Origin of the sequence: Mesorhizobium sp. M0048, from assembly GCF_040323405.1 — a bacterium.
In the GTDB taxonomy this organism is placed as follows: domain Bacteria; phylum Pseudomonadota; class Alphaproteobacteria; order Rhizobiales; family Rhizobiaceae; genus Mesorhizobium.
Map to the genome: position 1 here is coordinate 55387 of NZ_JAMYUV010000013.1, position 55482 is coordinate 110868.

A 55482-nucleotide genomic window follows, 5' to 3' on the forward strand; every position below is an offset into this window, starting at 1 on the left:
GGTCTCGTCTTTCTGGCATTGCTGGTGTGGTGGGTTTGAATTCCTGACGGCTGGAGCGAAATCATGAAATCACAACTTGTTGCCGAAAGCGCCGGGCAGAGAACGTTTGTGGTTGTGCTTGATCCCGGCGAAGAGGCGTTTGCGCAGCTGACGTCGTTTGCGGTCGAGCGTGGCGTCGGCGGCGCGTCGCTGACTGCGCTCGGCGCTTTCGAAAGGGCAACCGTCGGCTGGTTCGACCCTGGAGAAAGAACCTACCGGAAGATCCCCGTTCGAGAACAGTGTGAAGTGCTGAGCGCGATCGGCGATGTTGCCATCGGCGACGACGGCAGGCCCAGCCTGCACGTCCACGCAGTCCTTGGATTGAGTGACGGCACCACGAGGGGTGGTCATCTGCTGGACGGAATCGTGCGGCCGACGCTCGAGGTCACATTGGTGGAGACGCCTGGCCATCTGCGCCGCAGGCATCATCCCGAACTCGGCGTCGCCCTGATCGACCTGGAGCCTTGATCCGAGCCGATCACTTCGTTGATTTGACTGCGGCCGTTTCGGGTACACCCTCCCAACCGAAGGCGCTGCGGCCGCCGAGCAGATGCGATTGCTCGAACTCCCCGGCGACGATTTCCTTCAGGCTTGGGCCGGTGACATAGCGCTCGACCTGCCGCGACTGGTCGTCCAGCCGCCGCAAGGCGCCGATCTCTTCGTCACGGCCGAGCCTGGCCTTGTGGACAGCCGACTTCAGCACGCCGATCGTCTCGTCATAGACTTTCAGCGGCACAGGGAACGGGTGCCTGTCCTTGCCGCCATGCGCCAGCGAGAAGCGTCCTGGATCGGAAAAACGGCACGGCGCGCCATGCACGACTTCGGCGACCAACGCCAGCGCCCGCACCGTGCGCGCGCCGACATTGGGCACGAGGAGAAGCTCGGCGAAATCCGTCGGACCGCGCTCAGCCGCCGCGGCGATATTGCCGTGCAGGCGGCGCATGACGACATCACTTTCGCGCACATCGTGGTGCGCCGGCATGACCAGATGCGGCAGCAGCTTTTGTGCCGGGTCCGGCGCTGGCGCCGAACCCCGCTCCAAAGCGGCAAGTTCCCTCACGATGCGATCCGGTCCAAGGTCGTGCAGAAGGTCCAGTTGTCCCTGGCGCGACGCTTCGGCGCGGCGGTCGGTCAGGTTGACGATCTCGCCCTGATTGGCGCCCTCGATGGCAGCATGCGGCTGGTCGACAAAGCTCTTCAGGCCCTCGGACAGCCAGTGATAGCGGCGCGCCACCTTGCTGTCGCCGTTCATGCCTTGCTGCACCACCACCCACTTGCCGTCGTCGGTGACGATAAAGCCGTGCAGATAGAGATCGAAACCGTCCTGGACCGCGGCGCTGTCCACCTTGGCGACAAGCCGGCTGGCAGTCGCGAGGCCTTGCCCGTCGAGACCGACACGCTCGCCGATCAGGGCGAGCTCATGCGGGGTCTTGCGCGAATGCGCGCCGCGGCCGCCGCAAACGTGGATGCCGAGTTCGCCGGAAAGCGGCGACAGACCGCGCTTCAACGCTCCGACGACGCTGGTGGTGATGCCGGAGGAATGCCAGTCCATCCCCATCACGGCGCCAAAAGACTGGAACCAGAACGGATGCGCCAGCCGGCGCAGCAATTCATCGCGGCCGTAATGGTGGATGATCGCCTCGCACATGACCGCGCCAAGCCGCGTCATGCGGTCGCCAAGCCATTTCGGTACGCGCCCGCCGTGAAGTGGGAGATCAGCACTTCCCGATCGCTGTGCCACGGTCTTTTGCTTGCTCCTTGAGTCCTGCCTCGACAGATAGGTATCGAAAGGGGTGTGGAGAAGCTATGGCCTGATTCAGGCCGCGATCGTTGCAAGCCGCCAGCTACCGGGCAGGTTCGCTGAGGAGATCAAACTTCTGGATCTCGCAATGCTCGCCCACCGATTCCAGCAGATCTATTGGCGGTGCGCCAGTGTCCGGCCGCCTCCAACTGATCTCGAACGAGAAAACAGGGTCTTTGATATCCGGGCGCCTCTCTATCGCGACGAGGCGTGCCCGGTAACCAAGCGGCCCGATCATCGTATCGAGTTCCTGTCGGGCTGCGGCCTTCCAGGTCACTGCCAACTGGGCGTGGTGTTCGCGCGAAATTCGAAGATCCACCCATTTCAGGACGAGCAAGGTGGCCAGCGTCAGTGCCGTGCCGGCCGCGCCCAAGCCGTATTGGCCACCACCGAAAGCCAATCCGATCGCCGTCATCACCCACAATGTGGCCGCCGTGGTGACGCCGCTGACAAGACTGCCACGGCGAAGAATGGCGCCACCGCCGATAAAGCCGACCCCGGTCAGCACGCCCAGCGGAAAGCGCAAGACGTCCATCGATGCAAACGAATCCGGGTGCTTGCCAACGGTTCCCAGCAGAATGCTGGCCTGGACCATTGCGATGGCAGCCGCCAACCCTACCAGCACGGTGGTGCGTAGCCCCGCCGCGTGCCCGCGCGCCTCCCGGTTGAGGCCTATCAACAGGCCGGCGAGTGCGGTCAGAAGCAGTCGTGCCGCGATGTCCTGCCAAACCGGAACAACGAGGAGCATCGCGGTCACCCGTCGGGCCAGGCGCTGCTGGCCAGGAATAGCGCCATGGTCAAAGCGAACAAGGGCAAGAGCGTCTTCATCGCAAATTCTTTTCGTCGATAGGCAACAAACGATGCGCCTGGATTTTGGTTGCGCCGCCGACGATTCACCCGGCGATGGGCAGCGGCGGAACAAAACCTTCGGCCTGCGGGTTGGTGGGTTCACGCCAACGAAGGATTTGCAGTCATGGTCCGCTTGCTGCTTGCTGGAGCCGTCGCTTATCTGGCCTATCGCATCACCAAGGAGATCGGTGGGTCTGGCGAGGTCGATCCGCTGTCGCCTTCAGCCGACCAAGCCGGCCGCAAGGCGCCGAGGCAGCAAAGCGGGGCACAGAGGAATGGCCGACGGCGGTAGCGAATGCCGTAGCGGCGGCGCGGGCCAGCCATGACCGCATTTCCGTTGCCGCTCGACCTTCGTCCGATGGAAGCCAAAGCCGCCGATGCAATTCCTGGCGACGACGGGCTTTGGCAATACGAGCCGAAATGGGACGGGTTTCGCTGCCTCGTGTTCAAGGGCGACGATGCCGTCGATCTGCGTGCAAAATCGGGCAAGCCGCTCGGCCGCTATTTTCCCGAGCTCGTCGGGGTGCTGCGCGATGTGCGCTCGCGACGGTTTGTTGCCGACGGCGAGATCGTCATCGAGGTCGACGGATCGTCCTCGTTCGAGGCCCTGCAAATGCGCCTTCATCCCGCCGAAAGCAGGATCCGCAAGTTGAGCCTTGAGACGCCCGCCAGGCTGGTCCTGTTCGATATGCTGGCCGAACCCGGCGGCAGGATCATCATCGAAGAGCCTCTCACCACCAGGAGGCAGGCGATTGAGGCCTTTGTCGCGACGGCGGCACGGCCCGAACTGCACCTGTCCAAATATACGCACGACGCCGCCACCGCCGAGCGCTGGCTGCAGGGCGCCGGCCACGGCTCCACCGACGGTGTTGTTACAAAACTGATAGCCGGGCCATACCGGCCCGGCGAGCGCGCCATGGTCAAGGTCAAGCGACTGCGCACTGCGGATTGCGTGGTCGGCGGCTTTCGCTATCTCGCCGGCAGCAACGAAGTCGGATCCCTGCTGCTTGGCCTCTACAATAACGAAGGCAGGCTGGACCATGTCGGGTTCACCTCGACCATCGGCAAGGACGACAGGGCAGCATTGACCAGACGGCTGGAAAAACTGCGGGCCAAACCGGGTTTCACCGGCAAGGCGCCGGGCGGACCAAGCCGCTGGAGCACGGAGCGGAGCGGACAATGGGAACCGATAAAGCCTGAACTGGTGGTCGAGGTTCGGTTCGACCATGTGACAGGGGACCGGTTCCGGCACGGGACAAAGCTGTTGCGCTGGCGGCCGGACAAGGAGCCCCGGCAATGCACGTTCGAGCAGATCGAGTAAGTCCGCTCCGAGGCACCGCTTCAAGGCTCTAGCTGCCCGCTCTATCGTTCATGACGGACCAATGCAAAATTCACCGGTTCGCCGCGGCCAACCGAGCCTTGGCAACATTTCCGAGGCTCGGTTGCGGTTTTGAAATCAAGCGGCTTCTTGCATTGCGCGTTCGTTGACACCGCTTTCGCCGAGCTTGGAAAGCGCTTCGTCGGTCGCGACCTCTTCCTTGAGAGTTGCCCTGAGCAGCTCGACAACGTCGCTCTTGCCAAGTTCTTCCGCCCACGCGATCAAAGTGCCGTAGCGAGCGATCTCGTAATGTTCGACAGCTTGCGCCGCACCGACAAGCCCGGCGTCGAGCGCGGGAGCACCATTATACTCCTCGAGCATTTCCGAGCCCTCTTCGATGATGCCGTCAATCGCCGGACAGGTTTTGCCGCGGGCCGGCTTGCCGAATTTCTCGAACACCTCCTCGAGGCGGTCGACATGTCCTTCGGTTTCCATGCGGTGTTTCTCGAAAGCGGCGGTCACTTCTTCCGACTCCGCGCCCTTGGCCATTTTGGGCAGCGCTTTCAGTATCTTCTTCTCGGCGTAGTAGAGGTCTTTGAGCCCGTCGAGGAACAGATCCTCAAGGCCCTTGCTTGCCGCCTTCGCGGCCTTTTTCGTGGTCGCCATGATCCTCTCCCGAATGGTTGGTGCCGCCTCGCAAAGTGGAGGCGTCCGATAACCCTCCGACGGGAAACAAGTTCCCTGAAGCGACGGGAGCTTTGAAAATTTTTCCGACCCGCGTGTGGTGTCGCAAGGGCTCGACCTGCGGCAGCAATCGGCCAGGAAAGCGCCGTCAGCGCTCGCCGATATGCTCGAACAGGCGGGTGTATTCGGCCTCGGCCAAGCCGTAGCCGCCATCTGCCAGTGCGACGAGACCATCGCGGTCGCGGATGATAATTTCGCCGCGGCGGGACCGGATGAGCCCTCGCCCCTCAAGCAGCTGCAGCGCGACCGTGACACCCGGGCGCCTTACGCCAAGCATGATCGACAGGAATTCGTGAGTGATCGTCAGCCGGCCGCCGTCCACCCGATCGTCACACATGAGCAGCCAGCGCGCCAGCCGGTCTTCAAGTTTCGATCGCGCGTTGACCAGCGCGGTAAAGCCAGTCTGTACATGCAGATATTGCACGTAGCGCAGCAAGAACAGCCGCAGCGTCGGGCTTTGTGTCAGCGCCGCTTTGAACGGCTCGGCGTCGATCTTGGCGGCTTCTCCCGCCAGCTGCACATAGCAATCATGGACCGTACGGTCGTCGCCCATTATCAGGGCCGAGCCGGTCATACCTTCCAAGCCGACAAGGCCAACTTCCGCATCGCTGCCGTTCGGCATTTTCGCAACCACGGAACCGATACCCTCCTCGAGGAAATAGATGGCCTCGATCGGCGATCCGGACACTTCGAGCGATTGCCGTAACTCCAGCGAACAGCGCTCGATGTGCGGCTCGAGAGATGCGAAATCGCCGGCGCTCATTCGGCGCAACAGCTTGTTTTTGTATGGATTTCTATTGGAATATGGATTCTTATTGGAAGTTGCTGGATCAGACATAGCTGGGCCCAAAACAGGGCAAGAGCTTTTTTATCTCCCAGCCGTCCGCGCCCGGTATAACCTGCGAACGATAGCGCTTATATAAGCACTGAAAGGTATGGAGCCTACTAAATAAAAAAATGAATCGATGCACGGCAGTTCTCCTGCCGCTTGCCTACGAAAACATCCGACTGAAAGTTAGAGTCGGAAACGTACCAAAGACGGTTTGGTACGAAAACGACAATTGAGATCGCCGGGCGCAAAAGAGCCCGTCGCGAGGGATGCAACGGGCTCCATTCGGGCGTCGTGGGCTACGCCCAGTGATCCAAATGAGGGTGGGTTGGATCGCAGCAACAATGCAGGTGCGAGACAGTCGTTCCCAAACTGTCTGCTTGGTAATTTCTGTACATTGAGTTTGGACGAGAGCGGCGCTAATTGAATTGGAGTCGTCCACACAGGCATGGCGAGTGGACGCTAGAAAGACGCTTCGCGCTTTCGCCCTTTTCAAGGGAGGATGGCATGTCGATGCAAGGTGCAGCAACTCCAGCCGAACTGAGCGTGCTGAGAAAAGCGCTCGACGACTGCTGCCGCGAGTTGGGTGTTGCGGACGACAGTCCTGTCCGCGAGCGGTTGGCAGCCCGTATCATGTCGCTGTTCAACGAGGGTGTGCTCAGCGCCGATCTGAAAGAAGCGCTGGCCGCCGATCGCCAACACTAAGCTGCTGCTATGGTGGCGTCCTCGGCGCCGAAAGGTTCGGCACCGAGTCGCCCTTTCTGGCCAGGGCCCCGGTTTGCCAAGGATACTTGGAATCTTGTCTTTTCACGACAAAACGCCCGGCGCTTATTACCAGGCGGCAGGCGTTTTTGTCGCGAGCGTGACACTAACGCGTGTCGCGCTTGACCGGCCTCATGCGATGCACTTTAGGTTCCTGTTTTATGCATGTCGTTATCACAAAACCGCTGCACACCCTCGGGTCAAGCCCGGGGGCATGCTTTTGCGCGACATGCCTCAAATGCGCCCAAGCAGGACCAGGATAATGACGATAAGCAGCACCAGGCCGAGGCCGCCACCACCGTAATAGCCGGTGCCATAGAACGGTCCGCCGCCCAAGCCGCTGAAGCCGCCAAGCAAGGCAAGGACCAAGATGATGATGAGAATGGTTCCAAGGCCCATGATGTCTGCTCTCCTTGTTTGCGCTGCCGCCATTCGCATCAGCGCGTCGCATTGTACAAAGGTATGAACTCGCAAGGAGCATTCCTGTTCCGGCGGGACGGTAAGGCGTACACTCATGCGGCAAGCAAAATGCCGGGCCGTGCCGTCAGAAAAGTCCACAGATGCATGCCTGCAGAGAATGGCATGGCGGCCGCCTTGAACACCTGAGAACATGCTGAAATTCATGGGGAATTTGTCGGAACCTTCGCCCGCCCGAACGGTTGTTTTCTTAGTCGCAACGCGACGACCCTCGTAAAAAGGAGAAGCATCATGTTCACGAAAATTCTCGCAGCTTCCGCGCTTACGATCGGTCTGGCCACGTCAGCGATGGCCCAGAACGTCGGCGATCCCTCCGGAGACGCTACCGACGGCAGCGGGCGGACGATCGTGGTCCCGGATAATGGCGGCCCTGACAGCGGCACGGATTCGACCATCACCAACAGCATTCGCGATTTCTCAACGACGAATTCGAATGCCGACCGGAATTGCCCGCCAGGCCCGCAGGGGGCTCTGCCCGATGCGACCGGCAAGGCTCCTGGCACGATGGCCCCGACGCTGAACGACAACCACTGCGGCAAGTAAGCGCCCGGTGATCACAGCACCAGGCCGCGGAGCATAGGCTCCGCGGCCTGTTGGTTTTTGCCGCAAATTAGCGCCTAACGGCCGCGGTGGTCAAAACTGACCGCGATCTCCCGACCGTCCAACGCGCGAACGATGAAGCCAACCAGCTCCTCGTCGGTTTGCCGGAACAGGGAAAGCGTCTGCGCAAATCGGCTATGACGACGGTGGTCGAGAGAATATCGCCGGAATGGTAGTCGGCCATGACGGTATGAATGGCTTTGTCGGTATCCATACCAAGCGGCGACTTGATCTGCCCCACGGAAGCCTCCACCCATCTCTCCCGGCCAACGATAGCAAGACCGCGGCAAAGCGAAAGAGCTTGTACGATTGCGTACGATCTCGCCGCGTGCGTTGCAATTTGCGGGACGCAGCCGGCGTCCTTTGTTTTGCGTTTCCAAACTATTGTCTGGCGTCGCGGCGGCTCTGGCGCCACGACCAGGCAACCTCGCTGCAGCTTCCGCGTTGAGCCATCGAGGGATGACATCAGCCTCGGAGAGCTCCCATGAAAACACTTCTATCCATCACTGCGGCAGCGATGATGGCCGGCGCGCCTTTGGTTGCTTTTGCCCAATCGGCGACGCTGACGCCTCTAACGACCGACACCATGAGCAAGGTTGACACTGCGACGTTCGTCAAGACGGTGCCCATCGCCAATACATTCGAAATCGAATCGAGCCGACTTGCGCAGACGCAGGCGAAGGCCGACGACGTAAAAGCCTTCGCGGCGCAAATGGTCACGGACCACACCAAGGCCGACGAGGAGTTCAAGGCGGCGCTCAGCAAGGGTCAGACGACTTCGGCCACCGCGCCAGCCGGCCCGCCGCTGGACACCAAGCACCAGGCGCTGCTCGACCAACTCAAGGAGGCCAGCGGGGACAGCTTCCAATCGAAATACATCGACATGCAGACCCAGGCGCATAAGGAAGCGGTGGCGCTGTTTTCCGCTTACGCAAATTCCGGCGACGATCCGGCGATGAAGGAATTTGCCAAAAAGACGCTGCCGGTGCTGCAAATGCACGAACGTCACGTGAAGGATCTCGCTGCCGCGCATCAATGAGGGCGACGACCGCCAGCGGTTTCGCCAACGGAGACGCCGGGCTTGAAGGGAGCGGCTGTCGTCGGCCCCGGGAACAAAGTACCGAGAGTGCCGTTATTCACTTGGCCTATTCCCGGGAGGATCCAATGGGAGGCGGCATTCGCGAGGCGCCGAGGGCAGTAGAGCTGGGTTTCGGCGCCGTTCCGATTGCCGCTGTCACAGGCTGAATCGATTTCCGGCCGGGACAGGTTACCATGCGCTACGGCGAGATATTTGCAAACGCAACGGCGCTCTTGTTGCTGGCGCTGATGGTTGGCGGCATCTTCATCTTGTTTGGAGAACCGCTGTGGCCGCGGCACTACGCGAGAATGGTGCTGGTCCCGAATATTGATGCCATGGCCACCGCGTCATTCCGAACAAGGTGCGCTCCAAGTCCATGCCTGCCCGACACCATCGATCAGACCATGCTGGCTCCTCGCCCCGAGGACGGACCGTGATCTGCGATTTGCAGACGCTGCAACGCTGTGGAGCGGGATGCGGTAAGGCCCGCCGCGCAAGTCGCGCCGCGGGCTTACCGGTGCAATCAAACGGTCTTGCAAACCGTCCGGCTACAACTAGGTCAGGATAAGCACGATCTTGTAGGTATTCGGATCGACGATGACGATCCGGCCATCGGCCAGCACGAAATATTCATAGGATTCGTAAGCCGGAACGATCTTGACGATGCGCGCCGGCAGACGATGCAGCCGGACCTTCTTTCGCGGAACCTCGACGCTGACAGAGATGTCGAAATCGACATTGGAAACCGGTTGGACATTCGTTTCCTTGATGACCTGGGTAATTTCTGTCTTCTGTTCAACGGTCACATTGCTGATGGAAGCGGTCGAACTCTGGTCCTGCGTCTGCGTAGAGGCGTTGCCCTGAGTCTGCTCGCTGGTCGTGGTCCCAGTCTTGCTCTGAGCCTGCTCCTCGGTCTTCATTTTCGTGTTGCCTTGGGCCTGCTCGGTAGTGGTGGTTCCGGTTTTGCCCTGGGCCTGCTCGTCGGTTTTCATTTTGGTGTTGCCCGTGGCCTGCTGGTCAGTCGTGGCGCCAGCGTTGCCCTGAGCTTGCTCGTCGGTCTTCATTTTCGGCTTGCCCTGAGCCTGCTGGTCAGTCGTAGCGCCAGCCTTGCCCTGGGCTTGCTCGTCGGTCTTCAGCTTTTTGTTGCCCTGCGCCTGTTGTTCAGTCGTAGCGCCGGCCTTGCCCTGGGCCTGCTCGCCCATCTTTGCGCCATTTGGACAGTTGGCAGTGCCGGCTGCGCAATTGGCGCCGGACTGGTCGTCGGTCGACTGCTGCGTCTGGGCAAGTGCCGCTCCGCAGCTGACGCTGATTGCTAGCATGCTGGTAATCAGAACGCCTTTCATGAGAGATCTCCTTGGAAAATGCGTCCCTTCACCGCGTAAAACTGCGGCTAAAAAACTTTGTTCCAAATTAACCGAGCGAAACGGCAAGCGATCCGAGCGGCGGAACAAGCTTTGCCCGGTGACGTTACCGACCTAGCGACCCCGCTGCGAACGGCATGACGCGGCGCAGCGCAGAGGTGGCTCACGACGAAAGGAGACGATCATGAGAATGCATCTTTCCGCGGCTGCGGCTGGGTTCTTGCTGCTTGCGGGTGTTGGCGCCGCTGCGGCCCAGGACGTGGTCATCGAACCGCAGCAGGAGACGATCGTACGCGAGTATGTGAAAAAGCAGCCTCTGGCGTCCGTCCAGCTTCCCGGCGTGGAGCTCAATGTCGGCTCGACACTGCCCGATACCGTCGAGCTTCATGAAGTTCCCAGCGTCAAATACCGCTACGTCGTCGTCGACAATCGGACCGTCCTGGTCGATCCTGGCACGCGCAGGATCGTGAAGGTCATCGAGTGAACAAGCGCGTCGCTTTGAAGGGACATGCGGCGCGTCCAGCATTGTCGACAGACTGCTGCACTTGTTGGGCATTCCGACGCAGAAAGGCCCGCCGTTCCGACGCACGGCGGGCCACATAGCGAGTCACCACGCCAGGCGGCAGGGTCCTGTGCTCGCCAGGCCAGAAACTTTGAGAGAATATTCCCGGCTCCTCATCTGGTGTGAAATACTGTTCTTTGATCTGGCGATCAGCATTTCCGATGATGCCCGCAAGGCTTCGCATTCCGCCTGGCCGCAACGATTGCAAAACCGATGAGATTGACCATGCCTGGGAACACCAACACTTCGCTTCAATTCTTCTCGGCAACTATAAGCCGGCGCGCCGGCTTCGCTGTACTTCTTGCATCAGCGGTTGCGATTGTCAGCCTTGCTGCGCCGTCGTTCGCCGAGGACAAGACGGCGGTCAAGGTCGGCATCATGAGCGGCGAGGACGAGGACGTCTGGCGCGTCGTCACCGCCCAGGCGGCGGAGAGGGGCCTGACGATCGAGACCGTGGTGTTCAACGACTATACCCAGCCGAATGAAGCGCTCGAGCGTGGCGAAATCGACGCCAACGCCTTCCAGCACAAGCCCTATCTCGACAACCAGATCAAGACGCAGGGCTATCACATCGTCCCGGTCGGCTATACCGGGGTCTGGCCGATCGGCCTTTATTCCAAGAAGTACGCGAATATTGCCGACCTGCCCGAAGACGCGGTCATTGGCGTGCCGAACGACCCGTCCAATGAGGGCGCGCACTGCGCGTCCTGCAGAGCGAACATCTGATCAAGCTCAGGGAAGGCACCGGCATTCTGGCGACGACCACCGACATCGCCGAAAACCCGAAGCACTTGGTCATCAAGGAGCTGGACGCAGGCATCGTCGGGCGCTCGGTGGAAGACCTCGACGGGGCCGTAGTCAACACGGATTGGGCGCTTAAAAGCGGCCTCACACCGGAGAACCGCATCGCCCAGGAGGCGGTGGCCGACAATCCCTATCGCAATTTCATCGCGGTCAAGGCCGGCAATGAAAACCAGCCCTGGGTAAAGACATTGGTCGCTTCCTATCAGAACGAAAAGGTGAAGGCCGAATTCGACCGGGTCTACAAGGGAACCGGCATCAGCGCCTATTGATGCCGAGCTCAACTGGGCGCTGAAGCCCGGCATGATAAAGCGGTCCGCGCTTCAACGCGGACCGCGATCGCGTTTGCGGGACACCAATACAGGAACTTTTATGAACCAGCATTTCGCCTCGGTCACCGAAGTCACGCATCCCGTCGGCGGCCGCTCCGCGGGATCGAACGATGTCGTGCGCCTCATCGAGCTGAAGCGCCGTTTCGGCGCGACAGCGGCGCTGGACGGCGTGTCGCTCAGCGTGCGCCAGGGCGAGATCCTCGGCATCATTGGCCGTAGCGGCGCCGGTAAGTCGACGCTGATACGCTGCCTGAACGGCCTGGAGCGGCCGGATTCAGGACAGGTCTTCATCGAAGGCCGCGACATCAGCCGGCTCGGCGAGCGCGAATTGCAGCCGCTGCGCCGGCGCATCGGCATGATCTTCCAGCATTTCAACCTGCTGTCCGCCAAGACGGTCGAAGACAATGTAGCGCTGCCGCTCAAGATCGAAGGCCGGCCCAGGGCCGAACGCCTGGCGCGCGCCGCCGAGCTGCTCGAGCTTGTCGGCCTGTCAGAGAAGGCGAAAGCCTATCCGGCGTCGCTGTCGGGCGGGCAGAAGCAGCGCGTCGGCATTGCCCGGGCGCTTGCGGCGCGCCCGGCGCTGCTGCTGTCGGACGAAGCGACCTCGGCGTTGGACCCGGAGACGACGCGCTCCATCCTTGCCTTGCTCAGAGACATCAACCGGCAGCTCGGCCTGACCATCCTGCTCATCACGCACGAGATGGAGGTGATCCGTTCGATCGCCGATCGTGTCGCGGTGATCGACACTGGGCGGATCGTCGAGCAAGGCCCGGTCTGGTCGGTTTTTGCGGACCCCAAGTCGGCGATCACGCAGAGCCTGCTCGGCGGCATCCGGCCGCAATTGCCGGCAGAGATCGCAAGCCGGCTAACGCGGAACGCCGGCGTGGAGGCGATCCTCAGGATCGACGTGGCCGGTGAGGCCGCGCGAAGCCCGCTTTTGTCCGATCTTGCCTCGGCAGTTCCCGGCTCGTTCCGCCTCGTGCATGGCGGCATCGATCACGTCCAGCAGCAGCCGGTCGGGACACTGTTCGTTGCGGTCGCCGGCAGCAATGAAGCTCACCTGGCAGAGGTGATCGCGTTCTTGAAAGCCCGCCAAGCGCGGGTGGAGGTGCTTGGCCATGTCGCCGGTTCTGTTTGAGCTTCTCGTCCGTTCGATCTGGGAAACGATCCTGATGACGGCCGCCTCCGGCCTCATCTCGCTGGTTTTCGGGCTGCCGCTCGGCCTGGCGCTGGTCGCCACCGACCGCGGCGGCATCGCCGAAAACCTGTGGGTGAACCGCGCGCTTGGCGCTGTCATCAACGGCTTCCGCTCTGTGCCTTTCATCATCCTGCTGGTTGCGCTGATCCCGGTGACGCGGCTGATCGTCGGCACCTCGATCGGCACCTGGGCAGCGATCGTTCCGCTGTCGATCGCGGCGACGCCCTACTATGCCCGGATCGCCGAAGTGTCGCTGCGTGAGGTCGACCACGGGCTGATCGAAGCGGCGCGCGCCATGGGCGGCAACCGCTGGACGATCATTCGCGAGGTGCTGGTGCCGGAAGCGCTGCCCGGCATCGTCGCCGGCTTCACGGTGACGCTGGTGACGCTGATCGGCGCCTCGGCGATGGCCGGCGCCATCGGCGCCGGCGGGCTCGGCGACCTCGCCATCCGCTACGGTTACCAGCGCTTCGAAACGTCAGTCATGATCGCCGTGGTCATCGTCCTGGTCGTCCTGGTCTGCGGCATCCAGTGGGCCGGCGACCGGCTGGTCGCGAGGCTGGATCACCGCAACTGATCGTTGGCCGCAAATGAGGGAATCCGATGCCGCGCCGTCATCCGGCGCGCCTCTTTTCCGTGGCTGCCCGGTCGATCCCCAATCCATCCGCCGAGAGAGCGACCCCGAACCTTTCGGCGGCTTCTGCGGGCGTGTAATAGCCCAGCGCGACATCCCTCGCCACCAGATCGGCGTCCCGCTGCAAGGGATCACCATAGCCGCCGCCGCCCGGCGTGCCGACGCGCACGCGGTCGCCGGCTTTCAACGCGATGTCCTGCTCCTTGGACAGGTGCGGCGGCACATGTTGCTTGCCGTCGCGGAACACGGTCACCGTGTTGACCGCGCCGTCCTTGCCGCCGAGCGCGCCTTGCGGGCCGAAGCGGCCGTGGTCCATGACGAAAGAGGCACGTGCATCGCCGCGCAGGATTTCCACCTCATAGGCGAGCCCGAAACCGCCGCGATGCTTGCCGGCGCCACCGGAGCCTTCCCGCAGCGCATAGTGGCGGTAGAGCACCGGGAAGGCCTGCTCCATGATTTCGACCGGCGGCGACTTGGAGATGCCTATGGTCGAGCAGCCATTGGTCAGGCCGTCGTGATCGGCGTTGCCGCCATAGCCGCCGCCGGAAATCTGGTACATGACGTAGTCGCGGCCGCGCGCCGGATCGTTGCCGCCGAGCGCGAAATTGCCGCTGGAGCCGGCCGGAGCCGCCGTCACCCGGTCCGGCAGCGCCTGCACCATCGCTGCGAACACCGCCTCGGCGATGCGCTGCGAAACCTCGGCTGCGCAGCCCGACACAGGGCGTGGATATTTGGCGTCGAGGAAGGTGCCTTCCGGCCGCTTGACGATCAGCGGTTCGAAGGCGCCGGCGCTGATCGGCACATCTGGGAAAATATGGCGCATAGCGAGATAGACCGAGGACAACGTCGTCGCCAAAACGCTGTTCATCGGCCCGGCGCAGGGTTTTGATGAGCCCGAGAAGTCGAAGCTGAGCGTGTCGCCTTTTTTCTCGACTGCCAGCGCGATGATCAGCGGCTCGTTTACCACGCCGTCTGAATCGACGAAGGCCTGCGAACGATAGATCCCGTCGGGAATGGCCGATATGTTGACGCGCATCTGTTCAGCGGCGCGGCGCCGCAATTCGGCGATCGCTTCGACAACCGTTTCATCTCCGTAACGATCCAGCATTCCGTTGAGCCTGTCCTGACCGATCAGTAGTGCCGCCGCCTGTGCGCGGATATCGCCAATGCGCTGGTCGGCGACACGGATGTTCGAGCAGATGATGGCGTAGATCTCCGGGTCGAGCACGCCCTTCTTGAACAGTTTCACCGGCGGCAACCGCAAGCCTTCCTGCTCGACCGCTGTTGCCGAGGCGGAGAAGCCGCCCGGCACCGAACCGCCAATGTCGGGCCAATGGCCGGTGTTCGACAGCCAGCAGAAGATCTTCCCGTCCCGGTAGACCGGCATGGCGAAGCGCACATCCATCAGATGGGTGCCGCCGAGATAGGGATCGTTGACGATGTAGATATCGCCCGGCTCGGGCGGCAGGCAGCGTCCGTCGGCGATCATCTCGATCACCGTTTTGGTCGAATACTGCATGACGCCGACGAACACCGGCAGACCCTGGCTGCCTTGCGCGATCAGCGAACCATCGAGCGCCGAATAGATGCCATCCGAACGGTCATTGGCCTCGGCGATAACAGGCGAGAACGCGGCGCGCGAAAACGTCAGGTCCATTTCGTCGCAGACCTGCTGCAGGGCCGCCTGGAGGACCGAAAGCGTAATAGTGTCGAGCTGCGCCATCTCAGGCCTCACCGATATCGATGATGATGTTGCCGTCGGCATCCGACCGCGCCCGGTCGCCGGGCTCGAGCACGGTAGTAGCGTCCATCTGTTCGAGGATCGCCGGCCCCATGATGACTGCGTCGAGCGGCAGCTTTTCCCTGCTGTAGACCGGCGTATCGTACCAGCGCCCGCCATACCAGACCGGCCGGATCTCGCGCCGCGCCTCTTCGAGCGTTTTGGCGCGCCCAGCCGGGTCGATCAGCCGGGACAGATCGATCGTCGGCGGCACGCCGGTGACCGACGTGTTGAGGTTGACCAGATTGGCGCGGATTTCCGGTAGCTCGACCTTGAAGCGGGCGAAATAGGCACTCTCGAACAGTTGCTGCAGTACCTGGCGTGTCACCGCAGACGAGGGCAGCGGCACGTTGATGATATGCGTCTGGCCGATGAACTGCATGTCGGCGGAATGCGTGACACGGATTGCTTCCGGCTTCACCGCTTCCTTGCCGATCAGCTCCTCGCCTTCGTTTCGGTGCCGTTCCAATATCTCGTAGAGTTGGGTTTCATCGAGACCGGCCACCGGCTGGTTGACCGTGTTGACGAAATCATGGCGCAGATCGGCGACGACGCAGCCGAGAGCATTGGTGATGCCCGGCCGCGCCGGCACCAGCACTTTCGGCAGGCCTAGTTCGCGCGCCAATGCCGTCGCATGCAGCGGACCGGCGCCGCCGAAGGCGAACAGCGCGAAATCGCGCGGGTCGTGGCCGCGCGACACCGAGACCATGCGGATGGCGCCGGCCATCTTCACGTTGCCGAGCCGCAGCACCGCACCCGCCGCTTCGACGCCGGACAAGCCTGTGGCGCGGCCGATCCTGTCCTCGAATATGCCGGTGACCCGTTCGACGGTGACCGGGTTTTCCACCGCGAGCAGCTTCTTCGGCGCCAGCCTGCCGAGCACCAGATTGGCGTCGGTGATGGTCGGCTCCAAGCCGCCGCGTCCGTAGCAGATTGGCCCGGGATTGGCGCCGGCGCTTTCCGGGCCGATCTGGATCAGGCCGGCCGCATCGACGCGGGCGATCGAGCCGCCGCCGGCGCCGACCGCATGCACCGCCACCATCGGCACGTGGATGGGCATCGCATATTCGATCTCGATCTCGTTCGACACTGCCGGCTCGGCGTTGCGGATCAGCGCCACGTCGGTCGAGGTGCCGCCCATGTCGTAGGTGACCAGGTTTTCGAAGCCGGCGCGTTTGCCGGTATAGGCGGCAGCAATGACGCCGGAAGCGGGGCCGGACATGACGGTCTTGGCCGACTCACGTGTGACAAAGCGGGCCGAGATCATGCCGCCATTGCCGTTCATGATCAGGAAGTCGCGGGCGTAGCCTTTTGACGCCAGCTCCTTGCGCAGCCGCTCGACATAGCGTTCGAGGATCGGTTGCACCGAAGCGTTGACCGAAGCGGTCACGCCGCGTTCGAATTCGCGCGCTTCCGAAAGCAGGGCGTGGCCTGTCGTGATGTAGCCGTTCGGCCAAAGCTCGGCCGCTATCTCGGCGGCGCGCCGCTCATGCGCCGGGTTGGCATAGGAATGCAGGAAATGGATGACCAGGGATTCGCAGCCGGCTGCGATCAGTTGTGAAACCGCTGTCCGCATTTCGGCCTCGTCGAGCGGGATGCGCACCGCGCCCGAGGCCTCGACCCGCTCCGACACTTCGAGCCGCAGATTGCGCGGAATGATCGGGACGAAGGTGCCCGTCATGCCATAGGCCTGCGGCCGTGTCCGCCGGCCAAGCTCGATGACGTCGCGAAAGCCGCGCGTGGTGATCATGCCGGTCTTGGCCAGCCGGCGCTCCAGGACCGCGTTGGTGGTCGTCGTCGTGCCGTGCACGATGAGGGCGATGCCGTCGACCGGAAATCCGGTGGCGCCAAGTGCCGAAACGACGCCGAACGCCTGGTTGTCGACTGTCGTCGGGGTCTTGGCGATGTGCACCCGGCCACCGTCACGGCCATCGATCAGAAGGAGGTCGGTAAAAGTTCCGCCGACATCGATGCCGGCGACGACGCTGCCAGTCGAATCCAGCGCTTGCGTCGAAAAATTCTGTCCCATTGTCGAAACCCGAAATGCCCGAACTGCCTACATGCCTTAGTTTGGAAAGCTGTTTTACGGCGGCGTCTTGACGCAAATATCGTTTGTATACTAATAAATTCCGGACACAAGAGCTTACCGCTTCGGAGTGTGCAAACGGCACGCTGGAACCTGACCGGTTCGGGCGCGCAGGTGGAGATTTGGCGCCGGCGCTGAGCCGGCCCAGAAGGTTAGGTTTGATGAACACCACATCCGCGTTCAACACAGCCGGCGCCCGGCCGTTGCAGTTCCCGATACCGGCCAATGTCTATGCCGAAACCGTGGTCTCGGTGAAGCATTATACCGACCGGCTGTTTTCGTTCCGCATCACCCGGCCGCAGTCGCTGCGCTTTCGCTCCGGCGAATTCGTCATGATCGGCCTGCCCAATGCCGAGAAGCCAGTGTTCCGCGCCTATTCGATCGCCAGCCCGTCCTGGGACGACGAACTCGAGTTCTTCTCGATCAAGGTGCCGGACGGCCCGCTTACCTCGGAGCTGCAGAAAATCGAGATCGGCGATACCGTCATCATGCGGCAGAAGTCGACGGGCACGCTGGTGGTCGACGCGCTGACGCCGGCCAAGCGCCTGTTCATGATCTCGACCGGCACCGGCATTGCTCCCTTCGCCAGCCTGCTGCGCGATCCCGATACTTATGAGAAGTTCGAGCAGGTTATCCTGACCCATACCTGCCGCTACAATGCCGAGCTCACCTACGGCCAGGAACTGGTGGCCGCACTGGAGAACGATCCGCTGATCGGCGAGCTTACCGGCGGCCGCGTCACGCTGTATAATTCGACGACGCGCGAGACCTCCGAGCGCATGGGCCGCATCACCGCGCTGATCGGCTCGGGCAAATTCTACACCGATCTCGGCATCGACAGGCTCAATCCCGAGACCGACCGCATCATGATCTGCGGCTCGATGCATATGCTCAAGGACGTCAAGGAGCTGGCTGAAAGCCACGGCTTCCAGGAAGGCTCGCTGCATCATCCGGCAAGCTTCGTCGTCGAGCGCGCCTTCGTCGGCTGAGACGCGGCAGTTCAGAGTCTACTGGTTTGCGACCCTGATTTTGACCATACGGTCAAAAGTCGGCTGCCTCGACCGTCTTTTTCCGCTATGACCGCTTGAAGGACTCGTGAAGCGCTGCTTCACGGTCTATCTTCGGCATAACTCGCTGAACAAGGGGCAGGAGATGAGCAGCACAATCCGCGAAACCGATCTCGGCACGTCCAAGATCACGCCGCTGCCGGCGCGCGCCGCCGCCAATGCGCCGATGCCGCAAGCCCATGGCATTGCCCGCAATCCCGGCATGAGGCTCGATCTCGGCTTCATGGAATCGATGCGCAGCGTCAACCGCTCGGCGCTGGAACGCCGCGTCGCCAGCCTGACCAAAAGACGCTCGATCAAGGCCGATAACCAGGCGGCCTGGCTGCTGCGCGCCGTCGCCTGCATGGACCTGACGACGCTGAACTCGAATGACACGGAAGAGCGCGTGCGCCGGCTCTGTGCCAAGGCGGTCAACCCGTTCCGTCGCGACATCGTCGAAGGGCTCGGCATTACTGGTGAAAAGATCCGCCCCGCGGCGGTCTGCGTCTATCATCCCTTCGTCGCCACCGCCGTCGAAGCGCTGCGCGGCAGCGGCGTCCATGTCGCCGCCGTTTCGACCGCCTTCCCGCATGGACTTGCACCGCTTTCGACGCGCCTGCAAGAGATCGAAGCATCGGTCCGCGACGGCGCCGACGAGATCGACGTCGTCATCCCGCGCGGTTTGGTATTCGGGGCGAAATGGCAGGAGTTCTATAACGAGATCGTCTCGATGCGCGCCGCTTGCGGCGAGGCGCATCTGAAGGTGATCCTCGGTACCGGCGACCTCGCCACGCTGCGCAACGTCATGCTCGCCTCGATGGTGGCGATGATGGGGGGTGCAGATTTCATCAAGACCTCGACCGGCAAGGAAAGTGTCAACGCGACGCTGCCGGTCGGCCTTGCCATGGTGCGCGCGATCCGCGCCTATTTCGAGGAAACCGGCTATCTCATCGGCTTCAAGCCGGCCGGTGGCATTTCCACGGCAAAAGCCTCGCTCGATTGGCTGGTGCTGATGAAGGAAGAACTGGGCCGTCCGTGGCTGGAGCCGGAGCTGTTCCGCTTCGGAGCATCGAGCCTTTTGACCGATATCGAGCGCCAGCTCGAGCATCATCTGACCGGCCACTACTCGGCCAATCATCGCCACGCGATGGCGTGATTCGGAGCGCTTCATGAACATCCTCGAACGCTATCACGCCATGGATTACGGGCTGGCGCCGGAAGCCCGCAACGAGGCCGATGCCTGGCTGGCCGCGCGGGATTTCGGCAAGGCGCTGTTCATCGGCGGCGACTGGAAGGCAGCCAGCGAAGGCAAAACCTTCGACACCAGCGATCCGTCCTCGGGAAAGCTGCTGGCCAAGGTGTCGGACGCTGGTGCCGCCGACATCGACGCGGCGGTGTCGGCCGCCACAAAAGCGCTGCCGAAATGGAGCGCCAGCACCGGCTACAGCCGAGCCAAAGTGCTCTATGCCATCGGCCGCGCCATGCAGCGCCACCAACGGCTGTTCGCGGTGCTTGAGACAATCGACAATGGCAAGCCGATCCGCGAGAGCCGCGACATCGACGTGCCGCTGGCGATCCGCCATTTTATCCATCATGCCGGCTGGGCGCAGGCGCTGGACAGGGATTTTCCCGGCCACAAGGGTGTCGGCGTCGTCGGCCAGATTATCCCGTGGAACTTCCCACTCTTGATGCTCGCCTGGAAGATCGCGCCGGCGCTCGCCGCGGGCTGCACCGTGGTGCTCAAACCCGCGGAATTCACGCCACTCACCGCGATCCTGTTTGCCGAGATCTGCGCGCGCGCCGGCGTGCCGAAGGGCGTCGTCAACATCGTCCAGGGCGGGCCGGAGGCGGGCGCGGCAATCGTCAACCATCCCGGCGTCCAGAAGATAGCCTTCACCGGTTCGTCCGAGGTCGGCAAGATCATCCGCAAGGCCACTGCCGGCTCGGGCAAGAAACTGTCGCTGGAGCTTGGCGGCAAGTCGGCATTCGTCGTTTTCGAGGATGCCGACCTCGACAGCGCCGTCGAGGGTCTAGTCGATGGTATCTGGTTCAACCAGGGCCAGGTGTGCTGTGCCGGCTCGCGCCTTCTGGTGCAGGAAGGGATCGCCGACGCCTTCATCGCCAAGGTCAAGACGCGGATGAGCCGGCTGCGCGTCGGCAGCCCGCTCGACAAGAACACCGATATCGGCCCGCTGGTCGATTTGACTCAGCTCGATCGCGTCAAGGGCCTGATTGCCGAAGGTGCCAAGCAGGGCGCGATCTGCTGGCAGCCGGACTCGGCACTGCCCGCCGCGGGCTATTACCATCTGCCAACGCTGGCGACCGGTGTTTCGCCGGCTAACATCTTGACACAGGAAGAGGTGTTCGGGCCGGTGCTCGCCACTATGACCTTCCGCAACACCGAGGAAGCGATCGAGCTCGCCAACAACACACGCTATGGCCTGGCCGCTTCGGTGTGGAGCGAGAACATCAATCTTGCCCTGCACATCGCGCCGCAATTGAAGGCCGGCGTCGTCTGGATCAACGGCACCAATATGTTCGACGCCTCCTGCGGTTTCGGCGGCTATCGCGAGAGCGGCTTTGGCCGCGAAGGCGGGCGCGAGGGCATGTTCGAATATCTCTCGGCAAAACTGCCGCTTGGCCCGATCATCAAACCGGCAACGTCTTCTGCCCAACCTGTCGAGCAGGCGGAAGGTGGCGCCATCGACCGCACGGCAAAACTGTTCATCGGCGGCAAGCAGGTCCGGCCGGACGGCAATTATTCCTTGGCCATCGCCAGCGCCAAGGGCAAGCTTGCCGGCGAGGTCGGTCTCGGCAACCGCAAGGATATCCGCGACGCCGTCGCGGCCGCGCGCGCCTGCAAGGCCTGGCCGGAGGCGACCGCCTACAACCGCAGCCAGGTACTCTACTACGTGGCCGAAAATCTTTCCGGCCGCGCCGACGAGTTTGCCGCCCGTTTGACCCAGCTCACCGGCGCGACCGCCAAGGCGGCGCGCGAAGAGGTCGAGCTGTCGATCGAGCGCCTGTTCCTCTACGCCGGCCTGGCCGACAAATTCGAGGCCCGCGTCCACCAGCCGCCGGCCCGCGCCGTCACGCTGGCGCTGCACGAGCCAGTCGGCGTCGTCGGCATCATCGCACCGGACAATGCGCCTCTGCTTGGCCTGATCTCGCTGATGGCACCGGCGCTCGCCATGGGAAACACCGTGGTCGCCGTGCCGTCCGAAAAATACCCGCTGCTTGCCACCGACCTCTACCAGGTCATCGAATATTCCGACGTTCCGGCGGGCGCCATCAACATCGTCACCGGCCGTAGCGCCGAGCTGGCCGGCGTGCTGGCCAAGCACGACGATGTCGACGGGCTCTGGATGTTCGCCGATGCCGAGACCTGTGCCAAGGCGGAGGCCGAGTCCATCGGCAATCTCAAGCGTGTCTGGACCGGCAACGGCCACAGCCTCGACTGGGCATCGAGCGAAGCAGCCGGCGATGCCTTGCTGCGCCGTGCGATCGAGGTCAAGAACGTCTGGGTGCCCTACGGCGACTGAGTGTCCCGGAGGGGACGTCCGGGCTTGACGGGCCAACAGATGTTCTTTACCGAGAAAAAACATTTGGGCGGCAGGCGAATACCGAAACAGGCGGGATGGTACTGTCCGCCTGGCACATTGCGCCCGGCCTTGTGCCGGTAAAAAGCCGAACGATTAAAGACGGGCGAGGAGAAAAGCATGGCAGATCTGACTGGCAAGATCGTTGTCGTCACGGCGGCGGCGCAAGGCATCGGCCGGGCAAGTGCGCTGGCGTTCGCCAAGGCCGGCGCCATCGTCCATGCCACCGACATCAACGAGGTGGTGCTCGCTGATCTCGGCAAGACGCCCGGTATCAAGACCCGCAAGCTCGACGTGCTGAACGACGAGGCGGTGAATGCCGCTTTTGCCGAGATCGGCACCGTCGACGTGCTGTTCAATTGCGCCGGCTTCGTCCATTCCGGCTCAATCCTCGAGATGAAGGACGGCGATCTCGACTTCGCCTATGATCTCAATGTCCGCTCGATGATCCGCACCATCCGCGCCGTGCTGCCCGGCATGCTGGAACGCGGCGACGGCTCGATCATCAACATGGCGTCGCTGGCCAGTTCGACCAAGGGCGTGCCGAACCGCTTCGTTTACGGGCTGACCAAGGCAGCCGTCATCGGTCTGACCAAATCGGTCGCCGCCGACTATGTCGGCAAGGGCATACGCTGCAATGCGATCTGTCCGGGCACGGTCGAAAGCCCGTCGCTGCAGGATCGCATGCATGCGCAGGGCGACTACGAAGCAGCTCGCGCCGCCTTCATCGCCCGCCAGCCGATGGGCCGCCTCGGCACGCCCGAGGAAATCGCCGATCTCGCCGTCTATCTGGCCGGCGCCACCTATACGTCGGGGCAGGCTTATAATATCGACGGTGGCTGGTCGATCTAAGCTCATCTCAAATCAAGGAGAGGAATTCTATGAAACTGCTGCGCTATGGCGAGGCGGGGAACGAACGCCCCGGCCTGCTCGATGCCGATGGAACGATCCGCGACCTCTCCGCCTATGTCACCGACATTGCCGGCAAGACGCTTGACCCGGCATCGCTCGAGACATTGTCGAAGCTCGATCCGAAATCGCTGCCGGCAGTTTCCGGCAAGCCGCGGATCGGCGCCTGCGTCGCCGGCACCGGCAAATTCATCTGCATCGGTCTCAACTATTCCGACCACGCCGCCGAAACCGGCGCTACCGTGCCGCCGGAACCGATCATCTTCATGAAGGCAAGCTCGGCTATTGTCGGGCCGAATGACGACGTGCTGATCCCGCGCGGCTCGGTCAAGACCGACTGGGAGGTCGAGCTCGGCGTGGTCATCGGCAGAAAAGCGAAGTATGTCACCGAGGCCGAGGCGCTGGATTATGTCGCCGGCTATTGCGTCGCGCATGACGTCTCCGAGCGCGCCTTCCAGGCTGAGCGCCAGGGCCAGTGGACCAAGGGCAAGAGCTGCGACACGTTCGGGCCGATCGGTCCGTGGCTGGTGACCAAGGACGAGGTCAATGACCCGCAGAACATTCCGATGTGGCTGACGGTCAACGGCAAGACGATGCAAAACGGCTCGACCAAGACCATGGTCTTCGGCGTCGCTTATCTCGTGTCCTATCTCAGCCAGTTCATGTCGCTGCACCCCGGCGACATCATCTCGACCGGCACGCCGCCCGGCGTCGGCCTCGGCATGAAGCCGCCGGTGTTCCTGAAGCCCGGCGACGTCGTCGAGCTCGGCATCGAAGGGCTGGGCATCCAGAAGCAGACGTTCAGGGCTGACGTGTAGCGCACCCTCCCTTCTCTCCTTGTGGGAGAAGGAAAAGAGGGCTACTTCAGCACCCTCCCATCGGCCCCAAACCGGTACGTCTTCGCCGGATCCGGCGTCGCGTACAGCGTGGCGCCAGGTTCGGCGTTATAGACGCCAAAAATGCGCACGGTGATCAAGCCAGCCTTCTCGCAGTCGAGATAGAGATTGGTGTCGGCGCCAAGATGTTCGGCATGGACAACCGTGCCTTTCCAGGCACCGGATTTCGCATCGACGGTCAGGTGCTCGGGACGGACACCGATGGTCTTGGCCGTCTCGCCAAGCCTGGCCCCGTCGACGAAGTTCATCTTCGGTGAGCCGATGAAGCCGGCGACGAATTCATTTGCCGGCGAATTGTAAAGCTCCATCGGTCCGCCGATCTGCTCGATCTTTCCCGCGTTCAGCACGACGATCTTGTCGGCCAGTGTCATCGCCTCGACCTGGTCGTGGGTGACATAGATCATCGTGGCCTTCAGCCGACGGTGCAGCTGGGCGATCTCCAGCCTGGTGTTGACGCGCAGCGCGGCATCGAGGTTGGACAGCGGCTCGTCGAACAGAAAAAGCTTGGGCTCGCGCACCACGGCGCGGCCGATGGCGACGCGCTGGCGCTGACCACCGGAAAGCTCGGCCGGCCGCCTCTCGAGGTAGGGCTCCAGCGACAGCATCGACGAGGCGATGCCGATGCGGCGGTCGATCTCGGCCGCCGGTGTGCCCGCCTGCTTGAGGCCGAGGCCCATGTTGTTCTTCACCGTCAGATGCGGATAGAGCGCATAGGTCTGGAACACCATGGCGATGCCGCGTTTGGCCGGCGGGGTGGCGGAGACGTCCGCCCCGTCGATCACCACGCGGCCCGAGGTCGAGTCCTCCAGCCCGGCAATGACCCTGAGCAGCGTCGACTTTCCGCAGCCGGATGGACCGACGAAGACGACGAACTCGCCATCCGTCACCTCGAGGTTGATGCCCTTCAGCACCTCTACCGGCCCGAAGGCCTTTTTGACATTCTCGATGTTCAGCGAGCCCACGGCTTCGTCCCTGTTCTAGAGTTTCACGGCGAGGCCGCTGCGTACGCTCTCGTCGGCGGCAAGGCAGACGGCGAGCGACTTCACCGCGTCGTCCATATGGCGGGTCAAGTCGAGATCCTCGCGGATCGCCTTGAGCACAAATGCCTGTTCGAGATCGCAGAGATCCTGATGGCCAGGCTCGCCCTCCATCGACAGCATCTCGTCCGGTTTGGCGAACTTGCCGTCCGCGCCGGTCGCCGCACTGTGCAGGCGGATGGTCGAGGTCTTGGTGTGGGTGTCGATGTCGTCGGACCTGACGCCCTCCTTCATGACGATCGACACGCAGCCATTGGGCGAGATCACGTCCTTCACGAAGAAGGCCGTCTCCGAGATCATCGGCCCCCAGCCGGCCTCGTACCAGCCGACCGAACCATCGTCGAACAGCACCTGCAGGTGGCCGTAATTATACATCGTGGGCGCAATCTCGTCGGTCAGCCGCAGCCCCATGCCGCGCACCTCGACCGGCCTGGCGTCGGTGATCTGCAGCATCACGTCGAGATAATGCACGCCGCAATCGACGATCGGCGACGTCGTCTGCATCAGCTGCTTGTGCGTCTCCCAGCTATGGCCGGAGGATTGCTGGTTGAGGTTCATTCGGAACACGTAAGGGCCGCCGAGCTTGCGCGCCTCGGCGATCAGCCGGATCCAGGACGGGTGATGGCGCAGGATGTAGCCGATCACCAGTTTTTTGCCGTTGGCCTTGGCTGCCGCGACCACGCGCTTTGCATCGGCGACGGTGGTTGCCAGCGGCTTTTCGACGAAGACATGGCAGCCGGCCTCGAACGCCCTCACCGCATAGTCGGCATGGCTGTCGGAATAGGTGGCGATGCAGGCGACGTCAGGACTCTCGTCGCGCAACGCCTGGTCAAAGGAGCGCCTGATGCCATAACTGGCGAGCCCGCCCGGCAACGGCACGTCGGAGCGATTGACCAGTGCTGCGATCTCGAAGCCCGGATTGGTATGGTAGGCCAGCGCATGGCTGCGGCCCATATTGCCGAGACCGGCGACGACGACGCGCAGAGGTTGTTGCGAACTCACTTGACCGCTCCCGAAGTGATGCCGCGGATCAGCTGCCGCGAGAAGATGACGTAGAGGATCAGCACCGGCATGATCGCCAGCGACAGTGCCGCCAGAATGGCGTTCCAGTTGGTGACGAACTGGCCGAGGAACAGCTGGGCGCCGAGCGTCACTGTCTTGGTCTCCTCCGACGGCGCCAGGATCAGCGGGAACCACAGATCGTTCCAGATCGGGATCATGGTGAAGACCGCGACCGTCGCCATCGATGGGCGCACCAGCGGCAGCACCAGCCGGAAAAAGATGGTGTATTCAGACAGGCCGTCGATCCTGCCCGCATTCTTCAGATCGTCCGAGACCTGCTTCATGAATTCCGACAGGATGAAGACGGCAAGCGGCAGGCCCTGCGCCGTGTAGACCAGGATCAGCGCCGTCAGCGTGTTAACCAGCCCGCTCGCCACCATCAGCTGCAGGATGGCGACGGTGCCGAGGCGGATCGGGATCATGATGCCGAGCGCCAGATAGAGCCCCATCAGCGAATTGCCGCGGAAGCGGTATTCCGACAGTGCGAACGCAGCCATGGCGCCGAACAGAAGCACGAAGAACAGCGAGGCGACGGTGACGACTAGGCTGTTCTGGAAATAGTGGATGAAGTCGCCCTGGCCGATCACCGTGGCGTAGCCGATCAGGTCGAAGGTCCCTGGCGTTGGCGGCGTCAGCGGCGCGCCGAAAATCCCTGCGCGCGATTTGAACGAATTCATGATGACGAGGATGACCGGAAACAGCGCGATGGCGGTGTAGGTCAACAGGATCGCGTGGGCGCCAATGATGCGGGGCAGCGAGCGGGTTGCGGTGCTCATGTCGCGCCTCAGAACTGGTAGCGACGCAAGCGCGTCTGCACGAGGAACAGGTAGACGCAGACGCCGCCGAGGATGATCAGGAACATCATCGTGGCGATCGCCGCGCCCATGTTGGGATCGCCGACCTGCAGCTGGAAACCGAAGAAGGCGCGGTAGAGGAAGGTGCCGAGAATATCCGTTGAATAGTTCGGCCCGGCCAGCGCGCCTTGCGCGGTGTAGATCAGGTCGAAAGCGTTGAAATTGCCGACGAAGGTCAGGATCGAGATGATGCCGATCGACGGCAGGATAAGCGGCAGCTTGATCTTCCAGAACTGCGCCATCCCGGTAATGCCGTCGCATTCGGCCGCTTCGATCACCTCTTCGGGAATGGACAGCAGTGCCGCATAGATCAGCATCATCGGGATGCCGACGAACTGCCACACCGAGATCAGGCTGAGCGCGGTCAGCGCATATTGTGCCTTGCCGAGCCAGGGCGTGAACAGGCTTTTCAGGCCGACAAGGTCCATCATATGCGGCGCCACGCCCCATAGCGGCGACAGGATCAGCTTCCAGGCGAAGCCGACAATGACGAAGGACAGGATCGTCGGCACGAAGATCGCCGTGCGGTAGAAGGCGGAAAACCGCAGCCTGGGGCTGGACAGAAGTGCGGCCAATAGGACGCCGATCGGGTTCTGCACCAGCATATGGATGACGAAGAACCAGACATTGTTCCTGAGGGCGTTCCAGAAATTGACCGACCAGTTGGGATCACCGAACAGCATGCGGAAATTTTCCAGTCCGACGAAGACCTGCGACTGATTGATGTTGCGGAACAAGGAAAGCTGCAGCGTGCCGGCCAGAGGCAGGATCATGATCGCCGTATAGACCAGCAACGCCGGCGCCAGGAAAACGCCGATATGCCAACGGAACGGTCTTTTCGGTGCTGCGGCCATGCATTCGGTCCCCGGATCAGGTCTTGCAATTGCCGTCAAAGGGCGCGGCGCCTCCTCTCCCTCGAGGGGAGGGTGCCTCGCACAGCGAGGCGGGTGGGGTCGGCCGATGCGGCCCGCCATCGTGGTTTCGACCGTGCTTTCCAGCAGCGATCAAGCCGCAGCCTGCCTCGACCGACCCTCTCTGTCGCCTTCGGCGACATCTCCCCATCGAGGGGGGAGACAACGCTTCGCCGCGCTCTTACTTCGCCGGCTTATACCAGCTGTCGAGGCCGTCCTGCAGCTTCTTGGCGGCAGCTTCCGGCGTGTCGGTGCCGTTGATGACGTTGGCCGATTCAACCCACGTCTCGTTTTCGAGGTTCGGCGTGCCGCGCGACAGGATCTGGTAGGTCGAGCGGATCGTCGACTTGCACTTGCCGCGCCAGGAGACGAATTCCTGGGCCAGCGGGTCTTCCATCTTCACCGGGGTGTTGTTCAGGCTGAAGAAGCCCGGCAGCGCGTTGGCGTAGATGGTGGCGAAATCCGGCGAGGCCACCCAGGACAGGAAGGTCTTGGCCGCATCCGCATTCTTCGAGGCCGCATTGAGGCCCATGCCGATGTCGGTGTGGTCGGAGATGTAGCAGGTGTCGCCGGCCTTCTGCACCGGCGGCGGGAAGGCGCCCATCTTGAACTGCGCCTGCGTGTTGAACAGGCCGATCTCCCACGAGCCGGCCGGGTAGATGGCGGCGCGGCCGAGCGTGAACAGGTTCTGGCTGTCCGGATAGGTCTGCGCCTCGAAGCCGTCGCCGAGATAGTCCTTCCACCTGGCCAGTTCCTTGAAGGGCTCGACCCACTGCGGATCAGTCAGCTTCTGCTCGCCCTTGATCAGCGCCAGGCGGCCTTCCTCGCCCTTCCAGTAGTTCGGGCCGATGTTCTGGTAGCCCATGGTCGCCGCTTCCCAGAGGTCCTTGGTGCCCATCGCCATCGGGATGTAGGTGCCGTCGGCCTTGATCTTGTCGAGCGCGGCGAAGAATTCGTCGCGCGTCTCCGGCACCTTGATGCCGAGCTTGTCGAAGGCGTCCTTGTTGTAGATGAAGCCATGGATGACGGAGGCCATCGGCACGCAGAAACTCGACTTGCCGTCGTCGGTCTGCCAGGCGGCCTTGGCGACGTCGGAAAAGTTCTCCATGCCGGGCAGGGTCGAGATGTCGGCGAGGTTGCCCTTCTTGAAGAGCTCCAGCGACTTGTCGAACGGGCGGCAGGTGATCAGGTCGCCGGCCGAGCCGGCGGCGAGTTTGGCGCCGAGGGCGGCGTCATATTCGGTTGGCGCCGACGGCGCGAACACCACCTTGATGCCCGGGTTCTTGGCTTCGAAGGCCGGGATCAGCTTGTCCTTCCAGATGGCAAGGTCGTCGCCGCGCCAGCTTTCGATGTTGAGCGTTACGTCGTCGGCGTAAGCCACCCCGGCGGAGCCGAGAATGCTGGTGCCGAGAAGAAGTGCCGTCAGTAGCTTCGTTGTCATGCTCAGTCTCCCTGTTGACCTTTTTCAGGTTCGGTTTTGATGAGAACAGAGGCATTGCGCCCCTTGCTCCCCTCGATCGCGGAAAGGGCTGGCCGCAGCTTGTGGCCGGTCCCTTCCAGTATCTTCTCGGCCGCGTCGGCGCTGGTGGCGCCGGCGGCGAGCAGAATGGCGGTCTTGACGACGCCGCCGCTCTTTTCGAGCAGGCGCGCCGCCTCGTCCTTGTCGCGCCCGCTGACGGCGGCGACGATGCGTGCGGCGCGGTCGCGCAGCTTGATGTTGTCGGCCATGAGGTTGACCATGTAGCCGTCATGGACATGGCCGAGATGGATGGCGGCCAGCGTCGACAGCATGTTGAGCGCGATCTTCTGGGCGGTGCCGGCGCCCATGCGCGTCGAGCCGGCAATCAGCTCCGGCGGCGTTTCGAGCAGGATGGCGATGTCGGCCAGCCGCAGCAGCGGCGCATCCCTGTTGTTGGCGATGGCAATCGTCGCCGCACCGCGGCGCCTGGCTTCCTCGATCGCGCGGACAGCGTAAGGTGTCGAGCCGCTGGCCGAGACGGCGATCAGGCAATCGCTATTGCCGATGCCGGCGGCGGCGACCGCTGCCGAAGCTTCGTCAACGTCATCCTCAGGCCCGCCGGCCAGTGTCCTGAAAGCTTCGTCGCCGCCGGCGATCAGGATGGCGATGCGGTCGCGCTGGATACCGAAAGTGCCCGGCAGTTCCAGCGCATCGGCCAATGCCATCAGGCCCGAGCTGCCGGCGGCCGCATAGGCGAGCTTGCCGCCGCTTTTCAGCCGGGTTGCGATAATTTCGGCTGCCGCGGCAATGGCAGGAATGGCGCCGCGTACGGCCTTGGCGGCCTCGATCTGTGCGTTGGCCAAAGAGGAAAGGATGGCGTCCGGGGCCTGGATGTCCAGTCCCTCGGCATTGTGGTGAAGCGCTTCGGTGCGCGTTTCGGCCATCCGCTTTCCTCCAATCAGAAAACAATACCAAAAAAATACCACTTGTCCACACGCATTAATGAAATCCCTGCGTCGGGATAGGACCGCAGACGAAATCCGCTGATTTCTCAACAAACTAGGCCTTAACTTTTTTGAAATGGAAATTAACCCTTGGCTATTGGTATTTTATTGGTATTATCCGCCCCGAGGAGAAATCGCGTGAAATTCGTGCTCGGCATCGATGGCGGCGGCACCAGCTGCAGGGCGGCCCTTGCAACGGCCGACGGCAGCGTCCTCGGCCGCGCCAAAAGCGGCGCCGCCAACATCCGCACCGATCTCACCGGCGCCAGGACGAACATCGTCGACGCGGCGCAGCAGGCCTTTGTCGCCGCGGGCAGGGATCCCGCACTGATCCCGCAAACGCCGGCCGTTCTCGGCCTGGCCGGCGCCAATGTCGGCACCTATAGGCAGCAGCTCGAAGCGATCCTGCCGTTCCGCATCAGCCGTGTCGAGACCGACGCCGAAATCGCGCTGGAAGGTGCGGTCGGCTCCGGCGACGGCGCCATGGCCATCCTCGGCACCGGCACCGCCTATATGGCGCGCAGACAAGGCAAGTCGCGCGCCATCGGCGGCTGGGGATTCCAGGTCGGCGACCAGGGCAGCGGCGCCCGCATCGGCCGCGACCTGCTCGAACAGACGCTGCTCGCCTATGACGGCATCCGCGAAGGCTCGCCGCTGACGCAGGCCATGCTCGCCATCTTCCGCAACAATCCCGAGGATGTGGTCGAATTCACCACCAACGCCAAGCCCGGCGATTTCGGCGGCTTCGCGCCCAAGGTGTTCGAACACGCCGAAAAAGGCGACGTCGTCGCTATCTGGATCCTCGACAAGGCGGTCGCCGATGTCGAGGCAGCGCTTGGCGTACTCGACCTGGGCGGCGACGATCCGCTCTGCCTGCTCGGCGGGCTGGCGCCGCTTTACACGCCGCGCCTGTCGGCCCGTTACCGGGCGCTGCTGAAACCGCCGCTCGACGACGCGCTGGGCGGCGCCGTGCAGATGGCGGTTCGGATTTTCGCAAACACGGCGGAGACAGCGCGATGAGCGAGGCCGCCGACCAGATATTCACGGCGCTGAAACAATCGTCGCAGAGCGGCGCGCCGCTCTATCTACAGCTGAGGAAGAGCATCGAGGACGCGGTCAAACGCGGGCTGATCGGACCGGGCGATGCGCTGCCTTCCGAGCGCGACATCGCCAGCAAGGCCGACATTTCGCGCGTCACCGTGCGCAAAGCGGTGCAGGACCTGGTCAAGGGCGGCATCCTCGTCCAGCGCCATGGTTCCGGCACCTTCGTTGCGCCGCGCATGGAGCGCGTCGAGCAGTCGCTGTCGATGCTGACCTCGTTTACCGAAGACATGGCGCGGCGCGGCATGGCTGTGCGTTCAGCGTGGCTCGACCGCGGCCTCTATCCGCCGTCGCCCGACGAGATGATGGTGCTCGGCCTGGCATCGAACGAATTGGTGGCGCGCGTGGCGCGCCTGCGCATTGCCAACGACACGCCGCTGGCGATCGAGCGCGCCTCGCTATCAACAAGCGTGCTGCCCGATCCGGCGGCGATCGGTTCGTCGCTCTACGCGGCGCTGGAACAGACCGGCAACAGACCGGTGCGGGCGGTGCAGCGCATTTCCGCCACCAATCTCGGCGATGGCGATGCGCATCTGCTCGAAGTGCCGCCAGGCATTGCCGGGCTGCATATCGAGCGTATCTCCTATCTGGCGAGCGGCAAGGTGATCGAGTTCACCCGCTCCATCTACAGAGGCGACGCCTATGATTTTGTCGCCGAACTCCGGCTAAGCGGGCCGGGCGAAGAGGGCCGGTCATGAGCGCAACAATTACCCATATGCGGCGCGAGATCGACGAGATCCCGGAGGCCACCGCGCGCCTGCTCGACGGCTCGGCCGCGGTGCTGACCGAGGCCGGGCGCGACATTCGCGAGCGCGACCCGAATTTCGTCGTCACCGTGGCGCGCGGTTCGTCCGACCATGCCGCGACCTTCATGAAATATGCCGTGGAGCTGACCGCCGGGCTGGCGGTTGCATCGGTCGGCCCGTCGATCGCCTCGATCTATGGCGCCAAGCTGAAGCTGGGCGGCTCGGCCTGCCTGGCGATCTCGCAGTCCGGCAAGAGCCCGGACATCGTCGCAATGGCGCAGGCGGCGCGGGCCGGCGGGTCGCTGACCGTCGCCATCACCAACACTGCCGATTCGCCGCTCGCGCGAGCCTCGGATTACGCGATCGACATCCTGGCCGGACCGGAGCGCAGCGTTGCGGCGACGAAGACCTTCGTCAATTCGGCCGTCGCAGGGCTCGCCTTGATGGCGCATTGCACCGGCGACGACAAACTTCTGGCAGCACTTGCCCGCCTGCCGGAGCATTTTCGCAAGGCGATCGCGTGCGACTGGATGGCGCTGGCTGCGGCACTCGAGACGCCGAAATCGCTGTTCATCCTTGGCCGTGGCCCGTCGGCGGCGATCGCCAACGAGGCGGCGCTGAAATTCAAGGAAACCTGCGCCATGCACGCGGAAGCCTATAGTGCCGCCGAGGTCATGCACGGCCCGCTGGCGCTGGTCGGCCCCGGCTTCCCGGTGCTGGCTCTGGCTGCTCGCGATGCGTCCGAACCGTCGGTGGCCGATGCCGCCGACAGCCTGGCCGGCAAGGGCGCCGCCGTCTTTGTGACGTCGAACAAGGCAAAGAGCGCACAGCCGCTGCCGCATGTCGCAACCGGTCATCCGCTGACCGATCCACTGACGCTGATCGTGTCGTTCTATGGTTTCGTCGAGGCTTTTGCCCGCCATCGCGGCCTCGACCCCGACACGCCGCCCAATCTGCGCAAGGTGACGGAAACGCTATGAGCGACCGTTTCGCCCTGACTGGCGCCCGGATTTTCGATGGCGACCACTGGCACGACAATGCGGCGCTTGTCGTGCGCGATGGCCTCGTCGAGGCCATCCTTGCCGCCGGCGCGATTCCATCAAATGTTGCGCGTATCGAGACCGGCGGCGGCATGCTGGCGCCTGGCTTCGTCGATCTGCAGGTCAATGGCGGCGGCGGCGTCATGCTCAACGACCATCCCGACGTCGCCACGATCGAGACCATCTGCCGGGCGCACGCACCCTTCGGCACGGCGGCGCTGTTGCCGACGCTGATCACCGACACGTCCGAGATCACCGCCGCCGCGGTTGCGGCCGGAGCCGAGGCGGCACGGAGGAAGATGCCAGGATTCCTGGGCCTGCATCTTGAAGGGCCGCATCTTTCGATCGCCCGCAAGGGCGCGCATGACCCGGCCCTGATCCGGCCGATGCTAGGCCCCGACCAGGCGATGCTGATCGCCGCACGGAAAAACCTGCCCGTGCTGCTGACGACGGTGGCGCCCGAATCCGTCGAGCCCGGCCAGGTGTCGGCACTTAGCAAAGCCGGCATTGTCGTCAGCATCGGCCATTCCGATACCGGCTATGCCACGGCTCGCGCCTTTGCCGAGGCCGGCGCAACGGTGGTCACCCATCTGTTCAACGCAATGAGCCAGATCGGCAATCGCGAGCCAGGGCTGGCTGGCGCGGCAATCGATACCGGCACATTCTATGCCGGCATCATCGCCGATGGTATCCATGTCGATCCGGCCACCATGGCGATCGCCTTGCGCGCCAAGCAGGGGCCGGGCAGGATCCTGCTCGTTACCGATGCCATGGCGACGATCGGCACCGACATGACCTCGTTCACGCTGAACGGCCGCACCATCCACCGCAAGGATGGCAGGCTGACACTTGCCGACGGCACGCTGGCGGGCGCGGATCTCGACATGATTTCCGCGGTGCGCTTCATGCACCGCGTCGTCGGTCTCGACCTCGACGAGGCCTTGCGCATGGCCTCGCTCTATCCGGCGCAAGCGATCGGCCAGTCGCACCGGCTCGGGCGTTTCGCCAAAGGCACCGCCGCCAACATCGTTTCGCTGTCGGACGATGTGGACATTAAAAGCGTGTGGATCGATGGCGCCAGGGTTTTTGCAACCAGCCCTGCTCGTTAGGGTTAGCCGGCTTTGGACGTATAGAGGTCCTTGTAGGTTTCGCGCAGCAGGTTCTTCTGCACCTTGCCCATCGTGTTGCGTGGCAGCTCGTCGACGAAGATCACCCGTTTCGGATGCTTGTACCTGGCGAGGCGCCCGGCGATGGCCTCGATGAGCCCCGCGGCGCTGATGGTCGAGCCCGGCGCCCGCACCACGACCGCGGTGACGCCTTCGCCGAAATCCGGATGGGCGACGCCGATGACAGCGCTTTCGGCAACACCAGGCAGCGCGTCGATCTCGCTCTCGACTTCCTTTGGATAGATATTGTAGCCGCCCGAAATGATCAGGTCCTTGCCGCGACCGACGATGTGGACATAGCCGTCGGCATCGATCAGCCCCAGATCGCCGGTGATGAAGAAACCATCGTCACGGAATTCGGCCCTGGTCTTTTCCGGCATGCGCCAGTAGCCGCAAAAGACGTTCGGGCCCTTGACCTCGATCATGCCGACCTCGCCCCGGGCAAGTGTTTCGCCGCCGTCGGGATCGGCGATGCGCAGGGAGACGCCGGGCAACGGGAAGCCAACCGTGCCGGCACGCCGCTCGCCCTCGTAAGGGTTCGACGTGTTCATGTTGGTCTCGGTCATGCCGTAGCGCTCGAGGATGGCGTGGCCGGTGCGCTCTCGCCAGGCTCTGTGCGTCTCGGCCAAAAGCGGCGCCGATCCGGAAATGAACAAGCGGATGTTTTTCGCCGCTTGCCGGTTCAAACCGTCCTGCTGCAGCAGGCGGACGTAGAAGGTCGGCACGCCCATCAGGACGGTGGCGCGCGGCAGCAGCGAGACGATGCGGGCCGGGTCGAATTTGGTTTCGAACAGCATCGAGGCGCCGGCCATCAGGACGACATTGGTGGCGACGAAAAGGCCATGCGTGTGGAAAACCGGCAGCGCGTGAACCAGCACGTCTGCGGCGGTGAAGCGCCAGAGGTCGACCAGCACCCGCGCATTCGAGGCGAGGTTTTCGTGGCTGAGCATGGCGCCTTTCGAACGGCCGGTGGTGCCCGACGTGTAGAGGATCGCAGCAAGGTCGTCCGGCCCGCGCGCCACATCGTGAAAGTCCACGGCCGCCTCAGAGGCGCGATCGGTCAACGAACCCTCGCCCTGGCTGCCGAGTGTCGCGACCGCAGCGCCCGAGGCCTGCGCCAAAGCGCCGATCTCGGTCACTCGCGCCGGCTCGCAGACGACCAGTCGCGGCTCGGCATCCCTGAAAAAATAATCGAGCTCGGTCAGCGTATAGGCGGTGTTGAGCGGCAGGAAGATCGCGCCGGCACGCAGGCAGGCGAGGTAGAGGAAAATGGCCTGCGGGCTCTTCTCGACCTGAACGGCGACGCGGTCGCCGGCTTCGACGCCCAGCCGCGACAGCGCGTGCGCCAGTTGAGCGGAGCGCGCCAGCATATCGCCATAGCTGATCGAGCGCCCGTCCTCTGCCTCCATCAAAAGGCGTCCGCGCGCGGGCATCCGGGCACGGAAAGCATCAAACAGATGGTTGCTCATGTTTACCCCGAGCGGCGTCTCCGGCCGGACGGCGGCGGTCAGCCGGCCGCCTTGTCCGCCGCTATCCTGATTGCCTCGATGTTTGCCCGGTAGGCTTCGACGCTGCCGCCCTTGAAGATGGCCGCACCGGCGACCAGCACGCTGGCGCCGGCGGCAGTGACCAGGGGCGCAGTTTCGGGCGAGATGCCGCCGTCGATCTCGATCCTGATCGGCCTGCCGCCGATCAGCGCCTTCACCCGCTTCACCTTGTCGACGATCGCCGGAATGAAGGCCTGGCCGCCGAACCCCGGATTGACCGTCATGATCAGGATCAGATCAAGCCGGTCAAGCACGTATTCGATCATCGTCTCCGGTGTCGCGGGGTTGAGTGACACACCGGCCTTCTTGTCAAGGTTTTTGATCGTTTGCAGCGACCGGTCGAGATGTGGCCCGGCTTCGGCGTGCACCGTGATGCCGTCGCAGCCGGCGTCGGCGAAGGCGGCCAGATAAGGATCGGCCGGGGCGATCATCAGATGGCAGTCGAAGAAGGCCTTGGTGCGGTTGCGGATCGCCTTGATCACCGGTGGCCCGAAGGTGATGTTCGGGACGAAATGCCCGTCCATGACGTCGAGGTGGATCCAGTCGGCGCCGGCGGCCGTCACCGCCTCGACCTCGTCGCCGAGCTTCGAGAAATCGGACGCCAGCACCGATGGCGCGATCAGGGTTTTTTGAGCCATGTCCGCTTCCCGTTGTTGAGACCCCTTCGGCGTAATCATCTCGGCGCCGCTTGTCGACAGGAATCCCGCGTCCGCGCAGAAGGCGAGAAGCGGTGCGAGCCACTTCTCTTCTGGTGCAGACCTTTCCTCCAAGGCCTTTCCAGTGCACGGCCTTGGATTTCAGTTCGAATGGCGCCGCGGCCTGGCCGTCCGTGGCAGGAAGAGCTTGCGGTTGCCTTGTTTCACCTTCTGCAGATCGGGCTTCTTCAGCCCAGCGGCGAGCGCCAAGATCGACAATCCGCTGGCAGCCTGGATGGCGCGGCGCAAACGGCCGCCACGAGAGCGCACGAACGCCCCGTGGCCGCAAGACATGGATCTCCCCCCACAGGTCATGGGAAGGCGAAGGTCGCGCTGAGCTCCTGCTGTTCCCTGAGACCATGGAGCCTCCGGATCTGTGGTCATGGGGCTTTCCTTTCCGGGGCCGCACCGCGCGGCACCTGAGCGTCTGTCGCGGGGCGAGGCGGAAAGGTTCATGGGCCGGGGCCGGGCCGGCTGGATCACCGCCGGAAAATACCGGCCTGCCGGTCCCGGATCCGATCAACCGCGATGAATGGTGAACGCCTTGCGCAGAATGCTTGCGCGCCACGCAGCCTGTTCTTATATACGCGCCAAGCCGTCCAGCGCCGAATGCCGGTTGCCGGAGCGGAATTTCTTGTGAACAGGGGCTTTCATCGGAACGCCTGTACGGGTCCTGAGAGCCTGCTTAGCGGAGAGATTAGAACAATGGCAAAAGTAATCGGTATCGATCTGGGAACAACCAACTCCTGTGTCGCCATCATGGATGGCAAGGAATCCAAGGTCATCGAGAATGCGGAAGGCGCCCGAACGACCCCTTCTATCGTCGCCATCAACAGCGACGGCGAGCGCCTCGTCGGCCAGCCGGCCAAGCGCCAGGCGGTCACCAATCCTGAAAACACCATTTTCGCGGTCAAGCGCCTGATCGGCCGCCGCTACGACGATCCGGTGACAGAGAAGGACAAGAAGCTTGTCCCCTACAAGATCGTCAAGGGCGACAATGGCGATGCCTGGGTCGAGGCCGGCGGCAAGAAGCAGTCGCCCAGCCAGATCTCGGCGATGATCCTGCAGAAGATGAAGGAAACGGCGGAGGCCTATCTCGGCGAGAAGGTCGAGAAGGCGGTCATCACCGTTCCGGCCTATTTCAACGACGCCCAGCGCCAGGCGACCAAGGATGCCGGCAAGATCGCCGGCCTCGAAGTGCTGCGCATCATCAACGAGCCGACGGCGGCCGCACTTGCCTATGGACTGGACAAGAAGGAAGGCAAGACGATTGCCGTCTATGACCTTGGCGGCGGCACGTTCGACATTTCGGTGCTCGAAATCGGCGACGGCGTGTTCGAGGTGAAGTCGACCAATGGCGACACCTTCCTCGGCGGCGAAGATTTCGACATGCGCCTTGTCGAATATCTGGCGGCCGAGTTCAAGAAGGAACAGGGCATCGACCTGCGCAACGACAAGCTCGCCCTGCAGCGCCTCAAGGAAGCGGCTGAAAAGGCCAAGATCGAGCTGTCCTCCACCACGCAGACCGAAATCAACCTGCCCTTCATCACCGCCGATGCCACCGGCCCCAAGCACCTGACGCTGAAGCTGACGCGGGCGAAGTTCGAGAGCCTGGTCGAGGATCTCGTCCAGCGCACGATCGATCCCTGCAAGGCGGCGCTCAAGGATGCCGGCCTGAAGGCCGGCGAAATCGACGAAGTCGTCCTGGTCGGCGGCATGACCCGCATGCCCAAGATCCAGGAGATCGTGAAGCAGTTCTTCGGCAAGGAGCCGCACAAGGGCGTCAACCCGGATGAAGTCGTCGCATTGGGCGCCGCCATCCAGGCCGGCGTGCTGCAGGGCGACGTCAAGGACGTGCTGTTGCTCGACGTGACGCCGCTGTCGCTCGGCATCGAGACGCTGGGCGGCGTGTTTACGCGGCTGATCGAACGCAACACGACGATCCCGACGAAGAAGAGCCAGGTGTTTTCCACGGCCGAGGATTCGCAGTCGGCGGTGACCATCCGCGTCTTCCAGGGCGAGCGTGAAATGGCCGCCGACAACAAGGCGCTCGGCCAGTTCGATCTGGTCGGCATCCCGCCTGCGCCGCGCGGTGTGCCGCAGATCGAGGTCACCTTCGACATCGACGCCAACGGCATCGTCAACGTCTCGGCCAAGGACAAGGGCACCGGCAAGGAGCACCAGATCCGCATCCAGGCGTCTGGCGGCCTTTCGGACGCCGACATCGAGAAGATGGTCAAGGACGCCGAGGCTAATGCCGAAGCGGACAAGAAGCGGCGCGCGCTGGTCGAGGCCCGCAACCAGGCCGAGGCGCTGGTGCATTCCTCGGAGAAGTCGCTGAAGGAATATGGCGAGAAGGTTTCCGAGGCCGACCGCACGGCGATTGCCGATGCGATCGCGGCATTGAAGACCGCTGCCGAAGGCGACGATGTGACCGAGATCGAGGCCAAGACGCAGACGCTCGCCGAAGTCTCGATGAAACTCGGCCAGGCCATGTACGAGGCTTCGCAGAAGGAAGCCGCCGAGGCCGACGCCAAGGCTGACGCCGCCAAGGACAGCGACGTCGTCGATGCCGATTTCGAGGAAATCGACGAGGACGACGAGAAGAAGAAGTCGGCCTGAACCGCCTGACGGTAAAGGTAAGCAAAAAGCCCGGCGCGCAGCCGGGCTTTTTTGCAACCCTTTGCCAGAAAAACGCGGAGCTCCCCGAAAAAATGCGGACAAAGCCTCGTAGACACTGGCATCGCGGCTCCATCACACCTAAATCGGAACAGCGTGCCGGCAAACGACGCAACGATGCTTCAAGACGTTGACTATCCGGACTGCGGGAAAACATGAAAGCTGATTTTTACGAAACGCTGGGCGTGCAAAAGGGCGCCGACGAGAAGGAGCTCAAGAGCGCTTTCCGCAAGTTGGCCATGCAGTTCCATCCCGACCGCAACCCAGGCGACCATGCCTGCGAGCACAAGTTCAAGGAAATCAACGAAGCCTACGAAACGCTGAAGGACCCGCAAAAGCGTGCCGCCTATGATCGCTTCGGCCACGCGGCCTTCGAGCACGGCGGCATGAATGGCGGGGCGCAGGGCTTTGGCGCCGGCGGCTTCGCCGACATTTTCGAAGACATTTTCGGCGACATGATGGGCGGGCGCCAGCGCCGCTCGTCCGGCGGCCGCGAGCGCGGCGCCGACCTGCGCTACAATATGGAAATCACGCTGGAGGAGGCATTTTCCGGCAAGACCGCGCAGATTCGCGTGCCGGCCTCGATCTCCTGCTCGGAATGCTCCGGCAGCGGCGCCAAGCCCGGCACCCAGCCCGTCACCTGCTCGATGTGCAACGGCCACGGCAAGGTGCGCGCCACGCAAGGCTTCTTCTCGATCGAGCGCACCTGCCCGCAATGCCAGGGGCGCGGCCAGACCATCAAGGATCCGTGCCCCAAATGCGCCGGCCAGGGCCGTGTCACCGAGGAGCGCTCGCTGTCGGTAAACATCCCTGCCGGCATCGAGGACGGCACCCGCATCCGGCTGGCCAATGAGGGCGAGGCCGGCCTACGCGGCGGCCCGTCCGGCGATCTCTACATATTCCTCGCGGTCAAGCCGCACGAATTCTTCCAGCGCGACGGCGCCGATCTTTATTGCAAGGTGCCGATCTCGATGACAACGGCAGCGCTTGGCGGCTCGTTCGAAGTGACGACACTGGACGGTACCCAGACGAAGGTGAAGGTGCCGGAAGGCACCCAGAACGGTCGCCAGTTCCGCCTCAAGGGCAAGGGCATGCCGGTGCTGCGCCAGCCCAATATTGGCGACCTCTATATCCAGACCGTGGTTGAGACGCCGCAGAACCTCTCGCGCCGCCAGCGCGAATTGCTGGAAGAATTCGAGCAGCTTTCCTCAAAGGACAATTCGCCTCAGTCGAGCGGATTTTTCGCCCGCATGAAGGACTTTTTCGAAACGTTCGGCGAGCACCGAAGCTGATCCCTGGAAAACGCTTCCCGAGCGTCATCAACACCTTATCCGGGGATTCGCCTTGTCTTGCACCTCGTAGCTGTTAAGTAGCATGCGAGGGAGCGTTGAGGAGGACTTTCGATGACGCGTAGTCCCGGACTGCGAAAGACGCTGGCGGAAAAGTTCGACGACGAGTTGAAGTTCTTCAAGGGCTGGATCGACAAGCCGAAGGCGGTCGGTTCGATCGTCCCGACCAGTTCCGTCACCGCGCGCAAGATGGCCTCGATCGTCGATCCGAAATCCGGCTTGCCGGTGCTCGAGGTCGGGCCCGGCACAGGCGTCATCACGCGCGCCATCCTCGCCCAGGGCATAAAGCCTGAAAATCTCTACGCGGTCGAATATTCCACTGATTTCGTGCGCCATCTGCGTCAGCTTTATCCAGGCGTCAACGTCATCGAGGGCGACGCCTTCAATCTCGACGCGACGCTTGGCGACAAGCGCGACCTGATCTTCGATTCGGTGATATCGGGCGTGCCGCTGCTCAACTTTCCGGTCGCCCAGCGCATCGCCTATGTCGAGAGCCTGCTCGACCGTATCCCGGCGGGCCGGCCGATCGTGCAACTAACTTACGGGCCGCTGTCGCCGATCCCGCCCGGCCGCGGCGACTATACGGTCGAGCATTTCCATTTCGTCATCCGCAACATTCCGCCGACGCAGCTTTGGATCTATCGGCGCGGCTGAACGCATGTCGGAGTTCCGGATGCCGGTCATTGCCGCTGGTTGGCCAATCGGTCCAGGAATGCCGTCAGCCTTTCGAACGCCTGTTCTCCCGCCTTGCCGTCGAGATCGAACTGATATTCATGCGGCAGGGCCGGACTGTAGTCGTCCGGAAAGAACAGCGTGTCGACCGCGACGCCTTGCGACGCGATCGCGCGCGCGATCTGACGCGACTGCGGCGCCAGCGGATCGGCATTGCCGACCGAGACGAATGCCGGCGGAAATTGCGGCGTCAGGTGCCTGTCGATTGAAAATTCGGCAATGCGCGGGTCATCGTCCAGCCGCTTCACGCCGAGATACGACCACATGACGGTCCTGTTGAAGCCGGCGAAAGGCCCTTCGGGCGAGATCATCGCGGGATCGTAAATGCCGCAGAACAGTGCAACGCCTTTCAGTTGCGCGCGCTCTATGCCCGGATCGACGTCCATCATGGCGGCATAGGCGGGATTGCTGATCGTGGCAGCCAGTTGAGCGACGATCTGCGGGCCGGCGGAGTCGCCGGCAAGGAAAAGTCTGTTGCGATCGATGTGGTAGCGGCCGGCATTACCGGAAAGAAAGGCAAGCGCCTTGTTGGCCTGGAGGACTGGCGTCGGATAGCGGGCGCCGGGGGCGACGGAATAGCCGACCGAGACAGTGACGTAGCCCCGACCGGCCAGTATTTTCATATATGCCGAGATGTCGGCCTTGTTTCCGGCAACGAAGCCGCCGCCATGCACCCAGACCACCGTCGGCAACGCCTTTGCCTGAGCGTCCACGGGAAAGAAGACGTCAAGGGTCTCGTCGGGGTCCTCGCCATAGCGCTCGTCGCGCAGTTCGCCGACATTGGCGGGCACGTGCTTTTCAAGCGCGCGGTTCTTTGCCACTGCATCCTTGTGAAAAGCGTAACGGATCAGAAGGACCGAAGGCCACGGGCTGAGGACGAAAGCGGCGTAGCCGGCGGCAGCAGCCACCGCGAGAGCGACAAGACCATAGCCTACCCATTTCAATCCCACGAGGTCCGCCCTATCCGCTGGCGCCGGTCGCCAAAACGGCCAGCTCTAAATGCGTGCCGCAATCTCGGCTATTGATTCGTCCCACGCATCGCCTATAGCTGCCGCCACAGCAAGGGATTGCGATGCCGATCATCCCGAAAATTCTCGTCGTCGCCGGTTCGGTGCGCAGCGGCGCCTATAGCGGCAGGACTGCCGACGTGGCGCAGAAGGAACTTGCCATGCAGGGCGCGGAGGTGACCCGCATCTCGCTCGCCGACTATCCGTTGCCAATCCTCGACCAGGATCTGGAAAAGGACGAAGGCATTCCCGAAAACGCCGTCAGGCTCGGCCGGATGATCGCCGCCCATGACGGCCTGCTGATCGCGACGCCCGAATATAACGGCTCCATTCCGCCGCTGCTCAAGAACACCATCGACTGGGTGAGCCAACTGCGCAAGGATGGGGGCCGGACGTTCAGGCCGCTTGCCGGCAAGGTCGCCGGCCTCTGCTCGTCTTCCAGCGGACCCTTTGCAGGGATACGTTGCATCAACCATCTGCGCGCCGTGCTGGTGCGCTGCCGGATGGAGGTGGTGACACCGGAGTGTTCGGTGCCGGAGGGCGGTAGCGCCTTCGACGACGAAGGCAACTTCCGGGACGAAAGACTACGCCAATCGATGGAGCACCTATGCCGAACGCTGATCGAAACCTCGCGCATGCTGTCGACGCGGATCGAGGCATGATCCCGGACGCCGCGCGTGCCGACACAATTCAGGAAAGGCTGATCGTCGGCCTCGACCTGCCGACGCTGAGGGAAGCCGAGAAGGCGGTGCGCGAGCTCGACGGGATCGTCTCCTTCTACAAGATCGGCTACCAGCTCGCCTTTGCCGGCGGGCTCGACTTCGCCCGCGAGCTGGCCAGCGGCGGCACCAGGATCTTTCTCGACATGAAGCTGCTCGACATCGATAACACCGTTGCCAAGGGGGTCGACAACATCGTCAGGATGGGCATGAGCATGCTGACCATCCACGCCTATCCGAAGACGATGAAGGCGGCGGTCGAGGCTGCCAGGGGCAGCGACCTTTGCCTGCTCGGGGTTACCGTGCTGACCTCGATGGACGAGCAAGACGTGATCGACGCCGGCTATGAATATGACCCGCATACGCTGGTGCTGAGGCGCTCCGAGCAGGCGCTGCATGCCGGCATGGGCGGCATCGTCTGTTCGGCCGAGGAAGCGGAGGCGGTACGCCGCATCGTCGGCCCCGATCTGGCGGTAGTGACGCCGGGAATCCGACCGAAGGGCAGCGACCATGGCGACCAGAAACGCGTGGTGACGCCGGCGCAGGCGATCCGCAACGGCTCCAGCCATCTCGTCGTTGGCCGGCCGATCGTCGGCGCCACCGACAGGCGGGCGGCGGCGGAAGCCATTCTCGATGAAATGCGCTCGGCCTGATGCCAGGAATTAACCCGGAGAAATACCATGCCCAAGGGATACTGGATCGCTCGCGTCGATGTGCGCGATGCGGAAGGCTACAAGGACTATGTCGCAGCCGCCAAGCTGGCCTTCGACCGCTTCGGCGCCAAGTTCCTGGCGCGCGGCGGCGCGCATGAGAAGGCAGAGGGACCGGGCCGCGACCGCAACGTGATCATCGAGTTTCCGTCGCTTGCGGTGGCGCATGACTGCTACCACTCGCCTGAATACCAGCGCGCCGTCGCGATCCGCCAGAAGGTGGCCGATGGCGAGATCGTCCTGGTCGAGGGGATTTAGGCGCGAAGCCGGTTCGCCGCTGCCTCCGCCATCGCATCGGCGAGGCTCAGGCCCCATTGCTTGCGACAGTAATCGCGAAAATCGAAGCAAGGCAGGCCGGGGCAGACCTCGAACTCGATGAGATGCACGCTATCGTCGGCTTCGACCCGGAAGTCGATGGAAAAGACGTCCCGCAGGCCAAGCCCGACCATCAGGCTTTCGGCGATGCGACGGATTCTTGCATCGGCTCGAGGCTGGCTGGCGTCAACGGGAAGCAGCAACGGCTCGGCGTAATTTCCGGTGGCTTTGGCCGCTTCGCCGGTATTGCCGTAAAGCGCCAGGCTGTCCTGCATGGTTTGGAAATCGCCGCCGGAATCGACAAAGGCGACGCCGAGCGCCTCAATGCCGGTATCCGGCTTCAGGCCGAGAAAGCTCGCCCGCACATTGCGTCCGGCGACATAGGGCTGGACGACGACATCGTCGCGATAGGCGGCGAATACGCGCCGGCTAAGCTTCAGCGCATGGCCGAGATCGTGGCAGCGCGAATCCGGCCAGATGCCGATCTTGGCGCCGAGCCGGTTCGGCTTGACGAACCAGCCGGCGGGCGAGGCCGGCGGCGCGACCAGCCACGCCCCGTCACGGGCAAGGCCCGCCTGCGGCACCGGCAGGCCAAGCGCGCCGAGCACGGCGCCGGACCGGAACTTGTCTTGGCAGAGCGCGAACAACGCATCGTCGGCGCCGATCGCGTCGAAGCCATTCAGCCGTGCCAGAGCCGGTGCCGCGCCGCCGCGGAAATAGGCAATGCCATCGGTCAACGTCCAGACAAGCGAGGTCTTCGGAACTTCGCCGGCGAGAACGCTTGCGGCGTCGTCGAGCGCCACCGGCGCAAACGACAAGCCGCGCGTTTGGCAAGCGGCGGCAAGTGCGTCGAATTCAGCAGCGATGTCGGTCGATTGCGCTAGGTAGGAGGCGATTTCGGCGGCACGCTCCGGCACGTGGTTATCGGCGACCAGCCGATCGAAGCAGGCCTGTTCCGGCTCGTAGACAAGGATCAGCTTCGGCTTGCGGCTTGACATGGGTGGAACGGCTCCTGGCAGCACGATTGCCTACCATCGCACGGCGAACGTATTCGGCTTGCGCGCAACCGACGTCAGCCGGACGCCTGCACGACAGCAACTGTCCTCAGGCGATCAGCACGCGCGGCTCGAAGCGACCATTGACCGGAATGTCGAGCATAAACGTCATGCCGGCTTGCGGGTCGAGCAGGCGCTGCTTCTCGCTCTTGCCCGACCAGGCGGAGGTGACCGCGATCCGGTCGGCATTCCTGCCGAGGAAAGCCGGACAGGACGGTTGCGTGACCGGCATCGCCACCGAACGGACAAGCTTGCCGTCGGGTCCATAGGCTTCGACGACGCTGCCGCCCCAGCAAGCGTTCCACAATATCCCGTCGCGGTCGAGCACCGAACCATCGATATAGCCCTTGGCCGAACGGTGATCGACGAAGACCTTCGGTTCGCCAACCGGGAGGCCGGTCGCCGGATCGCAGCCGACGCGCATCAACAGGCCGGTGCTGGTATCGGTGTAATAGGCGATCGACCCATCCTCGGAAAAGCAGATAGAATTGGGCACCGTGATATCCGCATAGAGCCGGCGCAGCTCGCCCTTGAAGAACCAGTAGATCGAACCGGCGGCCTTCTCCTCGCCCTTGCCCATTGTGCCGACCCAGAGGGCGCCGCAAGGATGAACGCGCGAATCGTTCGAGCGGGTGACCGTATTATCGGCCTCGATCGGGGTGTGCAGCGTCAGCTTGCCGGTCGCGACGTCGCGGACATGCAGGCCGGTCTCGGTGGCGATCAGCTGACGCTGGTCGTCGATGACGGCAATGGCACTGGCCATCTGGCGGAGCTCGTGGATCTTGACCGCACCGCCGGACAAACGCTTTTCCAGGAGCTGGCCGTTGACGATGTCGAACCAGTAGAGCGTGTCGGTCGCAGGGTCATAGCTTGGTCCCTCGCCCAATTGGCAGACATGGTCGGAAAAAACCGAAACGATTGTCTCGCTCATCATGCCACTCCAAACGCCGCGTCCCAGGCCTGAACTGCGGCTTTCGCCCGTGCTGCCACTTCGTCGACGCTCATGCCCGGCTTGAACAGGCTGGAGCCAAGACCGAAGACGCTGACGCCGGCTGCCTTATAGCCGGCAAAATCCTTGTCTGAAACGCCGCCGACGGCGCCGACCAGCACATTGGCCGGCAGCACCGCGCGCATCGCCGAAATGCCTGCCGCGCCAAGCACGCTCGCCGGGAAGAATTTCAGTGCCGAAGCACCGAGCCGGATGGCCTGGAATGCCTCGGTCGGCGTGAACACGCCGGGCATTGTCACCATACCGTACTGCATGGCACGGCCCATGACCTCGGCATCGATATTGGGGCTGACCAGCAGCCGCCCGCCGGCCTTGTGCAAGCCGTCGACATCGGCGGCGGTGAGCACCGTGCCGGCGCCGACCAGAGCTGTTGGAGGAAGCGCTTCGACAATGCTGGCTAGGGAGGCAAAGGGCTCGGGCGAGTTGAGCGGCACCTCGATCGCTTCGATGCCGGCGCCGAAGATCGCCTGGCCGATCGCCACCGCCTCGCTTGGCTTCAGGCCGCGCAGGATCGCGACCAGACCCCGCTCGAGCTTTGGAAAAGGTGCGGTTTCGGTCATGCGGCAACTCCATTTTTGGCGATCATGCCATTCTCGCGCGCGGCTTCGGCAAGGCCGGCACGCACCGCCTCGTCGGCGTCGACGGCCCTGAAAGCGAGCCCGGCAAGGCCGAGCGCCTCGGCATAGAGCGTGCCGAGTGCGCCCGACGCGATCAGCACGACGGGCACAGCGCTTGCTTCATAACGGCGATTTGCCGAAGCGATCTCGCCGCCGATCAGCAGGCCGGACAGGCAGGCGGCGGCATCTTCGGGCTTCAGGTCCTGCAACAGGCTAGCAGCGCGGATCGAGAACAAACTTGAAACGACGTCACCGCCTTCGGCCAACGCCTTCAGGCACCAGTCCCGAAAAAACGGACTTTCGGCGGCAACCGGCTGCGGCGGCTCGCCCAGCGAATGGCGCAGGATCGAGTGCGCGGCCAGCACCGAAAACAGCTCGCCGGTCGGCCAGGTGCCGAACCCGGCAACAGAGCCGTCCTCGACCAGCACCCATTTCGAATGGGTGCCGGGCATGCAGACGAGGTGACGTCCCTTTGCCGGCAAACCGGCTCCGGCAAGCTGCGTTTCCTCACCGCGCATGACGTCAGGTGCATCGGCGAGGCGCTGGGCAAGGCCGGGCACAATGCGGATATCGCGGCGCTGGCCGGGAATGCGGGCAGCTTCGGCCAGGATAGCGCCGATTGGCGTGGGAACGCTGACATAGGGCGCCTCCAGCCAGCCCTGGCGCGAGCCGGCCATGCCGCAAATGATGACCGGCAGGTTTTCGGGTGCGCCCATGGCGGCCAGATGCCCTTCGAGAATGGACGAAAACCCTTTAGCCTGAGCGGTGATCAGTCCGTCATCGCCGCGCCGCTCGGCGAGAACGTCGCCGGTGCCGTCGAGCAGCCATACCCTCATGCGGGTGGTGCCCCAGTCGACGGCTGCGACGGAAGCTGCCTTGCTCGGTGAGATCACAGGAACCCCCCGTCGACGATCAGCATCTGCGCGGTCAGCATGCGTGAAGCATCCGACGCCAGGAACAGCACGGTGCCGACAATGTCTTCCGGCTGCATCACACGCTTGATGCACTGCTTGGCGACGTGAGCGGCGAGCGCCTGTTCGGTGACCCAGAGCTTTCTCTGCCGCTCGGTGATTACCCAGCCGGGCGCGATCGCGTTGACGCGAATGCCGTCGGCACCGAGCTTGCCGGCGAGACCCTTGGTAAGGCCGACGATGCCGGCCTTGGCGGCGGTATAGGCCGGCATATCGGGATGGTTGATGAGAAACGAGGTCGAGGTGAAATTGATTATCGAGCCGCCACCGGCCCGCTTCATGCCCGGCGCCACCGCCTGTGCGCTGAAGAAATGCGGGCGCAGGTTGATGGCATGGTTGTTGTCCCAGAACTCGACCGTGACGTCTTCGACGGCATGACGGTCATCCTGAGCGGCATTGTTGACCAGCACGGTCACGTCGCCATGCGCCTCGGCGGCTTTGGCGATTGATACCCGCAATGCCTCGATGTCGCGTATGTCGGTCTTGAGATAGAACGGCCGCCGGCCGAGTTCCTTGTCCAACCGATCGGCCAGCGCCAGGCTCGGACGGTCGGCGATATCGATAAAGGCGACCTTTGCCCCCTGGCGGACAAAACCTTCGGTCAAGGCAGCACCAATGCCGGAGCCGCCGCCGGTGATCAGCACCGAAGCGCCTTCGAGGTCGGCAAAGCGTGCCGATGGCATCATGAAATTCTCTCCCGGTCCAATGATCTCGGTCGGCCGGCGCGCATCCTATCCAGCCGTGTCGGGCGGGCAAGGGCGAAAGAGTGGATTGGCGCGACTTATGTCCGACAAAAGGCCGCACGCGCCGCCGATCGATCAGCCGCCCACCCGGACGCGGTACAATTCGACGGCGGCTCCGCTGGTCCCGGCAACCGGCGCAAGCCATTCCGGCACGCTGCCGCGCATCAGCCCGGCAAGAAAGCCTGCCGGCGCCTTGGCTGCGAGGAGCTTGCTTTCGGCGCTGCCGGGGCACAGCGCGACGAGGCCGACGTTATGATCCGCGACGACCGTCCTGGCATCGGCATCGGACCCAAGGAAGGCATCGAGCGCCAGCAGGTTGCCGGCGACATTGCGATGATAAGGCCCGGCGAAGACGCGATGTCCGGAATAGGCCAGGATAGGCGATCCGAGATTGGAAATTGCCAGCACGGTGGTGCCGGGCAGGCGGCCGAGTGCCGCAAAGGAGGCCTTGCGCTGGCAAGCGACGTCGGTGCCGTCGCCATTATCCGCCGTGGTGTTGCTGTGGTCGAAGGCTACCGAGGTCGCCGCGGCAGCCCCAGTCCAGACCGCATTCACCGAAACCAGCCAGACGGCAGCCATGCGCAGCGCCACACCGCGCGACGCGCTGGCCTCGGCCCGTTGACGCCATTTGGCAATCCAGGCGGCAAGCGGAATGACGGCGAAGGCGATCGAGAATGTCGAACCGCGTACCTGCCAGGCGCTGACGATGAAGGCCACGACAAGCAGCGCGCCGACAAGGCTGTCCTGCCGCCGCCAGCCACCGCGGCCAAGGCGAAGCGCCATCAGCACGAGCGCAATGAGCGGCGTGGCATAGCGCGCCACCACCCCGGCCGGATCTTCAGCGAGCAGCTTGAACAGCGACTGCGCCTCGTCGATGTGATCAAGCCATAGCTCCTTGAGGCGCGGATCGAGATTGGCATAGGGCGCTGCCAGGCATTGTGGGAACAACAAGACGACGACAGCGCCCAATAGCATGGCGAGCAGGCCAAGTGAGGCGATGCGCCGTTGGCGCGTGCGGCCGGCCGGCTCGATCGACGCTGTCGCCGCAAGGCCGGTTCCGGCAATCGCTGCGACGACGAACTGCACGGTTGAGAATGCGTCGCATTGCGCCTGGTCCCAGGCGGATGGCGCAATGGTGGCGACAAAGACGAGAGCGGAAACGCCGGCAAAGCCGAGGCCGAAATCCTTGGCGATCAGCCTCTCGCCATTGGCGTCGAGGGCAAACAGCATGGCGACATAGGCGCCGATGGTGGCAACGTAGGGCGCGGTTTCCATACCGATGGCCAGCATCAGCCCGGCGCATAGGCCGGAGAGCAATGCCGCCGCCTTGCGCAATGGCGCTTCAAGCAACAAGCTCAGGCTGGCCATGCTCAGCATCAGCTGGATATTGTGGTGATCGAGCGCGCCAGGCGAAAAAATGCCGAGGAAATGCAGTGCGGCAGCGCCGACGATGACAGCCGGCAGCACAGCGCCGCACCCGGCAAAGCTGCGCGCGGCGCGAGCCGTGAAAAATACGGTCAGGCAGAAGAGCAGCGCCGGCCACAGCACTTGCGCGACATTCTCGGCAAGCGCCGCGCTGCCGGTCAGGGCCGATACGGCGATGATGATGGCGGCGATCGGCGCATCGACCAGGCGCGACCAGTGCATGACGAAGCCGCCTTGCAGGCCCATCCTGTACTGGTGGAGATCGAACCAGCTTTGGCCGGCGAGCATGTCGCGAACTTCGACGAGGCGCAGCAGATTGTCGTTGTCGCCGCCGGCATTGGTCAGTGCCGGGAAGCCGGCAAAGGCATTGACGGCAGTTGCCAGCACCGTGGCAAGCAGCGCCAGCGCGATATCGGACCTCCAAATGAAGGCGCCATCGTCGGCTGTGCTCATATCAGGACCTTTGGAGGAATACGGGGCGGCTTAAACCTAGCCTTAACAGCTTCAATAAATAGTAAAGCCGCCCGAGCGAGGCCAGCGTTTGAGCGGTCAGGGCCTCACGGGGCATCCGGAGACGAAAATGCCACAAGACGTGCGCCATGAGCCGAGCATCGCCGTGCTGCTGCCCTGCTACAATGAGGAGCTGACGATCGGCGAAGTGGTGCGGCGCTTTCGCGAAACGCTGCCTTCCGCCGCGATCTATGTCTACGACAACAATTCGCGCGACCTGACGGCGCTCCGAGCCCGCGCCGCCGGCGCCATCGTGGTGCGCGAGCCGCGCCAGGGCAAAGGCAATGTCGTGCGCCGCATGTTCGCCGACATCGAGGCCGACATCTACCTGATGGCCGACGGCGACGGCACCTATGCGCCGGAGGACGCGCCGCAACTGATCAACACGCTGCTGACCGAGCGCTCCGACATGGTGGTGGGCACAAGGCGCGGCGTCACCGACGATGGCGGCAGGACCGGTCATGCCTTCGGCAACCGCATCTTCAACAGCCTCTACAAGCGGCTGTTCGGCTCCGACTTCACCGATATCTTCTCCGGCTACCGCGCCTTCACTCGGCGCTTCGTCAAGAGCTTTCCTGCGGTTTCCGGCGGCTTCGAGATCGAGACGGAAATGTCGGTGCACGCCTCACAACTCAAACTGCCGGTCAGCGAGATCGGGCTCGACTATGGCCGACGGCCGGAAGGCTCCTCGTCGAAGCTATCGACCTTTCGCGACGGCGCGAAGATCCTGTGGATGTTCGCCATGCTGATGAAGGAGACGCAGCCGCTGCGTTTCTTCGGCGCTTTTTCAGTGTTCTTCCTGGCATCAAGCCTGTTTCTGATGGCGCCGGTGCTGATCGAGTTCGCCGAAACCGGGCTTGTGCCGCGCATGCCGACGTGGGTGCTGTCGGTCGGGCTGCTGCTGCTGTCGATGCTGGCGGCGGTGACCGGGGTAATCCTCGATTCGGTGTCGCGCGGCCGGGCCGAGCAGAAGCGCATCTTCTATCTGTCGATGCCTTCCGGCCGCGTCGAACGTGAACGCGCAAGCGCGCTCGCGACTTTGAAGGCCGGACCGCGCAAGACCCCGCGGGCGGCTTAGATCTCTAAATGGGACGCCTCGCCCGCTTCATTGTCGCCGGCGGCATCGGCTTGGTCGCCGACGCGGCGGCGCTTTGGCTGGTGTTGGCGATAGCGCCGCTTGGCCCCTTCGCGGCTCGCATCATCTCGATCGGTTTTGCCCTGTCCGTCACCTGGCTGATCAACCGCCATCTGACCTTCTCGCCTTCCAGCCGCGGCGTCGCGCAAGAGGGCGCACGCTATGGCGGCGTCGGCATTGCCACCAGCCTCGTCAATTATCTCGTCTATTGCGCCATGCTGTTCGCGCTGCCGATGGTGCCACCGCTCGTCGCCCTTGCGGTCGCCTCACTGGTTGCCATGGCGCTGTCCTTCCTCGGCTATTCCAAGCTGGTCTTCGACCGCTGAACGCACATCGCATTGGGGTCTGCGCCACGCGAAGCGCAGCCTCATCATGACCTTGGCCGATTGGCAGAGGCCGCCGATTTCCCTATATCGCTGTCGTCGATGCATCGGCCCGAAAAATCGGAATCGATTTTCGGAAAGCACGATGCATGGATTCAAGAATGTTGGAGCGTATGTGCGTCCAGGTGGACGTACGTCGCTCCAAGTGCGCCGGAGAGCACCCATGCCCCTGAAAGTCGCCGTCCAGATGGACCACATCTCCACCGTGTCGATTGCCGGCGATACGTCGTTTGCGCTGTCGCTGGAAGCGCAGCGGCGCGGGCACCAGTTGTTCCACTACACGCCCGACCGGCTGTCGCTGCGCGACGGCAAGGTGTTTGCCCGTATCGAGGCGATGCAGGTCCGCGACGAGAAGGGCAACCATTATTCGCTGGGCGAAGAAGTCCGCACCGATCTTTCGGAGATGGACGTCATCCTTTTGCGGCAGGATCCACCCTTCGACATGAACTACATCACCACCACGCATATCCTCGAGCGCATCCATCCGAAGACGCTGGTGGTCAACGACCCGGCCTGGGTGCGCAACAGCCCGGAAAAAATCTTCGTCACCGAATTTCCCGACCTGATGCCGGATACGCTGATCACCAAGGATCCGTTCGAGGTCGCCGCCTTCCGCAAGGAGTTCGGCGATATCATCGTCAAGCCGCTCTACGGCAATGGCGGCGCCGGCATTTTCCACCTGCATGAGGCCGACCGCAACCTCGCCTCGCTGCTCGAAATGTTCGGCCAGATGTTCCGCGAACCCTACATCGTGCAGCGCTACCTCAAGGAGGTGCGGGCTGGCGACAAGCGCATCATCCTGATCGACGGCGAGCCTGTCGGCGCCATCAACCGCGTGCCGGCCGAGCACGATTCGCGCTCCAACATGCATGTCGGCGGCCGCGCCGAAAAGACCGAGCTGACGGAACGCGAACGCGAGATCTGCGCCCGCATCGGCCCCTCGCTGAAGGAGCGCGGCTTCATCCTCGTCGGCATCGACGTCATCGGCGACTACATGACCGAGATCAACGTGACCTCACCGACCGGCATACGCGAAGTGCAGCGCTTCGGCGGCGCCGACATCGCCAGCCTGTTCTGGAATGCGGTGGAGGAGAAGCGGAGCTAGCCTCGCTTCGCGAGCGGCCGCGTTGCAAACCATCGCAGCCGTTGCGTTCAGCCGTTCCCCAAATGTTCTTGCCTTCGCCGGAAATCTGTGGTTGTCTCCGGTGACGCCGTTCGCGGCATGATCGCAAAGGCTTGGGGCAAAAGCCTGCATCCGGGGTGAAGACATGGTGGCGCGGGTTCGCACGGTTGCTTTCCAAGGCATCGAGGCCGTGCCGGTCGACGTGCAGGTGATGATCGCGCCGGGCAAGGTCAACATGCACATCGTCGGGCTGGCCGACAAGGCTGTAGCCGAAAGCCGCGAGCGGGTGCAGGCAGCACTTCATGCATCCGGCCTGTCGATGCCGTCGAAGAAGGTCACCGTCAATCTGGCACCCGCCGACCTGCCGAAGGAAGGCAGCCACTACGATTTGCCGATCGCGCTCGGGCTGATGGCGGCGCTCGGCGCCATTCCGGGCGACATGCTGGCCGGCTATGTCGTGCTTGGTGAATTATCGCTCGACGGCACCATTGCCGCGGTGGCCGGCGCGCTGCCGGCGGCGATAGGCGCCAATGCCGAAGGCAAGGGCCTGATCTGCCCGTTCGCCTGCGGGCCGGAAGCGGCCTGGGCCGGCAAGGATTTCGACATATTGGCGCCGCGCAGCCTGATTGCCATCGCCAATCATTTTCGCGGCACGCAGGTTCTGTCACGGCCGGAAGCCGGCATCCATGCCGCGGCGCGCGACCTGCCCGACCTTGCCGACATCAAGGGCCAGGAGACCGCCAAGCGGGCGCTGGAGGTGGCGGCCGCCGGCGGCCACAATCTTTTGATGGTCGGGCCGCCGGGGTCGGGAAAGTCGATGCTGGCGCAGCGGCTGCCGTCGATCCTGCCGCCGCTGGCGCCCAGGGAATTGCTCGAAGTCTCGATGATCGCCTCGGTGGCCGGCGAGCTCGGGGAAGGAAAGCTCACCGACCGGCGGCCGTTCCGCGCGCCACATCATTCGGCTTCGATGGCGGCGATGGTCGGTGGCGGGTTGCGCGTGCGGCCGGGCGAGGCCTCGCTCGCCCATCACGGCGTGCTGTTCCTCGACGAGTTTCCCGAATTCTCGCCGCAGGCGCTCGATGCGCTGCGCCAGCCGCTGGAGACCGGCGACTGCATGATCGCGCGCGCCAATCATCGCGTCACCTATCCGGCGCGCATCCAGCTGGTCGCGGCGATGAACCCGTGCCGCTGCGGCATGGCCGGCGAGCCGGGCTATCGCTGCCTGCGCGGCGACCGCTGCCGCACCGACTACCAGGCGCGCATTTCCGGCCCGCTGCTCGATCGCATCGATCTCAGGATCGAGGTGCCGGCGGTCTCGGCCAGCGATCTGATCCGGCCGGACCGGGCGGAGAAGAGCGCAGCTGTGGCACTACGCGTCGCCCGCGCCCGTACGATCCAGCGTGAGCGTTTCGAACGGCTCGGCGCGACCTCCGCCACCACCAACGCGCATTGCTCGCCGTCGGTCATCGAGGAGATCGCCATGCCGGATGCCGTCGGCCTGTCGCTGCTGAGGGATGCCAGCGAAAAGCTCGGCTTTTCCGCACGAGCCTACCACCGCGTCTTGAAGGTGGCGCGGACACTGGCCGATCTTGAGGCCAGCGAGACGGTCGGCCGCATCCATCTGGCCGAGGCGATTTCCTACCGCATGAGTTCGGAGCGGATGGCACAAGCGGCGTGAGGGACGCTCCCCTCCCCCTTGAGGGGAGGGTGGCCGCGAAGCGGCCGGGTGGGGTCAGTGGTGGGACCCTCGGCCTTGCTGTATTTCGAAACCGATCCGCGTGCGGAGCGTTGCCGTGCTCTTCCCGAGGCGCATCGTCAGAATGGGCGTCAGCGCACTGCACCCAGGACCCCTCCCGGCCCTTCGGGCCACCCTCCCCTTGAGGGGAGGGGGACGCTGGCGACTATCGCTCCTGCCCTTTCGCCTTCAATTCCAACCTCCGCGCGTGCAGCACTGGCTCGGTGTAGCCGTTGGGCTGGACGCGGCCTTTGAAGACGAGATCGCAGGCGGCGAGGAAGGCGATGGACTTGTCGAATTCCGGTGCCATCGGCCGGTAGAGCGGATCGCCTTCATTCTGGCGGTCGACGATAGCCGCCATGCGCTTCATCGTCTCCATGACCTGCTCGGGCGTGCAGACGCGGTGATGCAGCCAGTTGGCGATGTGCTGAGAGGAGATGCGCAGCGTGGCGCGGTCCTCCATCAAGCCGACGTCGTTTATATCTGGTACTTTCGAACAGCCGACGCCCTGGTCGATCCAGCGCACGACATAGCCCAGAATCCCCTGCGCGTTGTTGTCGAGCTCCTTCTGGATGTCTTCCTGAGACCAGTTCGGCAGCCTTGCCACCGGTACCGACAGGATGTCGTCGAGCCTGGCCTTGGGCCGGCTCTTCAGAGCCTGCTGCACGGCGTGGACGTCGACCTTGTGGTAGTGCGTGGCATGCAGGGTTGCTGCCGTCGGCGACGGCACCCAGGCGGTGTTGGCGCCGGCCTTGGGGTGCGCGATTTTCTCGGCCAGCATTGCCGCCATCAGGTCGGGCATCGCCCACATGCCCTTGCCGATCTGGGCGCGGCCGGCCAGCCCGCATTCGAGGCCGGTATCGACGTTCCAGGCTTCGTAGGCGGCAATCCAGGCGGCCTGTTTCATGTCGCCCTTGCGGATCATCGGGCCGGCTTCCATCG

55 protein-coding genes and 1 pseudogene (2 of these 56 cut by a window edge) are annotated in these 55482 nt (G+C 63.5%); 31 read left to right on the forward strand and 25 right to left on the reverse strand.

The features are described 5' to 3' along the window. Window positions 1-39: the 3' end of a peptide ABC transporter permease gene (locus NKJ84_RS14800; RefSeq protein ID WP_254815765.1), read on the forward strand. The gene continues 114 nt to the left of window position 1, outside the view; 39 of the gene's 153 nt are visible here — the last part of the coding sequence; its start codon lies off the left edge, out of view; the stop codon is at window positions 37-39. A 24-nt stretch (window positions 40-63) separates the two neighbouring features. Next, the gene (locus NKJ84_RS14805; protein WP_352507051.1) at window positions 64-507 is read left to right on the forward strand and encodes a PPC domain-containing DNA-binding protein; all 444 of its coding nucleotides are present in this window, start codon (window positions 64-66) and stop codon (window positions 505-507) included. Window positions 508-517: 10 nt separating this feature from the next. Here NKJ84_RS14805 and NKJ84_RS14810 read toward each other — a convergent pair whose 3' ends face one another. After that, window positions 518-1780 carry a DUF763 domain-containing protein gene (locus tag NKJ84_RS14810; protein ID WP_352507052.1) on the reverse strand — a complete coding sequence of 421 codons (1263 nt, stop codon included), beginning with the start codon at window positions 1778-1780 and terminating at the stop codon, window positions 518-520. 103 nt (window positions 1781-1883) lie between these two features. Further along, on the reverse strand, window positions 1884-2588 hold the full coding sequence (locus NKJ84_RS14815) for an MgtC/SapB family protein (RefSeq protein WP_352476927.1): 705 nt from the start codon (window positions 2586-2588) through the stop codon (window positions 1884-1886). A 225-nt stretch (window positions 2589-2813) separates the two neighbouring features. Here NKJ84_RS14815 and NKJ84_RS14820 point away from each other — a divergent pair, with 225 nt between their 5' ends. Together NKJ84_RS14820 and NKJ84_RS14825 are read left to right on the forward strand one after the other, a co-directional pair. Continuing rightward, the gene (locus NKJ84_RS14820; RefSeq protein WP_352507053.1) at window positions 2814-2981 is read left to right on the forward strand and encodes a hypothetical protein; all 168 of its coding nucleotides are present in this window, start codon (window positions 2814-2816) and stop codon (window positions 2979-2981) included. 30 nt (window positions 2982-3011) lie between these two features. Beyond that, on the forward strand, window positions 3012-4010 hold the full coding sequence (locus tag NKJ84_RS14825; RefSeq protein WP_352507054.1) for an ATP-dependent DNA ligase: 999 nt from the start codon (window positions 3012-3014) through the stop codon (window positions 4008-4010). Window positions 4011-4145: 135 nt separating this feature from the next. Here the strand turns inward: NKJ84_RS14825 and NKJ84_RS14830 are convergent, their stop codons facing one another. Both NKJ84_RS14830 and NKJ84_RS14835 read right to left on the reverse strand, forming a co-directional pair. Continuing rightward, a complete protein-coding gene (locus NKJ84_RS14830) occupies window positions 4146-4673 on the reverse strand; it encodes a YciE/YciF ferroxidase family protein (protein ID WP_254815759.1) in 528 nt (175 codons plus the stop codon). Between the two features lie 166 nt (window positions 4674-4839). Continuing rightward, window positions 4840-5589 carry a Crp/Fnr family transcriptional regulator gene (locus tag NKJ84_RS14835; protein ID WP_502896173.1) on the reverse strand — a complete coding sequence of 250 codons (750 nt, stop codon included), beginning with the start codon at window positions 5587-5589 and terminating at the stop codon, window positions 4840-4842. 498 nt (window positions 5590-6087) lie between these two features. Here NKJ84_RS14835 and NKJ84_RS14840 point away from each other — a divergent pair, with 498 nt between their 5' ends. Continuing rightward, the gene (locus NKJ84_RS14840) at window positions 6088-6285 is read left to right on the forward strand and encodes a hypothetical protein (RefSeq protein ID WP_254815757.1); all 198 of its coding nucleotides are present in this window, start codon (window positions 6088-6090) and stop codon (window positions 6283-6285) included. Between the two features lie 291 nt (window positions 6286-6576). On the opposite strand, the gene NKJ84_RS14845 is transcribed toward NKJ84_RS14840, so the two are convergent. After that, entirely contained in the window at window positions 6577-6741 is a 165-nt protein-coding gene (locus tag NKJ84_RS14845) for a DUF3309 family protein (RefSeq protein ID WP_023677107.1), read from the reverse strand. 309 nt (window positions 6742-7050) lie between these two features. On the opposite strand from NKJ84_RS14845, the gene NKJ84_RS14850 reads away from it, so the two are divergent. The 3 genes from NKJ84_RS14850 (at window position 7051) to NKJ84_RS14860 (ending at window position 8934) form a co-directional block, all read left to right on the forward strand. Next, on the forward strand, window positions 7051-7362 hold the full coding sequence (locus NKJ84_RS14850; RefSeq protein ID WP_352507056.1) for a hypothetical protein: 312 nt from the start codon (window positions 7051-7053) through the stop codon (window positions 7360-7362). A 541-nt stretch (window positions 7363-7903) separates the two neighbouring features. After that, on the forward strand, window positions 7904-8458 hold the full coding sequence (locus tag NKJ84_RS14855) for a DUF4142 domain-containing protein (protein ID WP_352507057.1): 555 nt from the start codon (window positions 7904-7906) through the stop codon (window positions 8456-8458). A gap of 233 nt (window positions 8459-8691) precedes the next feature. Next, entirely contained in the window at window positions 8692-8934 is a 243-nt protein-coding gene (locus NKJ84_RS14860) for a polymerase (RefSeq protein ID WP_254815753.1), read from the forward strand. A 117-nt stretch (window positions 8935-9051) separates the two neighbouring features. Here the strand turns inward: NKJ84_RS14860 and NKJ84_RS14865 are convergent, their stop codons facing one another. Beyond that, the gene (locus tag NKJ84_RS14865) at window positions 9052-9840 is read right to left on the reverse strand and encodes a DUF1236 domain-containing protein (protein WP_352507058.1); all 789 of its coding nucleotides are present in this window, start codon (window positions 9838-9840) and stop codon (window positions 9052-9054) included. Window positions 9841-10042: 202 nt separating this feature from the next. On the opposite strand from NKJ84_RS14865, the gene NKJ84_RS14870 reads away from it, so the two are divergent. From NKJ84_RS14870 to NKJ84_RS14885, 4 genes and pseudogenes are all read left to right on the forward strand, one after another. After that, window positions 10043-10342 (forward strand): DUF1236 domain-containing protein, encoded by a 300-nt coding sequence (locus tag NKJ84_RS14870; RefSeq protein ID WP_254815751.1) that lies wholly within the window; start codon window positions 10043-10045, stop codon window positions 10340-10342. A 303-nt stretch (window positions 10343-10645) separates the two neighbouring features. Further along, window positions 10646-11493: pseudogene (locus tag NKJ84_RS14875) on the forward strand (MetQ/NlpA family lipoprotein). A 100-nt stretch (window positions 11494-11593) separates the two neighbouring features. Next, a complete protein-coding gene (locus tag NKJ84_RS14880) occupies window positions 11594-12691 on the forward strand; it encodes a methionine ABC transporter ATP-binding protein (protein WP_352507059.1) in 1098 nt (365 codons plus the stop codon). After that, the gene (locus NKJ84_RS14885) at window positions 12672-13328 is read left to right on the forward strand and encodes a methionine ABC transporter permease (RefSeq protein ID WP_352507060.1); all 657 of its coding nucleotides are present in this window, start codon (window positions 12672-12674) and stop codon (window positions 13326-13328) included. The genes NKJ84_RS14880 and NKJ84_RS14885 overlap by 20 nt, the downstream gene beginning before the upstream one ends. Window positions 13329-13365: 37 nt before the next feature. Here NKJ84_RS14885 and NKJ84_RS14890 read toward each other — a convergent pair whose 3' ends face one another. Continuing rightward, window positions 13366-15108, reverse strand: a complete 1743-nt coding sequence (locus NKJ84_RS14890) for a hydantoinase B/oxoprolinase family protein (RefSeq protein ID WP_352507061.1) — start codon at window positions 15106-15108, stop codon at window positions 13366-13368. A gap of 1 nt (window position 15109) precedes the next feature. After that, window positions 15110-17194, reverse strand: a complete 2085-nt coding sequence (locus NKJ84_RS14895; protein WP_352507062.1) for a hydantoinase/oxoprolinase family protein — start codon at window positions 17192-17194, stop codon at window positions 15110-15112. A 218-nt stretch (window positions 17195-17412) separates the two neighbouring features. Here NKJ84_RS14895 and NKJ84_RS14900 point away from each other — a divergent pair, with 218 nt between their 5' ends. From NKJ84_RS14900 to NKJ84_RS14920, 5 genes are all read left to right on the forward strand, one after another. Then, window positions 17413-18240, forward strand: coding sequence for a ferredoxin--NADP reductase (locus tag NKJ84_RS14900; protein WP_352507063.1), 828 nt, complete (start codon window positions 17413-17415; stop codon window positions 18238-18240). Between the two features lie 163 nt (window positions 18241-18403). After that, window positions 18404-19453 (forward strand): deoxyribose-phosphate aldolase, encoded by a 1050-nt coding sequence (gene deoC, locus NKJ84_RS14905; RefSeq protein WP_352507064.1) that lies wholly within the window; start codon window positions 18404-18406, stop codon window positions 19451-19453. A gap of 13 nt (window positions 19454-19466) precedes the next feature. Beyond that, window positions 19467-21839 carry an aldehyde dehydrogenase family protein gene (locus NKJ84_RS14910; protein ID WP_352507065.1) on the forward strand — a complete coding sequence of 791 codons (2373 nt, stop codon included), beginning with the start codon at window positions 19467-19469 and terminating at the stop codon, window positions 21837-21839. A 177-nt stretch (window positions 21840-22016) separates the two neighbouring features. Beyond that, a complete protein-coding gene (locus tag NKJ84_RS14915; protein WP_352507066.1) occupies window positions 22017-22748 on the forward strand; it encodes an SDR family oxidoreductase in 732 nt (243 codons plus the stop codon). Window positions 22749-22777: 29 nt separating this feature from the next. After that, complete coding sequence (locus tag NKJ84_RS14920) at window positions 22778-23623, forward strand: fumarylacetoacetate hydrolase family protein (protein ID WP_352507067.1); 846 nt, start codon at window positions 22778-22780, stop codon at window positions 23621-23623. 41 nt (window positions 23624-23664) lie between these two features. Here the strand turns inward: NKJ84_RS14920 and NKJ84_RS14925 are convergent, their stop codons facing one another. From NKJ84_RS14925 to NKJ84_RS14950, 6 genes are all read right to left on the reverse strand, one after another. Further along, window positions 23665-24663 carry an ABC transporter ATP-binding protein gene (locus NKJ84_RS14925; protein ID WP_352476910.1) on the reverse strand — a complete coding sequence of 333 codons (999 nt, stop codon included), beginning with the start codon at window positions 24661-24663 and terminating at the stop codon, window positions 23665-23667. 15 nt (window positions 24664-24678) lie between these two features. Next, window positions 24679-25740: a Gfo/Idh/MocA family protein gene (locus NKJ84_RS14930; protein ID WP_352507068.1), complete on the reverse strand. Its 1062-nt coding sequence runs from the start codon at window positions 25738-25740 to the stop codon at window positions 24679-24681. Beyond that, entirely contained in the window at window positions 25737-26576 is an 840-nt protein-coding gene (locus tag NKJ84_RS14935; protein ID WP_352507069.1) for a carbohydrate ABC transporter permease, read from the reverse strand. Before NKJ84_RS14935 ends, NKJ84_RS14930 begins: the two co-directional genes overlap by 4 nt. A gap of 8 nt (window positions 26577-26584) precedes the next feature. Further along, window positions 26585-27508, reverse strand: a complete 924-nt coding sequence (locus NKJ84_RS14940; protein ID WP_352507070.1) for a carbohydrate ABC transporter permease — start codon at window positions 27506-27508, stop codon at window positions 26585-26587. Window positions 27509-27746: 238 nt separating this feature from the next. Further along, window positions 27747-29006, reverse strand: coding sequence for an ABC transporter substrate-binding protein (locus NKJ84_RS14945; RefSeq protein ID WP_352476907.1), 1260 nt, complete (start codon window positions 29004-29006; stop codon window positions 27747-27749). 2 nt (window positions 29007-29008) lie between these two features. Beyond that, window positions 29009-29968, reverse strand: coding sequence for an N-acetylmuramic acid 6-phosphate etherase (locus tag NKJ84_RS14950; RefSeq protein WP_254815735.1), 960 nt, complete (start codon window positions 29966-29968; stop codon window positions 29009-29011). 198 nt (window positions 29969-30166) lie between these two features. Here NKJ84_RS14950 and NKJ84_RS14955 point away from each other — a divergent pair, with 198 nt between their 5' ends. From NKJ84_RS14955 to nagA, 4 genes are read left to right on the forward strand one after another with little or no spacing between them, the layout of a single operon-like run. Next, window positions 30167-31048, forward strand: coding sequence for a glucosamine kinase nucleotide-binding domain-containing protein (locus NKJ84_RS14955; protein WP_352507071.1), 882 nt, complete (start codon window positions 30167-30169; stop codon window positions 31046-31048). Next, window positions 31045-31827 carry a GntR family transcriptional regulator gene (locus NKJ84_RS14960; protein ID WP_352507073.1) on the forward strand — a complete coding sequence of 261 codons (783 nt, stop codon included), beginning with the start codon at window positions 31045-31047 and terminating at the stop codon, window positions 31825-31827. Before NKJ84_RS14955 ends, NKJ84_RS14960 begins: the two co-directional genes overlap by 4 nt. Next, entirely contained in the window at window positions 31824-32855 is a 1032-nt protein-coding gene (locus NKJ84_RS14965; RefSeq protein WP_352507074.1) for an SIS domain-containing protein, read from the forward strand. Before NKJ84_RS14960 ends, NKJ84_RS14965 begins: the two co-directional genes overlap by 4 nt. Beyond that, window positions 32852-34024 carry an N-acetylglucosamine-6-phosphate deacetylase gene (gene nagA / locus NKJ84_RS14970; RefSeq protein WP_352507075.1) on the forward strand — a complete coding sequence of 391 codons (1173 nt, stop codon included), beginning with the start codon at window positions 32852-32854 and terminating at the stop codon, window positions 34022-34024. Before NKJ84_RS14965 ends, nagA begins: the two co-directional genes overlap by 4 nt. 2 nt (window positions 34025-34026) lie before the next feature. On the opposite strand, the gene NKJ84_RS14975 is transcribed toward nagA, so the two are convergent. The 3 genes from NKJ84_RS14975 to NKJ84_RS14985 all read right to left on the reverse strand — a co-directional run bounded on the left by NKJ84_RS14975 (window position 34027) and on the right by NKJ84_RS14985 (window position 36617). Then, complete coding sequence (locus tag NKJ84_RS14975; protein WP_352507076.1) at window positions 34027-35550, reverse strand: malonate--CoA ligase; 1524 nt, start codon at window positions 35548-35550, stop codon at window positions 34027-34029. A gap of 38 nt (window positions 35551-35588) precedes the next feature. Then, the gene (gene rpe, locus NKJ84_RS14980) at window positions 35589-36266 is read right to left on the reverse strand and encodes a ribulose-phosphate 3-epimerase (protein ID WP_352507077.1); all 678 of its coding nucleotides are present in this window, start codon (window positions 36264-36266) and stop codon (window positions 35589-35591) included. Window positions 36267-36425: 159 nt separating this feature from the next. Beyond that, window positions 36426-36617 (reverse strand): hypothetical protein, encoded by a 192-nt coding sequence (locus tag NKJ84_RS14985; protein WP_352507078.1) that lies wholly within the window; start codon window positions 36615-36617, stop codon window positions 36426-36428. Window positions 36618-37028: 411 nt separating this feature from the next. Between NKJ84_RS14985 and dnaK the strand changes: the two genes are divergently transcribed. The 3 genes from dnaK (at window position 37029) to pmtA (ending at window position 41005) form a co-directional block, all read left to right on the forward strand. Then, window positions 37029-38945: a molecular chaperone DnaK gene (gene dnaK, locus NKJ84_RS14990; protein WP_023679851.1), complete on the forward strand. Its 1917-nt coding sequence runs from the start codon at window positions 37029-37031 to the stop codon at window positions 38943-38945. 212 nt (window positions 38946-39157) lie between these two features. Next, window positions 39158-40294: a molecular chaperone DnaJ gene (gene dnaJ / locus NKJ84_RS14995; protein ID WP_254815727.1), complete on the forward strand. Its 1137-nt coding sequence runs from the start codon at window positions 39158-39160 to the stop codon at window positions 40292-40294. A 111-nt stretch (window positions 40295-40405) separates the two neighbouring features. Next, a complete protein-coding gene (pmtA, locus tag NKJ84_RS15000; RefSeq protein WP_352476898.1) occupies window positions 40406-41005 on the forward strand; it encodes a phospholipid N-methyltransferase PmtA in 600 nt (199 codons plus the stop codon). 26 nt (window positions 41006-41031) lie between these two features. On the opposite strand, the gene NKJ84_RS15005 is transcribed toward pmtA, so the two are convergent. After that, on the reverse strand, window positions 41032-42027 hold the full coding sequence (locus tag NKJ84_RS15005; protein WP_352507079.1) for an alpha/beta hydrolase: 996 nt from the start codon (window positions 42025-42027) through the stop codon (window positions 41032-41034). Between the two features lie 128 nt (window positions 42028-42155). Between NKJ84_RS15005 and NKJ84_RS15010 the strand changes: the two genes are divergently transcribed. Genes NKJ84_RS15010 through NKJ84_RS15020 form a run of 3 tightly spaced genes read left to right on the forward strand, consistent with a single transcriptional unit; the run spans window position 42156 to window position 43777 of the window. Beyond that, a complete protein-coding gene (locus tag NKJ84_RS15010) occupies window positions 42156-42752 on the forward strand; it encodes an NADPH-dependent FMN reductase (RefSeq protein WP_352507080.1) in 597 nt (198 codons plus the stop codon). Then, entirely contained in the window at window positions 42749-43462 is a 714-nt protein-coding gene (gene pyrF, locus NKJ84_RS15015) for an orotidine-5'-phosphate decarboxylase (RefSeq protein ID WP_254815723.1), read from the forward strand. Before NKJ84_RS15010 ends, pyrF begins: the two co-directional genes overlap by 4 nt. Window positions 43463-43489: 27 nt before the next feature. Then, window positions 43490-43777, forward strand: a complete 288-nt coding sequence (locus tag NKJ84_RS15020) for a DUF1330 domain-containing protein (RefSeq protein ID WP_254815722.1) — start codon at window positions 43490-43492, stop codon at window positions 43775-43777. Here the strand turns inward: NKJ84_RS15020 and NKJ84_RS15025 are convergent. The 6 genes from NKJ84_RS15025 to NKJ84_RS15050 form a co-directional block, all read right to left on the reverse strand. Then, complete coding sequence (locus tag NKJ84_RS15025; protein WP_352507081.1) at window positions 43774-44832, reverse strand: D-alanine--D-alanine ligase family protein; 1059 nt, start codon at window positions 44830-44832, stop codon at window positions 43774-43776. The genes NKJ84_RS15020 and NKJ84_RS15025 overlap by 4 nt on opposite strands. A gap of 106 nt (window positions 44833-44938) precedes the next feature. Continuing rightward, entirely contained in the window at window positions 44939-45820 is an 882-nt protein-coding gene (locus NKJ84_RS15030) for an SMP-30/gluconolactonase/LRE family protein (protein ID WP_352507082.1), read from the reverse strand. Continuing rightward, window positions 45820-46458, reverse strand: coding sequence for a 2-dehydro-3-deoxy-6-phosphogalactonate aldolase (locus tag NKJ84_RS15035; RefSeq protein WP_352507083.1), 639 nt, complete (start codon window positions 46456-46458; stop codon window positions 45820-45822). Before NKJ84_RS15035 ends, NKJ84_RS15030 begins: the two co-directional genes overlap by 1 nt. Then, complete coding sequence (locus NKJ84_RS15040) at window positions 46455-47405, reverse strand: 2-dehydro-3-deoxygalactonokinase (RefSeq protein WP_352507090.1); 951 nt, start codon at window positions 47403-47405, stop codon at window positions 46455-46457. The genes NKJ84_RS15035 and NKJ84_RS15040 overlap by 4 nt, the downstream gene beginning before the upstream one ends. Then, the gene (locus tag NKJ84_RS15045) at window positions 47405-48172 is read right to left on the reverse strand and encodes an SDR family NAD(P)-dependent oxidoreductase (protein WP_254815718.1); all 768 of its coding nucleotides are present in this window, start codon (window positions 48170-48172) and stop codon (window positions 47405-47407) included. Before NKJ84_RS15045 ends, NKJ84_RS15040 begins: the two co-directional genes overlap by 1 nt. A 132-nt stretch (window positions 48173-48304) precedes the next feature. After that, window positions 48305-50107, reverse strand: coding sequence for a GtrA family protein (locus NKJ84_RS15050; protein WP_352507084.1), 1803 nt, complete (start codon window positions 50105-50107; stop codon window positions 48305-48307). Between the two features lie 127 nt (window positions 50108-50234). Between NKJ84_RS15050 and NKJ84_RS15055 the strand changes: the two genes are divergently transcribed. From NKJ84_RS15055 to NKJ84_RS15070, 4 genes are all read left to right on the forward strand, one after another. Further along, the gene (locus NKJ84_RS15055) at window positions 50235-51242 is read left to right on the forward strand and encodes a glycosyltransferase (protein ID WP_352507085.1); all 1008 of its coding nucleotides are present in this window, start codon (window positions 50235-50237) and stop codon (window positions 51240-51242) included. Window positions 51243-51250: 8 nt separating this feature from the next. Then, window positions 51251-51625, forward strand: coding sequence for a GtrA family protein (locus tag NKJ84_RS15060; RefSeq protein ID WP_352507086.1), 375 nt, complete (start codon window positions 51251-51253; stop codon window positions 51623-51625). Between the two features lie 220 nt (window positions 51626-51845). After that, window positions 51846-52787: a glutathione synthase gene (gene gshB, locus NKJ84_RS15065; protein WP_352507087.1), complete on the forward strand. Its 942-nt coding sequence runs from the start codon at window positions 51846-51848 to the stop codon at window positions 52785-52787. 163 nt (window positions 52788-52950) lie between these two features. Next, window positions 52951-54483: a YifB family Mg chelatase-like AAA ATPase gene (locus NKJ84_RS15070; protein ID WP_352507088.1), complete on the forward strand. Its 1533-nt coding sequence runs from the start codon at window positions 52951-52953 to the stop codon at window positions 54481-54483. 223 nt (window positions 54484-54706) lie between these two features. On the opposite strand, the gene NKJ84_RS15075 is transcribed toward NKJ84_RS15070, so the two are convergent. Further along, on the reverse strand, window positions 54707-55482 hold the end of the coding sequence (locus tag NKJ84_RS15075) for a malate synthase G (RefSeq protein WP_352507089.1). 1399 nt of this gene lie beyond the right edge of the window; the window shows 776 of its 2175 coding nt (coding positions 1400-2175); its start codon lies off the right edge, out of view; the stop codon is at window positions 54707-54709.

What these genes read in the sequence shown, in the direction of transcription:
- NKJ84_RS15020 (WP_254815722.1), top strand. Translation starts at nt 43,490, where the DNA reads ATGCCCAAGGGATACTGGATCGCTCGCGTCGATGTGCGCGATGCGGAA.
- NKJ84_RS15045 (WP_254815718.1), bottom strand. Translation starts at nt 48,172, where the DNA reads ATGATGCCATCGGCACGCTTTGCCGACCTCGAAGGCGCTTCGGTGCTG.
- NKJ84_RS14865 (WP_352507058.1), bottom strand. Translation starts at nt 9,840, where the DNA reads ATGAAAGGCGTTCTGATTACCAGCATGCTAGCAATCAGCGTCAGCTGC.
- gshB (WP_352507087.1), top strand. Translation starts at nt 51,846, where the DNA reads ATGCCCCTGAAAGTCGCCGTCCAGATGGACCACATCTCCACCGTGTCG.
- NKJ84_RS14940 (WP_352507070.1), bottom strand. Translation starts at nt 27,508, where the DNA reads ATGGCCGCAGCACCGAAAAGACCGTTCCGTTGGCATATCGGCGTTTTC.
- NKJ84_RS15055 (WP_352507085.1), top strand. Translation starts at nt 50,235, where the DNA reads ATGCCACAAGACGTGCGCCATGAGCCGAGCATCGCCGTGCTGCTGCCC.
- NKJ84_RS14805 (WP_352507051.1), top strand. Translation starts at nt 64, where the DNA reads ATGAAATCACAACTTGTTGCCGAAAGCGCCGGGCAGAGAACGTTTGTG.
- NKJ84_RS14960 (WP_352507073.1), top strand. Translation starts at nt 31,045, where the DNA reads ATGAGCGAGGCCGCCGACCAGATATTCACGGCGCTGAAACAATCGTCG.
- NKJ84_RS14900 (WP_352507063.1), top strand. Translation starts at nt 17,413, where the DNA reads ATGAACACCACATCCGCGTTCAACACAGCCGGCGCCCGGCCGTTGCAG.
- NKJ84_RS14880 (WP_352507059.1), top strand. Translation starts at nt 11,594, where the DNA reads ATGAACCAGCATTTCGCCTCGGTCACCGAAGTCACGCATCCCGTCGGC.
- NKJ84_RS14945 (WP_352476907.1), bottom strand. Translation starts at nt 29,006, where the DNA reads ATGACAACGAAGCTACTGACGGCACTTCTTCTCGGCACCAGCATTCTC.
- NKJ84_RS14840 (WP_254815757.1), top strand. Translation starts at nt 6,088, where the DNA reads ATGTCGATGCAAGGTGCAGCAACTCCAGCCGAACTGAGCGTGCTGAGA.
- NKJ84_RS14870 (WP_254815751.1), top strand. Translation starts at nt 10,043, where the DNA reads ATGAGAATGCATCTTTCCGCGGCTGCGGCTGGGTTCTTGCTGCTTGCG.
- NKJ84_RS14910 (WP_352507065.1), top strand. Translation starts at nt 19,467, where the DNA reads ATGAACATCCTCGAACGCTATCACGCCATGGATTACGGGCTGGCGCCG.
- NKJ84_RS14920 (WP_352507067.1), top strand. Translation starts at nt 22,778, where the DNA reads ATGAAACTGCTGCGCTATGGCGAGGCGGGGAACGAACGCCCCGGCCTG.
- NKJ84_RS14935 (WP_352507069.1), bottom strand. Translation starts at nt 26,576, where the DNA reads ATGAGCACCGCAACCCGCTCGCTGCCCCGCATCATTGGCGCCCACGCG.
- NKJ84_RS14890 (WP_352507061.1), bottom strand. Translation starts at nt 15,108, where the DNA reads ATGGCGCAGCTCGACACTATTACGCTTTCGGTCCTCCAGGCGGCCCTG.
- NKJ84_RS14845 (WP_023677107.1), bottom strand. Translation starts at nt 6,741, where the DNA reads ATGGGCCTTGGAACCATTCTCATCATCATCTTGGTCCTTGCCTTGCTT.
- NKJ84_RS14815 (WP_352476927.1), bottom strand. Translation starts at nt 2,588, where the DNA reads ATGCTCCTCGTTGTTCCGGTTTGGCAGGACATCGCGGCACGACTGCTT.
- pmtA (WP_352476898.1), top strand. Translation starts at nt 40,406, where the DNA reads ATGACGCGTAGTCCCGGACTGCGAAAGACGCTGGCGGAAAAGTTCGAC.
- dnaK (WP_023679851.1), top strand. Translation starts at nt 37,029, where the DNA reads ATGGCAAAAGTAATCGGTATCGATCTGGGAACAACCAACTCCTGTGTC.
- NKJ84_RS15025 (WP_352507081.1), bottom strand. Translation starts at nt 44,832, where the DNA reads ATGTCAAGCCGCAAGCCGAAGCTGATCCTTGTCTACGAGCCGGAACAG.
- NKJ84_RS14835 (WP_502896173.1), bottom strand. Translation starts at nt 5,589, where the DNA reads ATGTCTGATCCAGCAACTTCCAATAAGAATCCATATTCCAATAGAAAT.
- NKJ84_RS15010 (WP_352507080.1), top strand. Translation starts at nt 42,156, where the DNA reads ATGCCGATCATCCCGAAAATTCTCGTCGTCGCCGGTTCGGTGCGCAGC.
- pyrF (WP_254815723.1), top strand. Translation starts at nt 42,749, where the DNA reads ATGATCCCGGACGCCGCGCGTGCCGACACAATTCAGGAAAGGCTGATC.
- NKJ84_RS14830 (WP_254815759.1), bottom strand. Translation starts at nt 4,673, where the DNA reads ATGGCGACCACGAAAAAGGCCGCGAAGGCGGCAAGCAAGGGCCTTGAG.
- NKJ84_RS14950 (WP_254815735.1), bottom strand. Translation starts at nt 29,968, where the DNA reads ATGGCCGAAACGCGCACCGAAGCGCTTCACCACAATGCCGAGGGACTG.
- NKJ84_RS15035 (WP_352507083.1), bottom strand. Translation starts at nt 46,458, where the DNA reads ATGACCGAAACCGCACCTTTTCCAAAGCTCGAGCGGGGTCTGGTCGCG.
- NKJ84_RS14895 (WP_352507062.1), bottom strand. Translation starts at nt 17,194, where the DNA reads ATGGGACAGAATTTTTCGACGCAAGCGCTGGATTCGACTGGCAGCGTC.
- NKJ84_RS14985 (WP_352507078.1), bottom strand. Translation starts at nt 36,617, where the DNA reads ATGTCTTGCGGCCACGGGGCGTTCGTGCGCTCTCGTGGCGGCCGTTTG.
- NKJ84_RS14975 (WP_352507076.1), bottom strand. Translation starts at nt 35,550, where the DNA reads ATGAGCAACCATCTGTTTGATGCTTTCCGTGCCCGGATGCCCGCGCGC.
- NKJ84_RS14855 (WP_352507057.1), top strand. Translation starts at nt 7,904, where the DNA reads ATGAAAACACTTCTATCCATCACTGCGGCAGCGATGATGGCCGGCGCG.
- NKJ84_RS14885 (WP_352507060.1), top strand. Translation starts at nt 12,672, where the DNA reads ATGTCGCCGGTTCTGTTTGAGCTTCTCGTCCGTTCGATCTGGGAAACG.
- NKJ84_RS15030 (WP_352507082.1), bottom strand. Translation starts at nt 45,820, where the DNA reads ATGAGCGAGACAATCGTTTCGGTTTTTTCCGACCATGTCTGCCAATTG.
- NKJ84_RS14965 (WP_352507074.1), top strand. Translation starts at nt 31,824, where the DNA reads ATGAGCGCAACAATTACCCATATGCGGCGCGAGATCGACGAGATCCCG.
- NKJ84_RS15050 (WP_352507084.1), bottom strand. Translation starts at nt 50,107, where the DNA reads ATGAGCACAGCCGACGATGGCGCCTTCATTTGGAGGTCCGATATCGCG.
- NKJ84_RS15070 (WP_352507088.1), top strand. Translation starts at nt 52,951, where the DNA reads ATGGTGGCGCGGGTTCGCACGGTTGCTTTCCAAGGCATCGAGGCCGTG.
- NKJ84_RS15060 (WP_352507086.1), top strand. Translation starts at nt 51,251, where the DNA reads ATGGGACGCCTCGCCCGCTTCATTGTCGCCGGCGGCATCGGCTTGGTC.
- deoC (WP_352507064.1), top strand. Translation starts at nt 18,404, where the DNA reads ATGAGCAGCACAATCCGCGAAACCGATCTCGGCACGTCCAAGATCACG.
- NKJ84_RS14850 (WP_352507056.1), top strand. Translation starts at nt 7,051, where the DNA reads ATGTTCACGAAAATTCTCGCAGCTTCCGCGCTTACGATCGGTCTGGCC.
- NKJ84_RS14915 (WP_352507066.1), top strand. Translation starts at nt 22,017, where the DNA reads ATGGCAGATCTGACTGGCAAGATCGTTGTCGTCACGGCGGCGGCGCAA.
- nagA (WP_352507075.1), top strand. Translation starts at nt 32,852, where the DNA reads ATGAGCGACCGTTTCGCCCTGACTGGCGCCCGGATTTTCGATGGCGAC.
- dnaJ (WP_254815727.1), top strand. Translation starts at nt 39,158, where the DNA reads ATGAAAGCTGATTTTTACGAAACGCTGGGCGTGCAAAAGGGCGCCGAC.
- NKJ84_RS14825 (WP_352507054.1), top strand. Translation starts at nt 3,012, where the DNA reads ATGACCGCATTTCCGTTGCCGCTCGACCTTCGTCCGATGGAAGCCAAA.
- NKJ84_RS14820 (WP_352507053.1), top strand. Translation starts at nt 2,814, where the DNA reads ATGGTCCGCTTGCTGCTTGCTGGAGCCGTCGCTTATCTGGCCTATCGC.
- NKJ84_RS14860 (WP_254815753.1), top strand. Translation starts at nt 8,692, where the DNA reads ATGCGCTACGGCGAGATATTTGCAAACGCAACGGCGCTCTTGTTGCTG.
- rpe (WP_352507077.1), bottom strand. Translation starts at nt 36,266, where the DNA reads ATGGCTCAAAAAACCCTGATCGCGCCATCGGTGCTGGCGTCCGATTTC.